The 55766-nt window shown below is 59.4% G+C and carries 57 protein-coding genes (2 of these 57 cut by a window edge); 36 read left to right on the forward strand and 21 right to left on the reverse strand.

Annotated features, from left to right (window positions below):
• Both cobT and C4S59_RS13045 read right to left on the reverse strand, forming a co-directional pair.
• A protein-coding gene (cobT, locus tag C4S59_RS13040; protein WP_103910970.1) for a cobaltochelatase subunit CobT crosses the window boundary here: on the reverse strand, positions 1 to 1274 show its 5' portion. Its footprint begins 604 nt before the window's first position; the window shows 1274 of its 1878 coding nt (coding positions 1-1274); it begins with the start codon at positions 1272 to 1274; its stop codon lies beyond the left edge, outside the window.
• 72 nt (positions 1275 to 1346) lie between these two features.
• Positions 1347 to 1718 carry a hypothetical protein gene (locus tag C4S59_RS13045; RefSeq protein WP_146064542.1) on the reverse strand — a complete coding sequence of 124 codons (372 nt, stop codon included), beginning with the start codon at positions 1716 to 1718 and terminating at the stop codon, positions 1347 to 1349.
• 158 nt (positions 1719 to 1876) lie between these two features.
• Between C4S59_RS13045 and C4S59_RS13050 the strand changes: the two genes are divergently transcribed.
• The 20 genes from C4S59_RS13050 (at position 1877) to cysE (ending at position 19601) form a co-directional block, all read left to right on the forward strand.
• Positions 1877 to 2698: a TIGR00282 family metallophosphoesterase gene (locus C4S59_RS13050; protein ID WP_103910972.1), complete on the forward strand. Its 822-nt coding sequence runs from the start codon at positions 1877 to 1879 to the stop codon at positions 2696 to 2698.
• A gap of 76 nt (positions 2699 to 2774) precedes the next feature.
• Positions 2775 to 4556: an SLC13 family permease gene (locus C4S59_RS13055; protein WP_103910973.1), complete on the forward strand. Its 1782-nt coding sequence runs from the start codon at positions 2775 to 2777 to the stop codon at positions 4554 to 4556.
• Positions 4557 to 4780: 224 nt separating this feature from the next.
• On the forward strand, positions 4781 to 5122 hold the full coding sequence (locus C4S59_RS19510; protein WP_146064543.1) for a hypothetical protein: 342 nt from the start codon (positions 4781 to 4783) through the stop codon (positions 5120 to 5122).
• Positions 5025 to 6389 carry a DNA-packaging protein gene (locus C4S59_RS13065; RefSeq protein ID WP_103910975.1) on the forward strand — a complete coding sequence of 455 codons (1365 nt, stop codon included), beginning with the start codon at positions 5025 to 5027 and terminating at the stop codon, positions 6387 to 6389. The genes C4S59_RS19510 and C4S59_RS13065 overlap by 98 nt, the downstream gene beginning before the upstream one ends.
• Positions 6390 to 6521: 132 nt before the next feature.
• On the forward strand, positions 6522 to 7706 hold the full coding sequence (locus tag C4S59_RS13070) for a phage portal protein (protein ID WP_103910976.1): 1185 nt from the start codon (positions 6522 to 6524) through the stop codon (positions 7704 to 7706).
• On the forward strand, positions 7699 to 7926 hold the full coding sequence (locus C4S59_RS13075) for a GTA head formation protein, RCAP_rcc01685 family (RefSeq protein WP_103910977.1): 228 nt from the start codon (positions 7699 to 7701) through the stop codon (positions 7924 to 7926). Before C4S59_RS13070 ends, C4S59_RS13075 begins: the two co-directional genes overlap by 8 nt.
• Before the next feature lie 22 nt (positions 7927 to 7948).
• A complete protein-coding gene (locus C4S59_RS13080) occupies positions 7949 to 8491 on the forward strand; it encodes an HK97 family phage prohead protease (RefSeq protein ID WP_103911233.1) in 543 nt (180 codons plus the stop codon).
• 29 nt (positions 8492 to 8520) lie between these two features.
• Positions 8521 to 9702, forward strand: coding sequence for a phage major capsid protein (locus C4S59_RS13085; RefSeq protein WP_103911234.1), 1182 nt, complete (start codon positions 8521 to 8523; stop codon positions 9700 to 9702).
• Positions 9703 to 9867: 165 nt separating this feature from the next.
• Entirely contained in the window at positions 9868 to 10461 is a 594-nt protein-coding gene (locus tag C4S59_RS13090; protein WP_103910978.1) for a head-tail connector protein, read from the forward strand.
• On the forward strand, positions 10458 to 10796 hold the full coding sequence (locus C4S59_RS13095; RefSeq protein ID WP_103910979.1) for a head-tail adaptor protein: 339 nt from the start codon (positions 10458 to 10460) through the stop codon (positions 10794 to 10796). Before C4S59_RS13090 ends, C4S59_RS13095 begins: the two co-directional genes overlap by 4 nt.
• Positions 10793 to 11200 carry a DUF3168 domain-containing protein gene (locus tag C4S59_RS13100; RefSeq protein ID WP_103910980.1) on the forward strand — a complete coding sequence of 136 codons (408 nt, stop codon included), beginning with the start codon at positions 10793 to 10795 and terminating at the stop codon, positions 11198 to 11200. Before C4S59_RS13095 ends, C4S59_RS13100 begins: the two co-directional genes overlap by 4 nt.
• A 23-nt stretch (positions 11201 to 11223) precedes the next feature.
• Positions 11224 to 11643 carry a phage major tail protein, TP901-1 family gene (locus tag C4S59_RS13105; RefSeq protein WP_103910981.1) on the forward strand — a complete coding sequence of 140 codons (420 nt, stop codon included), beginning with the start codon at positions 11224 to 11226 and terminating at the stop codon, positions 11641 to 11643.
• A 2-nt stretch (positions 11644 to 11645) separates the two neighbouring features.
• Positions 11646 to 11966, forward strand: coding sequence for a gene transfer agent family protein (locus tag C4S59_RS13110; RefSeq protein ID WP_103910982.1), 321 nt, complete (start codon positions 11646 to 11648; stop codon positions 11964 to 11966).
• 12 nt (positions 11967 to 11978) lie between these two features.
• Positions 11979 to 12185: a rcc01693 family protein gene (locus C4S59_RS13115; protein WP_407703069.1), complete on the forward strand. Its 207-nt coding sequence runs from the start codon at positions 11979 to 11981 to the stop codon at positions 12183 to 12185.
• Positions 12172 to 12822 (forward strand): phage tail tape measure protein, encoded by a 651-nt coding sequence (locus tag C4S59_RS13120; RefSeq protein WP_103910984.1) that lies wholly within the window; start codon positions 12172 to 12174, stop codon positions 12820 to 12822. Before C4S59_RS13115 ends, C4S59_RS13120 begins: the two co-directional genes overlap by 14 nt.
• A 12-nt stretch (positions 12823 to 12834) precedes the next feature.
• Positions 12835 to 13467: a DUF2460 domain-containing protein gene (locus C4S59_RS13125; RefSeq protein WP_103910985.1), complete on the forward strand. Its 633-nt coding sequence runs from the start codon at positions 12835 to 12837 to the stop codon at positions 13465 to 13467.
• Positions 13464 to 14366, forward strand: a complete 903-nt coding sequence (locus C4S59_RS13130; RefSeq protein WP_103910986.1) for a DUF2163 domain-containing protein — start codon at positions 13464 to 13466, stop codon at positions 14364 to 14366. Before C4S59_RS13125 ends, C4S59_RS13130 begins: the two co-directional genes overlap by 4 nt.
• Positions 14363 to 14785: an NlpC/P60 family protein gene (locus C4S59_RS13135; RefSeq protein WP_103910987.1), complete on the forward strand. Its 423-nt coding sequence runs from the start codon at positions 14363 to 14365 to the stop codon at positions 14783 to 14785. The genes C4S59_RS13130 and C4S59_RS13135 overlap by 4 nt, the downstream gene beginning before the upstream one ends.
• Entirely contained in the window at positions 14785 to 18687 is a 3903-nt protein-coding gene (locus C4S59_RS13140; protein WP_103910988.1) for a baseplate multidomain protein megatron, read from the forward strand. Before C4S59_RS13135 ends, C4S59_RS13140 begins: the two co-directional genes overlap by 1 nt.
• Positions 18688 to 18791: 104 nt before the next feature.
• A complete protein-coding gene (gene cysE, locus C4S59_RS13145) occupies positions 18792 to 19601 on the forward strand; it encodes a serine O-acetyltransferase (protein WP_103910989.1) in 810 nt (269 codons plus the stop codon).
• Positions 19602 to 19632: 31 nt separating this feature from the next.
• Here cysE and C4S59_RS13150 read toward each other — a convergent pair whose 3' ends face one another.
• The 4 genes from C4S59_RS13150 to C4S59_RS13165 all read right to left on the reverse strand — a co-directional run bounded on the left by C4S59_RS13150 (position 19633) and on the right by C4S59_RS13165 (position 24857).
• Complete coding sequence (locus tag C4S59_RS13150) at positions 19633 to 20937, reverse strand: pyruvate dehydrogenase complex dihydrolipoamide acetyltransferase (protein WP_103910990.1); 1305 nt, start codon at positions 20935 to 20937, stop codon at positions 19633 to 19635.
• Between the two features lie 45 nt (positions 20938 to 20982).
• Positions 20983 to 22359 (reverse strand): pyruvate dehydrogenase complex E1 component subunit beta, encoded by a 1377-nt coding sequence (locus C4S59_RS13155; protein ID WP_103910991.1) that lies wholly within the window; start codon positions 22357 to 22359, stop codon positions 20983 to 20985.
• 4 nt (positions 22360 to 22363) lie between these two features.
• The gene (gene pdhA / locus C4S59_RS13160; protein ID WP_103910992.1) at positions 22364 to 23365 is read right to left on the reverse strand and encodes a pyruvate dehydrogenase (acetyl-transferring) E1 component subunit alpha; all 1002 of its coding nucleotides are present in this window, start codon (positions 23363 to 23365) and stop codon (positions 22364 to 22366) included.
• A gap of 118 nt (positions 23366 to 23483) precedes the next feature.
• Positions 23484 to 24857 carry an L-serine ammonia-lyase gene (locus C4S59_RS13165; protein ID WP_103910993.1) on the reverse strand — a complete coding sequence of 458 codons (1374 nt, stop codon included), beginning with the start codon at positions 24855 to 24857 and terminating at the stop codon, positions 23484 to 23486.
• A gap of 207 nt (positions 24858 to 25064) precedes the next feature.
• Here C4S59_RS13165 and rpiA point away from each other — a divergent pair, with 207 nt between their 5' ends.
• From rpiA to C4S59_RS13195, 6 genes are all read left to right on the forward strand, one after another.
• Positions 25065 to 25853, forward strand: coding sequence for a ribose-5-phosphate isomerase RpiA (rpiA, locus tag C4S59_RS13170; RefSeq protein ID WP_103910994.1), 789 nt, complete (start codon positions 25065 to 25067; stop codon positions 25851 to 25853).
• A 4-nt stretch (positions 25854 to 25857) separates the two neighbouring features.
• Positions 25858 to 27336 carry an FAD-dependent oxidoreductase gene (locus tag C4S59_RS13175; RefSeq protein ID WP_103910995.1) on the forward strand — a complete coding sequence of 493 codons (1479 nt, stop codon included), beginning with the start codon at positions 25858 to 25860 and terminating at the stop codon, positions 27334 to 27336.
• Positions 27337 to 27399: 63 nt separating this feature from the next.
• On the forward strand, positions 27400 to 28530 hold the full coding sequence (hflK, locus tag C4S59_RS13180) for an FtsH protease activity modulator HflK (RefSeq protein WP_103910996.1): 1131 nt from the start codon (positions 27400 to 27402) through the stop codon (positions 28528 to 28530).
• Positions 28530 to 29555 (forward strand): protease modulator HflC, encoded by a 1026-nt coding sequence (hflC, locus tag C4S59_RS13185; protein ID WP_103910997.1) that lies wholly within the window; start codon positions 28530 to 28532, stop codon positions 29553 to 29555. Before hflK ends, hflC begins: the two co-directional genes overlap by 1 nt.
• 2 nt (positions 29556 to 29557) lie before the next feature.
• Entirely contained in the window at positions 29558 to 29746 is a 189-nt protein-coding gene (locus tag C4S59_RS13190) for a DUF2065 domain-containing protein (RefSeq protein ID WP_103910998.1), read from the forward strand.
• A 147-nt stretch (positions 29747 to 29893) separates the two neighbouring features.
• Positions 29894 to 31375 carry a Do family serine endopeptidase gene (locus C4S59_RS13195; RefSeq protein WP_234994767.1) on the forward strand — a complete coding sequence of 494 codons (1482 nt, stop codon included), beginning with the start codon at positions 29894 to 29896 and terminating at the stop codon, positions 31373 to 31375.
• Positions 31376 to 31495: 120 nt separating this feature from the next.
• On the opposite strand, the gene C4S59_RS13200 is transcribed toward C4S59_RS13195, so the two are convergent.
• Positions 31496 to 31999, reverse strand: coding sequence for a peptidoglycan-binding domain-containing protein (locus C4S59_RS13200; RefSeq protein ID WP_103910999.1), 504 nt, complete (start codon positions 31997 to 31999; stop codon positions 31496 to 31498).
• A gap of 40 nt (positions 32000 to 32039) precedes the next feature.
• A complete protein-coding gene (locus tag C4S59_RS13205) occupies positions 32040 to 32438 on the reverse strand; it encodes an OB-fold nucleic acid binding domain-containing protein (protein WP_103911000.1) in 399 nt (132 codons plus the stop codon).
• Between the two features lie 114 nt (positions 32439 to 32552).
• Here C4S59_RS13205 and C4S59_RS13210 point away from each other — a divergent pair, with 114 nt between their 5' ends.
• The gene (locus tag C4S59_RS13210; RefSeq protein ID WP_103911001.1) at positions 32553 to 32876 is read left to right on the forward strand and encodes a 2Fe-2S iron-sulfur cluster-binding protein; all 324 of its coding nucleotides are present in this window, start codon (positions 32553 to 32555) and stop codon (positions 32874 to 32876) included.
• Between the two features lie 3 nt (positions 32877 to 32879).
• Positions 32880 to 33647, forward strand: coding sequence for an FG-GAP repeat domain-containing protein (locus tag C4S59_RS13215; RefSeq protein WP_327346465.1), 768 nt, complete (start codon positions 32880 to 32882; stop codon positions 33645 to 33647).
• A gap of 3 nt (positions 33648 to 33650) precedes the next feature.
• Here C4S59_RS13215 and C4S59_RS13220 read toward each other — a convergent pair whose 3' ends face one another.
• Positions 33651 to 34295 (reverse strand): ribonuclease T2 family protein, encoded by a 645-nt coding sequence (locus C4S59_RS13220; protein ID WP_103911002.1) that lies wholly within the window; start codon positions 34293 to 34295, stop codon positions 33651 to 33653.
• Positions 34296 to 34432: 137 nt separating this feature from the next.
• On the opposite strand from C4S59_RS13220, the gene C4S59_RS13225 reads away from it, so the two are divergent.
• Complete coding sequence (locus C4S59_RS13225) at positions 34433 to 35185, forward strand: DUF1013 domain-containing protein (protein WP_103911003.1); 753 nt, start codon at positions 34433 to 34435, stop codon at positions 35183 to 35185.
• 118 nt (positions 35186 to 35303) lie between these two features.
• Here the strand turns inward: C4S59_RS13225 and C4S59_RS13230 are convergent, their stop codons facing one another.
• The 5 genes from C4S59_RS13230 to C4S59_RS13250 all read right to left on the reverse strand — a co-directional run bounded on the left by C4S59_RS13230 (position 35304) and on the right by C4S59_RS13250 (position 39793).
• Positions 35304 to 36467: a hypothetical protein gene (locus C4S59_RS13230; RefSeq protein ID WP_103911004.1), complete on the reverse strand. Its 1164-nt coding sequence runs from the start codon at positions 36465 to 36467 to the stop codon at positions 35304 to 35306.
• A gap of 160 nt (positions 36468 to 36627) precedes the next feature.
• Positions 36628 to 37008 carry a carboxymuconolactone decarboxylase family protein gene (locus tag C4S59_RS13235; RefSeq protein WP_103911005.1) on the reverse strand — a complete coding sequence of 127 codons (381 nt, stop codon included), beginning with the start codon at positions 37006 to 37008 and terminating at the stop codon, positions 36628 to 36630.
• 12 nt (positions 37009 to 37020) lie between these two features.
• Entirely contained in the window at positions 37021 to 37614 is a 594-nt protein-coding gene (gene recR, locus C4S59_RS13240) for a recombination mediator RecR (protein ID WP_103911006.1), read from the reverse strand.
• 12 nt (positions 37615 to 37626) lie between these two features.
• Positions 37627 to 37980 (reverse strand): YbaB/EbfC family nucleoid-associated protein, encoded by a 354-nt coding sequence (locus tag C4S59_RS13245; protein WP_103911007.1) that lies wholly within the window; start codon positions 37978 to 37980, stop codon positions 37627 to 37629.
• A gap of 43 nt (positions 37981 to 38023) precedes the next feature.
• Entirely contained in the window at positions 38024 to 39793 is a 1770-nt protein-coding gene (locus C4S59_RS13250; protein ID WP_103911008.1) for a DNA polymerase III subunit gamma/tau, read from the reverse strand.
• Between the two features lie 163 nt (positions 39794 to 39956).
• Between C4S59_RS13250 and C4S59_RS13255 the strand changes: the two genes are divergently transcribed.
• On the forward strand, positions 39957 to 40631 hold the full coding sequence (locus C4S59_RS13255; RefSeq protein WP_103911009.1) for a hypothetical protein: 675 nt from the start codon (positions 39957 to 39959) through the stop codon (positions 40629 to 40631).
• Between the two features lie 308 nt (positions 40632 to 40939).
• Here the strand turns inward: C4S59_RS13255 and ileS are convergent, their stop codons facing one another.
• Entirely contained in the window at positions 40940 to 43852 is a 2913-nt protein-coding gene (gene ileS, locus C4S59_RS13260) for an isoleucine--tRNA ligase (protein WP_103911010.1), read from the reverse strand.
• A gap of 221 nt (positions 43853 to 44073) precedes the next feature.
• Between ileS and C4S59_RS13265 the strand changes: the two genes are divergently transcribed.
• Positions 44074 to 45318 carry an FAD-dependent oxidoreductase gene (locus C4S59_RS13265; protein WP_234994768.1) on the forward strand — a complete coding sequence of 415 codons (1245 nt, stop codon included), beginning with the start codon at positions 44074 to 44076 and terminating at the stop codon, positions 45316 to 45318.
• Here C4S59_RS13265 and C4S59_RS13270 read toward each other — a convergent pair.
• Genes C4S59_RS13270 through C4S59_RS13280 form a run of 3 tightly spaced genes read right to left on the reverse strand, consistent with a single transcriptional unit; the run spans position 45315 to position 48195 of the window.
• Complete coding sequence (locus C4S59_RS13270) at positions 45315 to 46331, reverse strand: YcjF family protein (RefSeq protein ID WP_103911011.1); 1017 nt, start codon at positions 46329 to 46331, stop codon at positions 45315 to 45317. The two genes, C4S59_RS13265 and C4S59_RS13270, sit on opposite strands and share 4 nt — an antisense overlap.
• The gene (locus tag C4S59_RS13275; RefSeq protein WP_234994769.1) at positions 46328 to 46786 is read right to left on the reverse strand and encodes a GNAT family N-acetyltransferase; all 459 of its coding nucleotides are present in this window, start codon (positions 46784 to 46786) and stop codon (positions 46328 to 46330) included. Before C4S59_RS13275 ends, C4S59_RS13270 begins: the two co-directional genes overlap by 4 nt.
• Positions 46783 to 48195, reverse strand: coding sequence for a YcjX family GTP-binding protein (locus C4S59_RS13280; protein WP_103911012.1), 1413 nt, complete (start codon positions 48193 to 48195; stop codon positions 46783 to 46785). Before C4S59_RS13280 ends, C4S59_RS13275 begins: the two co-directional genes overlap by 4 nt.
• A gap of 110 nt (positions 48196 to 48305) precedes the next feature.
• Between C4S59_RS13280 and truA the strand changes: the two genes are divergently transcribed.
• From truA to C4S59_RS13295, 3 genes are read left to right on the forward strand one after another with little or no spacing between them, the layout of a single operon-like run.
• On the forward strand, positions 48306 to 49073 hold the full coding sequence (gene truA, locus C4S59_RS13285) for a tRNA pseudouridine(38-40) synthase TruA (protein ID WP_103911013.1): 768 nt from the start codon (positions 48306 to 48308) through the stop codon (positions 49071 to 49073).
• A gap of 31 nt (positions 49074 to 49104) precedes the next feature.
• On the forward strand, positions 49105 to 49770 hold the full coding sequence (locus C4S59_RS13290; protein WP_103911014.1) for an SDR family NAD(P)-dependent oxidoreductase: 666 nt from the start codon (positions 49105 to 49107) through the stop codon (positions 49768 to 49770).
• Complete coding sequence (locus C4S59_RS13295) at positions 49764 to 51293, forward strand: cryptochrome/photolyase family protein (RefSeq protein WP_103911015.1); 1530 nt, start codon at positions 49764 to 49766, stop codon at positions 51291 to 51293. Before C4S59_RS13290 ends, C4S59_RS13295 begins: the two co-directional genes overlap by 7 nt.
• Before the next feature lie 3 nt (positions 51294 to 51296).
• Here the strand turns inward: C4S59_RS13295 and C4S59_RS13300 are convergent, their stop codons facing one another.
• On the reverse strand, positions 51297 to 52754 hold the full coding sequence (locus tag C4S59_RS13300; protein WP_103911016.1) for an MORN repeat-containing protein: 1458 nt from the start codon (positions 52752 to 52754) through the stop codon (positions 51297 to 51299).
• A gap of 164 nt (positions 52755 to 52918) precedes the next feature.
• Here C4S59_RS13300 and C4S59_RS13305 point away from each other — a divergent pair, with 164 nt between their 5' ends.
• Positions 52919 to 54577, forward strand: coding sequence for an NAD+ synthase (locus tag C4S59_RS13305; RefSeq protein ID WP_103911017.1), 1659 nt, complete (start codon positions 52919 to 52921; stop codon positions 54575 to 54577).
• Here the strand turns inward: C4S59_RS13305 and thpR are convergent.
• Complete coding sequence (gene thpR / locus C4S59_RS13310; protein WP_103911018.1) at positions 54574 to 55143, reverse strand: RNA 2',3'-cyclic phosphodiesterase; 570 nt, start codon at positions 55141 to 55143, stop codon at positions 54574 to 54576. The genes C4S59_RS13305 and thpR overlap by 4 nt on opposite strands.
• Before the next feature lie 67 nt (positions 55144 to 55210).
• Entirely contained in the window at positions 55211 to 55663 is a 453-nt protein-coding gene (gene soxR, locus C4S59_RS13315) for a redox-sensitive transcriptional activator SoxR (RefSeq protein WP_103911019.1), read from the reverse strand.
• Positions 55664 to 55750: 87 nt separating this feature from the next.
• Here soxR and C4S59_RS13320 point away from each other — a divergent pair, with 87 nt between their 5' ends.
• Positions 55751 to 55766: the start of a VOC family protein gene (locus tag C4S59_RS13320; RefSeq protein ID WP_103911020.1), read on the forward strand. Its footprint extends 365 nt past the window's final position; the window shows 16 of its 381 coding nt (coding positions 1-16); the start codon lies at positions 55751 to 55753; its stop codon lies off the right edge, out of view.

Consider the following 55766-nt stretch of genomic DNA (forward strand, 5'->3'; position numbering starts at 1 on the left):
GCGGCGATGGAAATCGGGCGACCGCGCATCGAGCCGGAGTTATCCAGCAGAAGCGTCACAACGGTGTCGCGGAACTCGGTGTCTTTTTCGACCTTGAAGGACAGCGGCGTTGTGGGGTTCGACACCACGCGGGCCAAGCGGCCTGCATCCAGAATGCCCTCTTCCAGATCGAATTCCCACGACCGGTTCTGCTGGGCCTGAAGACGACGTTGCAGTTTGTTGGCCAGACGCGATACCGCGCCTTTGAGCGGTTCAAGCTGCTGGTCCAGATAGGCGCGCAGGCGTTCGAGTTCGGCGGGGTCGGCCAAGTCTTCGGCACCGATGATTTCGTCAAACTCGGTGTCGTAGGCTTTGTAATCCGGGTCGGCATCAGAGATCGGCTGAGGGGCAGGCGGCTCCAAAGGCGCTTCGCCTTCGGGCATCTCGACCTCTTCGCCCTGTTCCTGATCGGCCAGATCCTCCATCGAGACCTGCGCCTGAGCGCTGTCTTGCTGTTGTTCCTGACTTTGTTCGGGCGTGGCGTCGGCCTCGTCTTCGCCTTGATCGTCCTGACCGGTGGAATCGGGTTCCTGTTCCTGATCCGCGCCTTCTTCGGCCTGATCCTGAGCTTCGTCGTCCAGTTCGTCGGGGTCTTCGCCCAGCTGGTCGCCATAGCCCAGATCGGAAATGATCTTGCGGGTCATTTTGGCGAACTCGCCCTGATCGGACAGGCTTTCTTGCAGCTCTTCCAGCGTCACGCCTGCTTTGGATTCGATCTGGTCGCGCCACAGGTCCATGACGTTTTGCGCCGCATCGGGCAGGTCGCGACCGGTGGCGAGATGGCGGACAAGGTAGCCTGCGGCAACGGAGAGCGGAACGTCGGTGGCATCCTTAACCTGATCATAGCCCTTGCGCAGGGCGTCATGGCTGATCTTGGCGTCAATGTTGCCAGCGGTGCCGGGCATGTCGCGCGCACCCATCGCTTCACAGCGGGCGGTTTCAAGGGATTCATAAATCTCGCGGGCGAGATCGCCTGCGGGGGCGTAGCGCGCGTGGGTCTGGGCGTTGTGATAGCGACGGTGCATTGCCAAAGCGTCGGCAGTACCACGGGCCAGCATGACCTCTTCTCGGGACATGCGGCGGGACACTTGGGGCAGGCGCATGGCTTCGCCGGACAGGCCAGAGGGATCGACCGTATAACTGACGGACAGCTCGGGATCGTTGGCCATGACCTTGGTTGCTTCGGCAAGCGCCTTTTTGAACGGGTCGGCGGGGTTATCAGAACGCGTGGACATGGGGCATGTTGTCCACCCTGTCACAGCGATTGGCAAGAGGCAAAGACGCCGCGCTTGGGGTGTGGGTGGGGTTTAGCCGAGCAAAAGTGAGGAACAGCTTTGTGAAAGCATAAACGCGCGGCTTTTGGCCTGTGTGCGGCGCGCATCGTCAAGGTGGAATGTTGCGATGGATAACAGGCGGGATTGATCCTGTTTCGCGCGGATGCGCCAATCCAGTACTGTGCGCCCGGGAACGTCGTGGGGGATTGCGGCCAGCAAATCGACAAAGCTTTCGCGAAGCACCTGAGCCTCTTCGTCATTTCCGCCCATGAGCCAGCTGTGTTCGACCTTTGCGGACAGCCGCCCAGCGCATTCTGCAAAGGCCCGTACCGGATCAAATCCGGCACTGGGTGACGCCGCGCAGGGGCCTCCTGCTATCACGGCGAGAACGAGAAAAGTTTTCAAACCGCATTTCATTTAGACATGGTTGCAGATTTTTCGCCTAAAAGAAGGGCAAAATGAAAACTTAATACGAATGTGACCTGTAATATACTTTTGGGATCAGTCAGCTTGCGCCAATTCCCCGCTTTGCTTTTTGCCTGTGCGGCGATAGTCAGCGGTGCATGAGAACGTTATTCCTTGGTGATGTGATGGGCCGCGCCGGACGGCAGGCCATTCAGGAACATCTGCCGCGCCTGCGGACAGAGTGGAAATTGGATTTCGTCGTTGTGAACGGCGAAAATGCCTCGAACGGTGCGGGTCTGACGAAGGCGCATGCGCAGGGCATTCTGGCTGCCGGTGCGGATTGCGTGACTTTGGGCGATCATGCGTTCGACCAAAAGGAAATGCTGCAGGCCATAGAAGACGACAGCCGCATCATTCGCCCGCTGAACTACGCGAAAAGTGCGCCGGGGATCGGGCATCGGCTGTTTTCTGATGCGCGGGGTCGCAAAATTCTGGTGCTTCAGGTCTTGGGGCAGGTGTTTATGAAACGCCCCTTTGATGATCCTTTTTCTGCCGTGGATCAGGTTTTGCGTGCACATCCCTTGGGTGGGCAGGCGCAGATGATCCTTGTGGATGTGCACTGCGAAGCGACGTCCGAGAAGATGGCGATGGGTCATTTCTGTGACGGGCGCGCCAGTCTGGTGGTTGGTACACATACCCATGTGCCAACAGGTGACGCGCAGATCCTGCCCAAGGGAACGGGGTTCCTGACGGATGCGGGCATGTGTGGCGACTACGATTCTGTCATCGGGATGGACAAGGCGGAACCACTGCGCCGCTTTATCACGGGCATGTCCAAAACACGGTTCCAGCCCGCTTTGGGCGAGGCCACCCTGTCAGGCGTGTTTGTCGAAACAGACGACCGCACCGGGAAGGCCGTGAACATCGCGATGGTGCGTCAGGGTGGACGGCTGCAACAATCCGGCCCTGTCATGAATTGACGCGCATTTGTCGTATTGTGTGGTCTGGTGCTAGTCGTCAGAATGGCGCGAACGATAAGGCAGGAATGCACTCCGAATGGAACTACTGAACATCAGTCCGGATCTTGGGGCATATCTGGCGCTAGGCGTCATGTTGGTGATGTTCGCTTTGTTCGTCAGCGAAGCCTATCCGACCGAAGTGGTCGCGATTGGCGGCGTTGCGGTTCTGTTGGCCTTGGGTCTGTTGCCCTATGAGGACGCACTTTCGGTGCTGTCGAACCCTGCACCATGGACCATCGCGGCGATGTTTCTGGTCATGGGGGCCTTGGTGCGCACAGGCGCGCTTGAGGCGTTTACGAACTACGCGCAAAAAGGCGCGGCTACCCATCCCAAGACCACAATGGCTGGCATCATGTTGCTGGTTTTGGTGGCGTCGGCCTTTATGAACAACACCCCTGTTGTCGTCGTGATGCTGCCGATCTTTGTGCAACTGGCCAAGATTTTGGGTGTCGCCCCGTCCAAGCTGCTGATCCCGCTTAGCTATGCGGCCATTCTAGGTGGCACTTTGACCCTGATCGGGACCTCGACCAACCTGCTGGTGGACGGTGTGGCGCGGTCCCGAGGGATTGAGCCATTCGGCATTTTCGAAGTCACGCCTTTGGCCATCGTTTTGGTGATCTGGGGTATGTTCTATCTGCGGGTGGTCGGACCGTGGTTGCTGCCGGATCGGGTCAGTATGGCGGGTATGCTGTCGTCAGATCGCAGCCGGATGAAGTTCTTTACCGAAGCGGTCATTCCGCCGGAGTCCAACCTGATCGGGCGTGACGTTCTAAGCGTTCAGTTGTTCAAACGTGATGGTGTGCGTCTGATCGACGTGATCCGTGGGGACCAATCGTTGCGTCGGAATCTTGAAGCTGTGCAGTTGCAGGTCGGTGACCGCGTTGTTCTGCGGACGCAGATGACCGAGCTTCTAAGCCTGCAGAGCAATAAATCCCTGAAGCGTGTGGATCAGGTTTCGGCGGTTGAAACGACCACGGTCGAGGTGCTGATCACGCCGGGTTGCAAAATGATTGGCCGGTCTTTAGGCGCGCTGCGCCTGCGCCGCCGGTTTGGTGTCTATCCCTTGGCGGTGCATCGCCGGAACCAGAATATCGGGCGTCAGTTGGATGAACTGGTGGTGCGCGTCGGTGACACGCTGCTGTTGGAAGGCGCGCCTGCGGATATCCAACGTCTGGCAGAGGAAATGGCCTTGGTCGATGTGGCACAGCCCTCTGCGCGTGCGTTCCGCCGTGGCCATGCCCCGATTGCCTTGGGCGCTTTGGCGGGAATCGTCGTTCTGTCAGCTTTGGGTGTCGCGCCCATTCTGGCCTGCGCGGTGATCGCTGTGGCCGTGGTTCTATTGACCCGATGTGTAGACGCGGACGAGGCGTTTTCTTTTGTCGAAGGCCAGCTACTGGCACTGATTTTTGCGATGCTGGCCGTGGGTGCGGCGCTGCAAAGCACTGGCGCGGTTGATCTGATCGTGAATGCCATCGCGCCGTTTCTGGGGCAACTTCACGGGGCCTTTGTCATTTGGGCGATCTTTATCCTGACATCCGTCTTAACCGAGATGGTCAGCAACAATGCCGTTGCCGTTGTCGTCACCCCAATCGCCATTTCGCTGGCTGATGCGTTGGGCGTTGATGCGCGGCCTTTGGTTGTGGCGGTTATGGTCGCGGCGTCCTGCAGCTTTGCGACACCTATAGGATACCAGACCAACACTCTGGTTTTCGGCCCGGGTGGTTACCGGTTCTCGGATTTCCTGAAGGTCGGCGTGCCGCTGAACCTGACGGTGGGCATCCTGTCAGCCCTCATCATCCCGATGATCTGGCCGCTCTGATACGTATTTTCTGTCCCAAAATACCTTGGGGTGAATTGGCCAGAGGCCAAGAGGGGCAAAGCCCCTGTCTACTCTCAAGAAAAACGACCAGTTGGTTAAGGGCGGTCCCGTAAGGGGCTGTCAGTGCCTGCGTCGTAATTTCCCAAAATGCTGGAAGGTAAATCCTGTCCAACGATGGCAGGTCCTTGAGATCGGGCGGAGCTCATCAAGGAAAGAACTGAGGCATGGCAATCATCACGCTGGACGACCGGCTTTCTGAACTGGAAACCGAACGCGACGCAATTGGGAAGGTGCTGAAACGCATCAAACGCGAAATTAACAGGCTCGCGGAACAGATCGAGACAGGAGAGGTCACCGACAAAGCCGAGGCGCAGAAAATTCTGGCCGAGGCACGATACTGGCTGAAAGCGGTCAGGGAAACGGAGACCGAGATTGAAAAGCTCAAAAAGGAACGGGCAGGCATTGCCCATGGATACGGGGTCGATCTTGAGGCTGCGCGGTCAGAGGTCGGGTGCCGACTTCATCGCCTCGCTCAGTGCAAAAAAGAGAGAAAAGTTTCTGAGTGATCTGGGGGAGGGGGCGCATCTTGCGCTCCCTTTTCTATTCGAGTTCTGGGCCATGCCGCACCAGTTACCACCCGAGGGTGATTGGCGGTCTTGGGTGATTATGGGCGGCCGTGGCGCGGGTAAGACGCGGGCCGGGTCGGAATGGGTTCGGGCGCAGGTCGAAGGGGCGAAGCCCTTGGACAAGGGGCGCTGTGCGCGCATGGCGCTGGTGGGGGAATCCATTGATCAGGTGCGCGAGGTGATGGTGTTTGGCGATAGTGGCATTCTGGCCTGTTCGCCGCCTGATCGGAGGCCCGACTGGATCGCCGGGCGCAAGTGTCTGCGTTGGCCGAACGGGGCTGAGGCGATGGTGTTTTCCGCCTATGACCCCGAAAGCCTGCGCGGCCCGCAGTTTGATGGGGCGTGGGTGGATGAGCTGGCCAAGTGGAAAAAGGCGCAGGACACGTGGGATATGCTGCAATTCGGCCTGCGGCTGGGGGATGATCCGCGGGTTTGTGTGACGACAACGCCGCGGAATGTAGGCGTGTTGAAGCAGTTGTTGGAACGCGAAAGCACGGTTGTGACCCACGCGGCGACGGATGCGAACCGCGCCAATCTGGCGGCGTCGTTTCTGGCCGAGGTGCAGGCGCGGTATGCCGGCACGCGGTTGGGGCGGCAGGAGCTGGACGGCGTTCTGATGGAGGACGCGGAAGGCGCGCTTTGGACCAGTGCGAGGTTGGAACGGTGCGCGGTCGATCAGCCGCCCGAGTTGGGGCGTGTCGTTGTAGCGGTGGATCCGCCTGTGACGGGGCACTCGGGCTCGGACGCTTGCGGGATCGTGGTTGTGGGGTGTCTGGCCGATGACCCGCAGAAGGCGGTGGTATTGGAAGATGCCAGTGTTCAGGGCGTGTCGCCATTGGCTTGGGCCAAGGCGGCGATTGCTGCGCGGGATCGGTGGGAGGCTGACCGGATCGTGGCCGAGGTCAATCAGGGAGGTGAGCTGGTGGCCGAGGTTTTGCGTTCGGTCGATCCGTTGGTTCCGGTGACCAAAGTCCATGCGACCAAGGGCAAGGCGGCACGGGCCGAACCTGTGGCGGCGCTTTATGAACAGGGGCGTGTGACGCATCTGCGGGGGTTGGGCGCGCTTGAGGATCAGATGTGTCTGATGACCACCAACGGGTTTGAGGGAAAAGGGTCGCCGGACCGTGTGGATGCGCTGGTTTGGGCGCTGACCGAACTGGTGTTGCGTGCGCCGCGTTCGGGGCGGCCCACAGTGCGTACGCTGTGATGAATGCCCGTTAAGTTCTGCGTTTTAGAACTGCTTTCAACGACGGCAACGTCAGCGATTTGAACCAGAGACTGATCAGCCCTTGACCGGAGACCGGCGGGGCAGATCAGGCGCAACGAGGAGCGGCAGATCATGGTCTTTAACCTTTTTCGTCAGCGGGCCGAGGCGGACGTGCCAGAAACCAAGGCAAGCGCGACGGGGCCTCTGATTGCCTCTGGCATGGCGGGGCGAGTGGCGTGGACGTCGCGGGATACGGTGACGCTGACGCGCATGGGTTTTACCGGAAATCCGGTGGGCTTTCGTGCGGTCAAGCTGATCGCCGAGGCGGCGGCGGCGTTGCCCCTGGTTCTGCAGGACCGCGAGCGCCGTTATGATGCGCATCCGCTTGTCAGCTTGTTGCGCCGCCCGAATGCGATGCAGGGCCGTGCGGAACTGTTCGAAGCTTTGTATGGACAGTTGCTGTTGTCGGGTGACGGGTATGTCGAGGCTGTTGGGGCGGATACTGGCGCGCCGGTAGAGTTGCACGTGCTGCGGTCAGACCGGATGCGTTTGGTGCCGGGGGCGGATGGTTGGCCGGTGGCGTATGAATATACCGTAGGGGCGCGGAAGCATCGGTTTGATGTGTCGGGTCCGGTTTCGCCGCTATGTCATATCAAGAGCTTTCATCCGCAGGACGACCATTATGGTCTGTCGCCAATGCAGGCGGCGGCGCAGGCGATGGATGTGCATAATTCCGCTTCGCGCTGGTCCAAGGGATTGTTGGACAATGCGGCGCGGCCTTCTGGGGCGATTGTGTATCAGGGGCCGGATGGCAGCAGCCTGAGCGCGGATCAGTATGACCGTTTGGTGGCCGAGATGGAGACACACCATCAGGGTGCGCGGAATGCGGGGCGGCCGATGTTGCTGGAAGGCGGGTTGGACTGGAAGCCCATGGGGTTCAGTCCGGCGGATATGGAATTCCAGAAAACCAAAGAGGCCGCAGCGCGCGAGATTGCCATTGCCTTCGGGGTGCCGCCTATGTTGCTGGGTATTCCGGGCGAGGCGACGTTCTCGAACTACCAAGAGGCGCATCGTGCGTTCTATCGCCTGACGGTGTTGCCTTTGGCGACGCGGGTAGCGGCGTCGTTGGGTGCATGGTTGTCCGAGTTTGTCGGAGAAGAGATCGAGATCAAGCCGGATCTGGATCAGGTGTCTGCGCTGTCTGCCGAACGGGATGCCCAGTGGGAAAGAATCGGTAAGGCCGGTTTCCTGACAGACGCGGAAAAGCGGATGATGTTGGGCCTGCCTGCTTTGGCCGAAGGCGATGGTCATGAGTGAGATGCGCTCGCGCTACGAAAGCTTTGATTGCGCGCCGGGCTTGCGGCTTGAGGCGCATGAGCGGGTGACGGAGCTGCAATTCAAAAGCATCGCAGGGCGTTTACAGCGGCTTGAGGCGTTGATGGAGCGTTTGGAAAAGCGGCTTTGGCTGACGGTCTATGGCGTGGTGGCGGTGATCTTGGCGCAGGCGTTTCAAAGCCTGCTGGCCGTGGGGCCCTGATGGAAAGGCGAATGGGGAAATGATGGATCTGGAACGTAAGTTTTGCCGGTTCGATGCGGATTTGACGGTGACGGATGGTGCTGTGATCGAAGGCTATGCATCGCTGTTTGGCGCCTGTGATCAGGGCAATGACGTGGTGGGCAAGGGTGCCTATGGGGCATCACTGATGCGTCTGGCGTCAGAAAACCGTGCGGTGAAAATGTTGTGGCAGCATGATCCGGCGCAGCCCATCGGCATCTGGGACGAGGTGCGCGAGGACAGCAAGGGTCTGTACGTAAAAGGCCGCTTGCTGGAGAGCGTTGAAAAGGGGCGCGAGGCGGCGGCCTTGATCGCGGCGGGCGCAATTGACGGGCTGTCGATCGGCTACCGCACGATCCGCGCGACGAAGAATGACAAGGGCCAGCGGCTCTTGACCGAGGTGGAGCTTTGGGAGGTGTCGCTGGTGACCTTCCCGATGCTTCCGAGTGCACGGGTTGCGGCAAAGGGCGACAGTCTGGAAGCCGAGGTCCTGCATGAACTGGCGCAGGCGCTTGAGGGTGCGCGCCGCGAGATGGCGGGCAGCTAACCCCCGCCGACACCTGAAGGAAAACGATGATGACTATGACCGAGACCAGTTCTCGGGCCGGAGGAGATGTGTCTCCGGCCACCCGTGTCGGCTCTGCTTTGGCGGGGCTGGTCGGGGACATCAAAGGCCTGCGGGCCGATCTGACGGCGAAACTTACTCAACAGGAAGAGCGACTGAACATGCTTGATCGTAAAACTGCACTTGCGGGCGCACGCCCGGCCCTGTCCACAGCTGCGGAAATCGAGCCGCCGCATCAGAAAGCGTTCAACGCCTATGTGCGTAGCGGCGATGACGATGGTCTGCGCCATCTGGAGCTGGAAGGCAAAGCGCTGAACACGGCGGTGAATTCCGATGGCGGCTATCTGGTTGACCCCAAAACGTCCGAGACCGTGCAGTCGGTTCTGGCCTCCAGCGCGTCGATCCGTGCGATTGCCAATGTGGTTCAGGTCGAGGCGTCTTCCTTTGACGTTCTGATCGACCAGAACGACACCGGCGCGGGTTGGGCGAATGAGGTTGATCCAACATCCGAGACTGGCACGCCCACGGTCGAGCGTATTTCCATTCCGCTGTACGAGCTGAACGCCATGCCCAAAGCCAGTCAGCGTCTGTTGGACGATGCGGCCTTTGATATTGAGGCTTGGCTGGCAGGCCGTATTGCCGACAAATTCACCCGCGCCGAAGCGCAGGCCTTTGTGTCCGGTGACGGCATCGACAAGCCGCGTGGTTTCCTGACCGCGCCGACGGTGGATGATGCGGTTTGGGCATGGGGCAATCTGGGCACTGTTACGACAGGTGTGGACGGTGATCTGGGCGACGGCGATGCGATCATCGATCTGGTCTATGCGCTGGGCGCGCAGTACCGCGCCAAGGGCACCTTTGTGATGAATTCCAAAACCGCCGGTGCGCTGCGCAAGCTGAAAGATGCGGATGGTCGCCACCTGTGGTCTGACGGTCTGGCCGCGGGCGAGCCTGCGCGTCTGCTGGGCTATCCGGTGCTGATTGCCGAAGACATGCCCGACATCGGTTCGGCCACAACGCCGATTGCCTTTGGCGATTTCTCGGCCGGTTACACCATTGCGGAACGTCCCGATCTGCGCGTGCTGCGCGACCCGTTCAGCGCCAAGCCGCATGTGCTGTTTTATGCGACCAAACGCATCGGTGGTGACGTGACAGACTTTGCCGCGATCAAGCTGCTGAGCTGCTCGGTCTAAATCCGGGACATGAGATGTGTGTGCTCAGAACGGGCGCACACAGAGGGTGCGCATCAAGTGAGTGCTTGCGTTGTCCAGCTGCTCCTCTCCGTCCGAGCAACGTGAGTGGTGCGCGCCCGACTTGGCTTGGTGAGTGAGCCGGACAGAAGTTTGCGGAGAAAGATCATGATGTTGGTCGAAGAGACATTTGTGCCCGAGCGCGCCTTGCCTGTCGATGCGCTTAAGCGGCATCTGCGGTTGGGACGGGGTTTTGCCGAAGACGATGTTCAGGACGAGGTGCTGGCCTCATTTCTGCGGGCGGCTTTGGCTGCGGTCGAGGCACGGACAGGCAAGGCGCTGATCCGCCGCGCGTTTTTGCTGAGTGTGCGTGAGTGGTCTGCCGGTGATGTGCAGAACCTGCCGATTGCGCCGGTGGCGTCGATCCTTGGTCTGGATATTGTGGACCGCTTTGGTGCGGTGACGGCGATTGATCCGGTGACCGTGCAGCTTGAGGCCGATGCGCATTTCCCGCGTCTGAAATCGGTGACCAGCGCGTTGTCCGGTATCCCGAGTGGTGGCACGGCAGAGGTGCGGTTCGAGGCGGGATACAGCACGGAATTTTCTGGTCTGCCTGCGGATCTACAGCAAGCGGTTCTGCTGCTGGCGGCGCATTATTACGAATATCGCGACGAAACGGCCTTGGGTCAGGGATGCATGCCGTTCGGTGTCAGCAGCCTGCTGGCGCGGTTCCGTCCGATGCGTCTGGGGGCGCGGGCATGAAGAACGTGCGTTTGAACCTGTCGGCCATCCTTGAGGCGCGCGCGTTGGTTCCTGACGGGGCAGGCGGGCAGGCGTCGCAGTGGCAAGAGCTGGGGCAGTTGTGGGTTGCGTTAAATCCCCGTGGTGGTCGCTTGGTACAGGCCGACGGCGGTGCTGTGGCCGAGACGCGCCACAGGATCACGACGCGTGCCGCCCCTGTTGGCCATGCAAACCGACCTGAACCGGGGCAGCGCCTGCGCGTCGGGTCCCGTCTGTTTCACATCAAAGCGGTGCACGAGGCGGATTTCGACGGTCGTTTTCTGACCTGTCTGGCGGAAGAGGAGCGTGTGGCATGAGCTATCAGGCGTCAGCGGCGCTTCAGGCGGCGATCTATGCGCGATTGCAAGGTGATGCGGATGTCACCGGCTTGGTGGGCGCGCATATCTACGATGAAATGCCGACCGGCACTTTGCCCACGTTGTTCGTGGCGTTGGGCGGTGAAGAGGTGCGCGACGCCTCGGACGTGACCGCAAATGGCGCGTGGCACGATCTGACTGTCAGCGTCATCAGCGATGCCAGTGGTTTTCAGACAGCGAAACGTGCGGCCGGTGCGATCAACGACAGCCTGCACGAGGCTGATCTGACCTTGGCGGTCGGGCAGTTGGTGTTTCTGCGATTTCTTAAAGCGCGCGCCAAGCGCGGCAAATCAGGTGGGCGGCAGATTGATCTGACATTCCGCGCCCGCGTGGACCTTATCTGATTATCTAAAACGGAGTGAGCGATATGGCTGCCCAGAATGGTAAAGACCTGCTGATCAAGGTTGATCTGACCGGAGACGGACAATTCCACACGATGGCGGGCCTGCGCGCAACGCGCGTCAGTTTCAACGCCGAGGCCGTGGATGTGACGTCGCTGGAAAGCGAAGGCGGCTGGCGTGAATTGCTGGGCGGCGCAGGTGTGCGCAGCGCGGCGATCAGCGGGTCGGGTGTGTTCCGTGATGGCGACACGGACGAACGCGCGCGCCAGATTTTCTTTGATGGTGAGACGCCGAATTTTCAGGTGATCATTCCCGATTTTGGCCGCGTCGAAGGCGCGTTTCAGGTCACGTCTCTGGAGTATGCGGGCACCTATAACGGTGAGGCGACTTACGAGATGTCGTTGGCCTCTGCCGGTGCGCTCAGCTTCGTCGCGGCGGCGGTCTGATCATGGCGAACCCCTGGCGCGGAGAAGTGGCGATTGTGCTGGATGGTCAGCGGCATGTGATGCGGCTGACGCTCGGCGCTTTGGCCGAGCTGGAGGCGGGGCTGGGTGACGAAACGCTGGTCGAACTTGTGCAGCGTTTTGAAACTGGCCGGTCGTCGACCCGTGATGTGTTGGCCCTAATCGTCGCGGGTCTGCGCGGCGGGGGCTGGCAGGGCCGTGCCGAGGATTTGATGCAAGTCGAGATCGAAGGCGGGCCGCTGGTTGCGGCGCGTGCGGCGGCCGAGCTTTTGGTGCGGGCGTTTGCCCTACCGGATCAGGCGTAAGGTTTACGCGTGATGCGGTTTGAATGGGCCGAATTGCTGGCGGCGGGGGTGCACCGTTTGGGGCTTAAGCCGGATGACTTCTGGCGTCTGACCCCCGCCGAGCTGGAGTTGATGTTGGGGCAAAAGGCAGGGCTGCGCCCGATGGGGCGGGAACGGTTGGATGCCTTGGTCGCGGCCTTTCCCGACGAGATAGGAGAGATGACGAATGAGCAGCTTTGAAAACCTTGATGATCAAGCTGACGCGCTTGAGAAATCACTGACGGCCGCGGCAGGAATGGCGGCGGCGTTCAACACGGAACTGTCCCGCATTCGCACGACGTTCGACGCCACAAGTGATGGGGCGCGTCGCCTGAACACATCGCTGTCCAGCGGTGTCAGTCGCGCAATTGATGGCGTTGTTCTGGACGGAATGCGTTTGTCAGACGCGCTGCAGACGGTGGCGCAATCCATGATCAACGCGGCCTATCGCGCGGCGGTAAAACCGGTGGCGGATCACGTCAGCGGGATGATCACGGCGGGTGCCGGCCAGATATTTGGTGCGATGTCGCCCTTTGCAGATGGCGCGGCGTTCAGCCAGGGGCGGGTGATGCCCTTTGCCAATGGGGGTGTCGTGTCGGGCCCGGTCACGTTTCCAATGCGGGGTGGCACCGGATTGATGGGCGAGGCCGGGCCAGAGGCGATCATGCCTTTGGCGCGTGGGCCGGACGGCAAGCTGGGCGTGCGTGGCGGGGGCGGTGGGTCTTCGACCGTGGTGTTCAACATCACGACGCCCGATGTGGACGGCTTCCGCAGATCGCAAAGCCAGATCGCAACCCAGATGACCCGCGTTCTGGCCCGCAGCCAGCGCAACCGATAAGGAGGTCTGCCCATGTCCTTTCACGAAATCCGCTTTCCCGCGCGGCTGAGCTTCGGGTCCCACGGTGGCCCGGAACGGCGCACAGATATTGTGACGCTGGCCAATGGTCATGAAGAGCGCAACAGCCCGTGGGCCCATTCGCGCCGTCGCTATGACGCGGGCATTGGGATGCGGTCCTTGGACGATATCGAGGCGCTGATCGCTTTCTTTGAAGCGCGCCACGGGCAGTTGCACGGTTTCCGCTGGAAGGACTGGTCAGACTTTAAATCCTGCAAACCGTCACAGGATATTGGCCGCGAAGATCAGGTGATCGCCCATGGCGACGGACAGACGACAGTGTTCCAACTGTCCAAGACCTATCGTTCTGGTGAACAAACCTACGTGCGCCAGATCCAAAAGCCAGTTCCCGGTTCTGTCATCGTGGCGGTGCATGGTGTGGACCAGACGGAAGGCGTGCATTTCGAATTGGATAATGAAACGGGCGTCCTGACATTCTTTGCGCCGCCGTTCGACGGCGCGGTGATCTCGGCAGGGTACGAATTTGACGTGCCCGTCCGCTTTGACACAGACCGCATCCAAACCAGCATGGCGAATTTTCAGGCGGGTGAAGCGCCCAGCGTTCCAGTGGTGGAGATCCGCGTATGAGCGTTGCAGAGCTTGAGGCGCATTTGGGCACAGGCCATACGACCGTGTCGCGCTGCTGGAAAATCACACGCAATGACGGAGAGTTTCTGGGCTTTACCGATCATGATCGTGATCTGTCCTTTGACGGAGTGGACTTTAAGGCCGAGACCGGATTGACCGCGATGGCGTTACAGCAGGGCACGGGCTTGGCCGTTGATAACACCGAAGCGCTGGGGGCCTTGTCGTCTACGGCTATTCGCGAGGAAGACATTGAAGCCGGTCGCTATGACGGAGCCGAGGTGCTGGCCTATCTGGTGAACTGGGCGGACGTGAGCCAACGCAAAGTGCTGTTCCGCGGGTTTATCGGCGAAGTGCGCCGCACCGACGGGCAGTTTCAGGCAGAATTGCGTGGACTGACGGATCTGCTGAACCGTCCCATCGGGCGTGCCTATCAAAAGCCGTGCACGGCGGTGTTCGGGGATCGGTCCTGCGGTGTCGATCTGGACGCGCCGGGGATGGTTGCGACAGTCGTCGTGCAGGACGTGCCTGAGCGGTTGAAGGTGCGATTTGCTGCCATGCACGGCTATGATGTGGGATGGTTCGAACGCGGCGCTTTTCAGGTGATCGACGGCGCAGCGCATGGTCTGAGCGTCGCCATCAAGCGCGATATTACACTGGCTGACGGATCGCGCGAAATAGAACTTTGGCAAAGCCTGCGGGCGGAGTTGGCCGCAGGTGACACTGTTCGATTGGTTGCGGGCTGTGACAAGCGTTTTGACACTTGCGTCGGCAAGTTTGCCAATGGCGTGAACTTTCAGGGCTTTCCAGACATTCCCGGCGAAGATTGGATGATCTCGCAGCCTTCGAAAAATGCGCAGCGGAAATCCAAGCGCAAGGGTCTGAACTGGATCAGACTATGAGCCCTGCGGTCGTAGAAGCGCGGCGCTGGATCGGGACGCCTTACGTCCATCAGGCCTCGATGATTTGGGCGGGGTGTGACTGTCTCGGGTTGCTACGCGGAGTATGGCGCGGGCTTTATGGGGCTGAACCCGAAACGCCGCCTGCCTATACGATGGACTGGTCCGAACCGCAGGGCGATGAACGCTTGTGGCGGGCGGCAGAACGGCATTTGTTGGCGCGGCCCTTGGGCCAGCCTGAGGCCGGTGATGTGCTGCTGTTCCGGATGCGCGACGGCGCTGTGGCCAAGCATCTGGGCATCGCCAGCGAACAGGGCTTTATCCATTCCTATTCCGGTCACGGCGTTATCGAAAGCGCCCTGACCAAGCCGTGGCAACGCAGAATTGCCGCGCGATTTGCCTTTCCCAAGGAGATTCAGTGATGGCGACGGTGCTTCTTTCGGCTGCGGGTGCGGCAATTGGTGGGTCTATCGGGGGAACGGTTCTGGGGTTGTCGGCAGTTGCCGCTGGCCGTTTTGTCGGGGCGACGCTGGGCCGCGCGATTGACCAGCGGCTAATGGGACAAGGCGCGGAAACGATTGAGACGGGCCGTATCGAACGGTTCCGTCTGTCCGGTGCGAGTGAAGGCTCCGGCATTCCGCGTGTTTATGGCCGGATGCGTGTTGGCGGGCAGGTCATCTGGGCCGGTCCGTTCATCGAAAAACGCAAGACGTCTGGCGGGGGCGGCGGGAAGGGATCGCCAAGCCAGCCGACTGTCAAAACCTACAGTTACAGCGTGTCGGTTGCGATTGCGCTGTGTGAAGGCGAGATTACGTCGGTCAATCGCGTCTGGGCGGATGGCGATGAAATCGCTGTGCCGGACCTGAATATGCGGGTCTACAAGGGCGACCGTAACCAGTTGCCCGACCCAAAAATCGAAGCATTTGAGGGGACAGGCAACGTGCCTGCGTATCGCGGCACGGCCTACGTCGTGTTCGAGGATTTGCAACTTGAACAATTCGGCAACCGTATTCCCCAGTTCAGCTTTGAGGTGACGCGTCCGTCCATGGACGAGGACGACGTGCCGCATCAGATCAATGCGGTCGCGTTGTTGCCCGGTTCTGGGGAATACGCGCTATCCACAACGCCACGCTATAAGAAGACCGGTACGGGCAAGAAGACAGCTGTGAACGTGCATTCGCCGTCTGAGCAGGCGGATTTTGTAACCTCGTTGAACATGTTATCGGACGAGGCCCCGAATTGTCGGGCCGTGTCGGTGGTGGCCAGCTGGTTTGGCGATGATCTGCGGGCTGGCCACTGCACCCTGCGCCCGAAGGTCGAACAAACGCGCCACGAGATCGGCAAAAGCGCGTGGCGCGTGTCCGGTCTGTCGCGAAGCGCTGCACAAGTGGTGCCATCGGACGACGACGGGATTGTCTATGGCGGCACGCCTAACGATGCCTCGGTGATCGAAGCAATCCAAGCCATTCAGGCCAAGGGGCAAGAGGTGATGTTCTACCCCTTTATCCTGATGGATCAGCTTGCAGGAAACGGGTTGGTCGACCCGTGGTCAGGCGAGGCGGATCAACCTGCGTTGCCCTGGCGTGGGCGTATCACGACGTCTTTGGCACCCAATATTGCTGGCACGACGGATGGCACCGCCGCCGCACGGTCCGAGGTCGAGGCGTTTTTCGGGACGGCGGCCGCCTCGGACTTCACGATTGGCAGTGGATCTGTTGGCTACTCGGGGCCTGATGAATGGGGCTTTCGCCGGTTCATTCTGCACTATGCCGCACTGTGCAAAGTTGCCGGCGGTGTGGAAAGTTTCTGTATCGGGTCCGAGATGCGCGGGCTGACGCAAATCCGCGATGATCAGGGCTTTCCTGCCGTTGATCAGTTGCGCGATCTGGCGGCAGAGGTCCGCACCATTCTGGGGCCGGATACCAAGATCGGATATGCCGCCGATTGGTCCGAATATTTCGGCTATCATCCGCAGGACGGCTCGGGTGATGTGTATTTTCATCTTGATCCGCTGTGGGCCGATCCGAACATCGACTTCGTCGGCATCGACAACTACATGCCGCTGTCGGATTGGCGCGACGGGCGTGACCACGCGGATGCGGTTTGGGGGCATATCCACAACGTGGATTACCTGAAGTCGAACGTCGAAGGTGGCGAGGGCTATGACTGGTACTACCCGTCGCCCGAAGCCGTCGCTGCCCAGCGCCGTGAACCCATCACCGATGGTGCACATGGCGAGGATTGGATCTACCGCTACAAGGATATCCGATCGTGGTGGACGAATTCGCACCACAACCGCGTCGCTGGCGTCCGTTCGGATGCGCCAACAGCGTGGGAACCGCAGTCAAAGCCGATATGGTTCACAGAACTTGGCTGTGCAGCCATCGATAAGGGCACAAACCAACCGAATGTGTTCCTTGACCCGAAGTCGTCCGAAAGCCATATGCCGCGCGCGTCAAACGGACGGCGTGATGATCTGATCCAGCGGCAATACCTGCGCGCATTGCATGGCTATTGGGGCGATCCGGCGAACAACCCTGTTTCGGTGCACTATGAAGCACCAATGATCGACATGACCCACGCATTTGTCTGGGCGTGGGACGCACGGCCTTATCCGTGGTTTCCATCGATGTCGGATGCTTGGTCGGATGGCGGCAATTACCGCCGGGGCCACTGGATCACCGGGCGGATTTCTGGCTGCACCTTGGCTTCTGTGGTGGAAGACATCTGCGCGCGTTGTGGCGTGACCGAAATCGATGTTTCGGGCCTGCATGGTTTTGTCCGTGGGTTCCACGAAGCGGATGTGGCCAGCGGACGCGCGGCGTTGCAATCGCTTATGCTGGCTTACGGATTTGATGCGGTAGAGCGTGACGGTGTGCTGCGGTTCCAGATGCGCACGGACCCGCTTGTGACCGACATTGACCCGAATGCTCTGGTGATCAGTGGCGATCTGGACGGCGCCCTTAGCCACACCCGCGCGAATGAGGCGGAAATGGCCGGGCGTGTCCGGTTGCGGTTCTTTGAAGCCGACGGCGATCACGCAATTCGCGCCGAAGAAGTGGTACACCCCGAGGATGAAACGCATTCGGTATCCGAAAGCGAATTGCCTTTGGCCATGACAAGCGCAGAAGGGCGTCAAACGCTTGAACGCTGGCTGGCGGAATCGCGGATTGCGCGGGACACGTTGCGCTTTGGCCTTCCTCCGTCCCAATCTTATCTGGGCGCTGGGGACGTCATCAGAATCGAAAGCGCGGGCCTTCCGATCACAGCGCGGATCGACCGGATCGAGCAGGGTGATTACCAGCAGATCGATGCGACGCGGATCGAGCTTTCGGTGCATGACGTTCCTGACTTCCCCGAAGCTGTGCCCGCTTTGTCAGGATTTACGCCTGTAACACCGGTTCTGCCTTTGTTTATGGATTTGCCCCTGATGCGGGGCGACGAAGTTAAACATGCGCCCTACATGGCAGTCACCGCCGACCCGTGGCCCGGGGCCGTCGCGCTGTATTCGTCGGCTACCGATGCGGGGTACGAGGTGAATACGCTGATCGAACAGGGCGCGATCATCGGAGAAACCGAAAACGTCTTGTCGGCGGCCATGTCCGGTTTGGCAGACCGTGGCGATGATCTGCAAATCAAACTGGTCACAGGAAACCTCGAGTCCGTCACAGAAGAAGCCTTGCTGTCAGGTGCGAACATGATGGCGATTGGTGACGGGTCGCCGGACAATTGGGAAATCTTTCAGTTCCGCGATGCGACGCTTGTCGCAGCAGATACGTGGCGACTTGGACACCGGTTGCGTGGTCAATTCGGCACGGATGGTGTGATGCCTCAGGAATGGCCTGTTGGATCTTTTGTGGTGCTGCTGGATGGGTCCGCACCGCAAATTTCACTGGCGGCGTCAGCAAAACGTCAGTTGCGCCACTATCGGATTGGTCCGGCCAGCAGGCCCTATGATGACCCGAGCTATGAGTATGTCTCGCATGCGTTCAACGGCAATGGTGCGCGTCCGTATCGTCCAGCACATCTTCAGGCGCGGGACGTCGCAGGGGATATTTCGATCAGCTGGGTCCGCCGGACCCGCATTGACGGGGACAGCTGGGATCTGAGTGACGTGCCGCTTGGCGAAAGCAACGAAAGCTATCACCTGCGCATCGTGCAAGCGGGACAAACCGTTCGTGAAGTCGTGGTGTCCCAGGCTGAATGGACCTACACACAAGCCCAACGCGCCTCTGATCTTGTCGTTGGCGCATATTCGATCGAAGTTGCGCAGGTTTCGGAAACCTACGGATCGGGGCCATATGCACAGATCACCCTTTCTTAGGGTGATCAAATTCAACATTCGCGTTTGTGATATTTTACATCACCTCTTTGCGTTTCCGATCCGCGACATATCTGCTATGGTCAACGCGTTAAACGGAGGGCGCAATGGCCAAAACCAAAGCAAAAGTTGAAAAACTTGATCCGGTTTGGGCACGGATTCTGACCGAAGCAGAAGATGCTGTTCGGGACGAACCGCTGCTGGGTGGGCTTGTGCATTATTCGGTGCTGCATCACCCGACAATCGAACGGGCGTTGAGTTACCGGATTTCGCTGAAGCTGGCGAATGGCGAAATGTCCGAGCAGATTCTGCGCGAGATTTGTGATGAGGCGCACGCCTCTGATCCGGATTTGGCGCTGGCGGCGCGTGCAGATATCGTCGCCGTCTACGAACGCGATCCGGCATGCCATCGCTTCCTGCAGCCCTTGCTGTATTTTAAAGGCTTTCAGGCGATCCAGTCTTACCGTGTGGCCAACTGGCTCTGGCGTCAGGGACGTCAGGATTTGGCGTATATGTTCCAGATGCGCTGCTCTGAGGTCTTTGGCGTCGATATCCACCCTGCGGCAAAAATCGGCCGTGGGATCATGATCGACCACGCGCATTCCATCGTGATCGGTGAAACCGCCGTGGTGGGCGACAACGTTTCAATGCTTCATTCCGTGACGCTCGGCGGTACCGGTAAGGAAGAAGAAGACCGTCACCCTAAGATTGGCGACGGCGTTCTGATTGGTGCGGGTGCCAAGGTTCTGGGCAATATCAAGATCGGCAACTGCTCACGCATTGCAGCTGGTTCCGTGGTGCTGGAAGAGGTGCCGCCGATGAAAACAGTCGCTGGCGTTCCGGCACGCATCGTGGGCGAGGCGGGCTGTTCGCAGCCGTCAATCAATATGGATCAACTGATCCGTGGTGGCGCTTAAGCCGTTTTGATGGTTGGAAAATGTTGGCCGTTTAGGCCAACATTGAAACCGGATTTTCCAGATTATCACAAATCGCGCTTAGAAGCTGCGCGCCTAGTGCACCGTCGATAACGCGGTGATCTACCGACAGTGTCATGGACATGACCGTCGCGACAGCGACGTCACCGCTGTCGCGTACGACAGGCTTCTTGATCCCCGCGCCGACGGCAAGGATGGCGCCATGGGGCGGGTTGATGACCGCGTCGAAGTTTTCGATGCCGAACATGCCCAAGTTGGAAATCGCAAAGCTGCCGCCCTGATATTCATGGGGGGCCAGCTTTTTGTCCCGCGCTCGGGTCGCCAAGTCTTTCATCTGGCTGGAAAGGGACGAAAGACTCTGGGTCTCTGCATCCCGAAGAACGGGTGTAAAGAGCCCCCCTTCAATGGCCACTGCAACGGCGACGTCCGACGGTTTCAGCCGCAAGATACGATCACCTGCCCAAATCGCATTGGCATCGGGCACCTCCTGCAGCGCCATAGCGCAGGCTTTGATGATAAAGTCGTTGACCGACAGCTTCACGCCCCGTGCCGACAACTTTGCGTTCATCTTGGCGCGGGCTTCCAGCAGCGTGTCGATTTCCACTGATCGGCGCAGATAGAAATGCGGGACGGTTTGTTTGGCTTCCGTCAACCGGTCCGCAATGGTCCGGCGCATGTTGTCGAGAGGCACCTCGATGGTTTCGCGGTCCGCGTAGATTTTTGCAATGGCATCGGACGAAACGGACGGCGCCGTGGGGCGCGGTGCTGTAGGCGCCGGTGCTGCGGCAGGGGCTGGGGCGGCAACAGCTGTGCCAGCGCCATCGGCCTTCAAAACATCAGCCTTGGTGATGCGCCCGCGAGGACCAGAGCCTGAGATCTGCGCAAGGTCGAGACCTTTTTCCGAAGCCAGCCGGCGCGCCAGTGGGGTCGCGAAAATCCGGTCGCCAGCGTCTGTGGCAGGGGCGGCAGGCGCGGGCTTCGCGGGGTGTCCTTCGGACACCGCCTTGTCGCCCGCTGTGGCCTGCGCCGCTGGCGCCGTGGCCACGGGCGTCGCGCCCAGATCGTCGGCGGTTTCGCCGTCTTCCAGCAGGATGGCGATGGGCGTGTTGACCTTCACGTTTCCGGTACCTTCGGCAATCAGAATTTTGCCGATTTTACCTTCGTCCACAGCTTCGAATTCCATGGTCGCTTTGTCGGTTTCAATCTCGGCGATAACATCGCCTGATTGGACGGTGTCGCCTTCTTTCACCAGCCATTTTGCCAGCGTGCCTTCCTCCATCGTGGGGGACAGGGCGGGCATCAGGATTTCAATCGGCATGGGGCACCTCTTGGGTGGGGGCGGTCCGGAAGTGGGCGAGCGGTGTCATCGGTAGCAGACCTGTTTGGCAGCGGCGATGACCTCGGGCGTGGTGACCAGCGCCAGTTTCTCAAGGTTCGCGGCGTAGGGCATGGGGACGTCCTTGCCCGTTAAGTTGATGACGGGCGCGTCGAGGTAATCGAACGCCTCTTGCATCAGAACAGCCGAGATATGGTTGCCGATGGAAGCCACTGGCCAGCCTTCTTCGACTGTGATGCAGCGGTTGGTTTTCTTGACGCTTTCAATCACGGTTGCGGTGTCGATGGGGCGCAGGGTGCGCAGGTCGATGACCTCGGCGCTGATGCCGTCTTGTGCGAGCGCATCGGCCGCTTCCAAAGCATAGGTCATACCGATGCCGAAGCTGACGATGGTGACGTCCGTGCCTTCGCGCCAGATACGGGCCTTGCCGAAGGGAATTGTGAAGTCGTCCATCACCGGCACGTCAAAGCTGCGTCCGTAAAGGATTTCGTTTTCTAGAAAGATCACAGGGTTCGGATCGCGAATGGCGGTTTTCATCAGGCCTTTGGCGTCGGAGGCCGAGTAGGGCATGACGACTTTCAGGCCCGGAATATGGGCATACCATGCAGCGTAGTCCTGACTGTGCTGGGCCGCGACGCGGGCAGCCGCACCATTGGGGCCGCGGAAAACGATGGGACAGCCCATCTGACCGCCGGACATATAGAGCGTTTTGGCGGCCGAATTGACGATCTGGTCCATGGCCTGCATGGCGAAGTTGAAGGTCATGAATTCGACGATTGGGCGGAGGCCACCGAATGCCGCGCCGACCGCGAGGCCTGCAAAGCCGTGTTCGGTGATGGGCGTGTCGATCACCCGTTTGCTGCCGAATTCGTCCAAGAGACCTTGGGAGATTTTGTAGGCGCCTTGGTATTCCGCCACTTCTTCGCCCATCAGGAAGACATCGCCGTCGCGGCGCATTTCTTCGGCCATCGCATCGCGGATCGCTTCGCGGACGGTCATCGAGCGGGTTTTCGTACCCTCGGGCCAGTCCGGTGTTCTGTCCGGCTGCGGGGCGGCGGGTGCAGAGTTCGCGGAGCCCCCTGCGGGGGCCGCCTTGGCCTCTGCTGTGGCCTGCGCCGCTGGCGCCGTGGCCACGGGCGTGGCGCTAACCTCGATAGTTTCGCCTTCTTCTGCGAGGATCGCGATGGGCGTGTTCACCTTCACGTTCGCCGTTCCAGCGGGCACAAGGATTTTGCCGACACGGCCTTCATCGACCGCTTCGAATTCCATCGTGGCTTTGTCTGTTTCGATTTCGGCGATCACATCACCCGCGGCGACTGTGTCGCCTTCTTTGACCAACCATTTGGCAAGGGTGCCTTCTTCCATCGTGGGCGACAGGGCGGGCATCAGGATTTCTGTTGTCATGGTCTTAACCCTCCACCTGCGCGTAAATGTCTGTCCAAAGTTCCGCCGGATCGGGTTCGGGGCTTTCGCGGGCGAAATCGGCGGCTTCGTTGACGATGGATTTGATTTCCTTGTCGATGGCTTTCAAATCGTCCTCGGTCGCTGACTTTGCCTCGAGCAGCATCTGGCGGACGTGATCGATCGGGTCCCGTTCATCGCGCATTTTCTGCACCTCTTCGCGGGTGCGGTATTTTGCGGGATCGGACATGGAGTGGCCGCGATAGCGATATGTTTTGATTTCCAGAATGTAGGGGCCTTTGCCCGCGCGGCAGTGGAGTGTCGCCTTTTCGGCCGCATCACGCACGGCGAGTACGTCCATGCCGTCCACTTCTTCGCCTTCAATGCCGTAGGCGCGGCCGCGTTCGAACAGCGACTTGGATTTGGTCGACCGCTTCACGCTGGTGCCCATGGCGTATTGGTTGTTTTCGATGACGAAGATCACCGGCAGGTCCCAAAGTTCGGCCATGTTGTAGGTCTCATAGACCTGACCCTGGTTCGCCGCGCCATCGCCGAAGTAGCAGAAGGTCACATTGTGTTCGCCGCGGTATTTGTCAGAGAACGCCAGACCCGCGCCGATGGGCACCTGTGCGCCGACAATGCCATGACCGCCGTAGAAATGCTTTTCGCGGCTGAACATATGCATCGAGCCGCCTTTGCCTTTGGAATAGCCACCTTCGCGGCCCGTCAGTTCGGCCATAACGCCTTTGGGGTCCATGCCACAGGCCAGCATATGGCCGTGATCGCGGTAGGATGTGAGGCGTTTGTCGTTTTTGCGTGCGACCGCTTCGATGCCGACGACAACGGCTTCCTGGCCGATATAAAGGTGACAGAACCCGCCAATCAGGCCCATGCCATACAGCTGGCCTGCTTTTTCCTCGAACCGGCGGATCAGCAGCATATCGCGATAGTATTTCAGCAGCTCATCCGCATCCGCCGTGGGGGCAGAGGTTTTCTTGCGTGTGGCCATGGCTGAACCCTCCCAGTTCAATCGTTTAACCTTAAACGGTTTTTCGCAGGTTAGGGCGGGTCTGTGGCCGTGTCAAAGGGACACAGGTTTGGTCTACGGCGATTTATGTGGGGTCAGATCAGCAATTGGGCACATTGACGGCCAATCCGCCAAGCGATGTTTCCTTGTACTTCTCGGACATATCCGCGCCGACCTGGCGCATGGTTTCAATGCAGGCGTCCAGCGGCACCAGATGCGTGCCATCGCCCCGCAATGCCAGGCTGGCGGCGGATACGGCTTTGACGGCGCCAAGGCCGTTCCTTTCAATGCAGGGCACTTGAACCAGCCCTTTGACCGGATCGCAGGTCATGCCCAAATGATGTTCCAGCGCGATTTCGGCGGCGTTTTCGATCTGTTCGGGCGTGCCGCCCATCACAGCACACAGCCCCGCGGCGGCCATGGCGGATGCGCTGCCAACTTCGGCCTGACAGCCCGCTTCGGCACCCGAAATAGATGCGTTGTATTTCACCAATCCGCCAATCGCCGCTGCCGTCAGCAAGAAATCCGGCAGCCTGCTGCGTGTCGCATCCGGCACGTGATCCAACCAATAGCGGATGACGGAAGGGACCACGCCTGCCGCGCCATTGGTGGGAGCGGTGACAACTTGACCGCCAGCGGCGTTTTCTTCGTTCACCGCCATGGCGTAGGCGCTCATCCAGTCGTTGATCGTATGGGGCGCCATCATGTTGTTGCCGCGTTCCGCCTGTAGCGCGTCGTGAATTGCCTTTGCGCGGCGCTTTACATTCAGCCCACCGGGCAAAGTGCCGTCGGTGGTCAGGCCGCGATCGATGCAATCCTCCATGACCTGCCAGATACGCTCGACCCCCTGTTCAACCTTGGCCGAAGGCGCGCGGGACAGTTCGTTGGCGCGTTTCATCTGCGCGATGGATTTGCCGGATGCCTTGGCCATTTCCAGCATTTCCGCGCCGGTTTTGAACGGAAAGGGTACGGCAGGGCCATCGTCTGTGTCGCGGCCTTGGGCAAGTTCTGCTTCGGTCAGAACAAAGCCGCCGCCAATCGAATAGTAGGTTTCCTGCAAAACCACGTCGCCTTGGGCATCCAGCGCCTCAAGGATCATGCCGTTGGCGTGGCCGGGCAGGGAGCGATCATAATCAAACCGCAGGTCGTTAGACGGATCGAAGTGCAGTTCGGGCAAACCCTCGGGGCGCAGGGTGCAGGTCGCCCGCAGCTCTGCCATCGCCTTTTCAGCGGCTTCCGCGTCAAACGTGTCGGGCAGAAACCCTGCCAACCCAAGGATCACCGCGCGGTCGGTCGCGTGGCCGACACCCGTGAAGGCCAAAGACCCATGCAGCGACCCGCGAACGGCGTTCACCGTAAAGCTGACCTGACGCATCCGATCCAGAAACCGCGCCGCTGCCACCATCGGCCCCATTGTGTGGGAAGACGACGGGCCAACGCCGATTTTGAACATATCGAATACGGAAAGAAACATGGGTGCGCCTGTATTTGTCCGGTCTTAGGATTCGCCTCAGACTAGAAGGTTTTCAACCCGGCAATATGGCGAAAGCGACATATCGGTGCGCAGGAACAGCCCAAGACAGGCTCTGCGCGTCAATCAGACCGGTTTTCGGGTGGATTGCCTCTCGCACCATGGCGCGGTGCGGCCTATAAGGGCGGCGCTGCCATGTAAGAGGATACCATGACCGGAGAGCTTTCCCCAATTGATCGCGCCAAATTCGTAGCTGCCAAACAAGCGGCGGGCTTTGTCGAAGACGGCATGAAAGTCGGTCTCGGGACCGGATCAACCGCCGCATGGCTGGTGCGCTGCCTTGCCGAGCGTATGGAAGAAGAGGGCATCCGTTTCCGTGGTGTGCCAACATCAACCCGCACAGCCGATCTGGCGCGCGAACTGGGCATCGAAGTGATTTCGCTGGATGAAGCCAAGTGGCTCGATCTGACCATCGATGGCGCCGACGAATTCGACAAGGACCTGAACCTGATCAAGGGCGGCGGCGGTGCGCTGTTGCAGGAAAAGATCGTGGCAACGGCCTCTGACCAGATGGTCGTGATCGCCGACGCCGCGAAAGAGGTTCAGACCCTTGGCAACTTCCCCCTGCCGATCGAGGTTATTCCCTTTGGCTGGCAAACCAGCCAGAGCCTTGTGGAAGAAACGCTGGTCAGCATGGACGTCATGGGCCGCAAAAGCACCCTGCGTATGAACGGCGCAAAACCGTTCGTGACGGACGAAGGCAACCACATCCTTGACCTGCACTTGGGCCGCATCGGCAATGCCCGTCAGTTGGCCTTGGTTCTAAACCAAATCCCCGGGGTGGTTGAAAACGGGTTGTTCATAGATATCTGTGATCGCGTGGTTATCGGCTTTGCTGACGGCAAGGTGGAAACCCGTGACATCAATGCAGGCACCGTGACGACAGACCAGATGCTGTTCGAAGAAAGCGATAACCTGTTCAAGGACCTCGGAGACTGAGTTTATGGCTGAATTCGACTATGACCTTTTCGTAATTGGCGGTGGGTCCGGCGGTGTGCGTGCTGCGCGTGTGGCGGCTGGCGAAACTGGCGCAAAGGTCGCTCTGGCCGAAGAAAGCCGTTACGGCGGCACCTGCGTGATCCGCGGGTGCGTTCCCAAAAAGCTGATGGTGTTCGCGTCGGAATATGCCGACATCTGCACCGATGCAGGTGGCTACGGCTGGGAAGTCACACGTGGTGATTTCGACTGGACCAAGTTTTCCGGCAAGCTGAACGAAGAACTGGACCGCCTTGAAGGTGTCTATCGCAAGCTGCTGGCCGGTTCGAACGTGGAAACGTTTGATGCCCGCGCGACGGTCAAGGATGCGCACACCGTTCAACTGTCGACCGGTGAGGTCAAAACAGCCAAACACATCCTGATCGCTGTTGGTGGTCGCCCTGTGCGCCCTGAAACCAAGAACGCCAATCTGGGCATGGTGTCGGATGACATCTTCCATCTGGAAAAACTGCCCAAGTCGATCCTGATCATCGGCGGCGGCTATATCGCTTGTGAATTCGCCTGCATCCTGCACGGTCTGGGCGTTGAAGTGACCCAATACTACCGCGGTGCGCAGATCCTGCGTGGTTTCGATGACGAAGCGCGCGGTCTGATCGCCGATCAGATGACCGAACGCGGCATCGATCTGCATCTGGGTGCCGACATCGTTGAAATGCGCTGCGCCACGTCCGAAGAAATCGAAGGCGCAGATGACGCTGGCATGGGTGCACCCGTGCACAGCACGCCGGGCGCCATCGGCGACAGCGGCCTGTCCGGTCAGGCAGAAGAACAGACCGAACAAAAGGGCCCGATCTTTGTTAAGGCGACCAACGGCAAAACCAAGGTCTTTGACGCGGTCCTGTTCGCCACGGGCCGAAAGCCCAACACGGATGGTCTGGGTCTTGAAGAGGTCGGCGTAAAACTTGGCCGCAAGGGCGAAGTTGTGGTCGATGAATACAGTCAGACAGCCGTGCCGTCGATCTATGCCATCGGCGATGTGACCGACCGTGTGAACCTGACCCCGGTCGCGATCCGTGAAGGCATGGCCTTTGTGGAAACCGTGTTCAAAGGCAACCCGACTCCCGTGGATCACGATCTGATCCCGTCGGCTGTTTTCACGCAGCCGGAAATGGGCACAGTTGGCCTGTCCGAGGAAGCGGCGCGCGATCAGGAAGAGATCGAGGTCTACAGCACCTCGTTCCGCCCGATGCAGAGCGCTTTCGTTGGCAAGCCGGATCGCGTATTGATGAAGCTGATTGTTTCTAAAGAAACGCGCAAGGTTCTGGGTTGTCATATTGTCGCGCCAAACGCGGGCGAGATGATCCAGCTTGCGGGGATCGCGATTAAAATGGGCGCCACCAAAGAGGATTTCGACCGCACGGTCGCAGTTCACCCCACAATGTCCGAGGAAATCGTGACAATGCGGAATCCGGTGCGCACCGCTTGAAATTTTGTTCCCTCCCCACAGCTATGAGGGAACGCTTGGAACTTGAAAAAGGGATGAGGATACATGGCAGGCAATAACGGCGGCCCCTGGGGCGGCGGTGGATCAGGCGGCGGAAATGACCCGCAGCGCCCACAAGGGGGCGGCGGACGTGGCCCCGACAACAACCAGGGCCAGATTCCAGAGATCGACGAGCTTGTGAAAAAAGGTCAGGAACAACTGCGCGTCCTGATGGGCGGTCGTTCTGGCAAAGGTGGCGGCAATTCTGGCGGCCCTAGCGGCGGTGGTTCCGGCTTCTCGGCCGGATCGTTCGGCCTATTCGCTCTGGCGGCTGTGGCAGTCTGGGCGTTTTCCAGTTTCTACACAGTGCGCCCCGAAGAACAGTCTGTTGAACTGTTCCTTGGCGAATACAGCTCGACCGGTGAACCCGGTCTGAACTTTGCGCCTTGGCCTTTTGTGACATACGACGTCATCAACGTGACTTCTGAACGGACCGAAAACATCGGCTCCGGCCGTGGCAGCAGCTCTGATGGTCTGATGCTGACGACAGATGCGAACATCGTAGACATCGATTTCCAGGTGGTCTGGAACATCAATGACCCTGCGAAGCTGCTGTTCAACATCCGTGACCCTGAACTGACCGTTCAGGCGGTTTCTGAATCGGTCATGCGCGAAATCATCGCGGCATCGAATCTTGCGCCGATCCTGAACCGTGACCGTGGTCTGATTGCCGACACCGCGATGCAGAATATTCAGGAAACGTTGGACGAATACGACTCGGGCATCACCGTGGTTCGTGTGAACCTTGATCGCGCTGACCCGCCAGCCGAGGTCATCGACGCCTTCCGCGAAGTTCAGGCTGCTGAACAGGAACGTGACCGTCTGCAGCGTCAGGCCGACGCCTACGCAAACCGCGTTCTGGCCGAAGCCCGTGGTGCCGCTGCCCAGACGCTTGAGCAGGCCGAAGGTTACCGTGCACAGGTCGTCAACGAAGCGATCGGTGAGGCATCGCGCTTTGTGTCCGTTGCCAAAGAATTCAATCAGGCACCGGAAGTCACCCAGCGCCGTCTGTATCTGGAAACGATCGAACGCACTTTGGGTGACGTCGATAAGATCATTCTGGATGACAGCTCTCAGGGCGGGGGCGTGCTGCCGTACCTTCCCCTCAATGAACTTCGCCGTGGAGGGTCGAACTGATGCGTGGAGCAACTATTGCACTTATCGCGGCCTTTGTGGCTGTTGTTGGCGCGCTGTCTGCGCTGTTCATTGTAGACGAGCGTGAAAAGGCGCTGGTTCTGCAGTTTGGTCAGATCAAACAGGTGCGTGAAGAACCGGGCCTCGGCTTCAAGATTCCGTTCATTCAGGAAGTGGTCAAATACGACGACCGTATCCTGTCGCTGGACACCGACACGATCGAAGTTACACCGTCCGATGACCGTCGACTGGTTGTTGACGCCTTCGCCCGTTACCGGATCTCCGACGTTGTTCAATTCCGTCAGGCCGTTGGTGTTGGTGGCATCCGTGCCGCAGAGGACCGCTTGTCGTCCATCCTGAACGCCCAAATCCGTGAGGTGTTGGGTGCCGATCAGGTGACATCGGATACGATCCTGTCGTCCGAACGCCGCGATCTTGCCCTGCGCATCCGCAATCAGGCACGGACCGAGGCAGAAAGCCTTGGCCTGCAGATCGTCGACGTTCGTCTGAAGCAGACCAATCTGCCGCGTCAGAACCTTGATGCGACATTCGCCCGTATGCGTGCGGAACGTGAACGTGAAGCGGCGGACGAAATCGCCCGTGGTAACGAAGCGGCCCAGCGTGTGCGCGCGGCAGCAGATCGTACCGTGGTTGAAACCACGTCGACCGCCAATCGTGACGCCGACGTGATCCGCGGTGAAGCGGACGCGGAACGGAACCGCGTTTATGCCGAAGCGTTTGGGGGCAATCCCGAATTCTTCGCCTTCTACCGCTCCCTGTCCACGCTGGAACGCACTCTGCAGCAAAGCAACTCGACCATGGTCATCTCGCCTGACAGCGAACTGGTCGCGCCTCTGTTCGGTGCGGTTCGTGCCGATGGCCTGAGCGCAGTGGAAGAAATCGATCTGGATATCGAGACGCTGCGCAACATGGCGCCCGAGGCTGGCACGTCGCCCGATCTTCCGGATGATGCGCGCCAGCAGCTGGAAGCACCGGCTGATGCACCTGCGAATGAGGCATCGAACTGATCATGACCGTCAATGTGATCCTTATTTTGATCGCAGGCGCATTGATTATCGAGGGGCTGGCCTATGCGCTGGCCCCTTCGCTTGTCGAGCGTATGCTTGAGGCGCTGGCATCCATGTCTTTGGAAACACGCAGGACTTTGGGCCTTTTGACCGCAGTCACCGGCGTGACCATTCTCTGGATCGCACTTTAGGCGACCGGAATTCCCGTTTTTCGATAGTCACAACCGCTTTATTTGCTGAAACAGTCTTTGAGTGTTCAGATTTTGAGCCTATCTTCACTGCAAGAGCATCAAGATGGCGGATCATAACCGCCCGATTTGAATACAGAGGAGCACCCTTTGACGTCCCAAGCTATCGCTTTGACCCGCGACACCGTCACACCGCTGCGTTTGTTCTGGATCTCGACCTTGTCGGTGTTTCTAATTCTGGCACAAACCCTGATGGTTTCTGCGCGGGGTGCGCCCGAAAGTTTTGCCGATCTGGCGGAAACCATCAGCCCGTCGGTGGTGAACATCACCACTTCGACAACGGTTGCTGGCCGCATGGGGCCGCAGGGCATCGTGCCCGACGGATCACCGTTCGAGGATTTCTTCCGAGACTTCCAGAACCGCAACGGACCCGAAGGCGACCAACCGCGTCGGTCGTCGGCGCTGGGATCGGGATTTGTGATTTCGGAAGATGGCTTCATTGTCACAAACAACCACGTCATCGAAGGCGCGGATGAGATCGAGATCGAGTTTTTCGAAGGCTTCTCTTTGCCGGCAAAGCTTGTGGGTACGGACCCGACAACAGACATCGCGCTTTTGAAGGTCGAGGCGGAAACCCCGCTGAAATTCGTCTCTTTCGGCGACAGCAACACAGCTCGCGTTGGCGACTGGGTGATGGCCATGGGTAACCCGCTGGGGCAGGGCTTTTCTGTGTCGGCAGGGATTGTTTCGGCCCGCAACCGCGCGCTGTCCGGCAGCTATGACGACTACATTCAGACCGATGCCGCGATCAACCGAGGCAATTCGGGTGGTCCGCTGTTCAACATGGATGGCGATGTGATCGGTGTGAACACAGCGATCCTGTCGCCCACGGGCGGCTCGATCGGGATCGGCTTTTCCATGGCGTCCAACGTTGTGGTGCGTGTGGTCGACCAGTTGCAGAAATACGGTGAAACGCGCCGTGGCTGGCTGGGTGTGCGCATTCAGGATGTGACAGAGGATGTGGCCGAGGCGATGGGCCTTGAAGGCACCGCTGGCGCGCTGATCACCGATGTGCCCGATGGTCCGGCCAAGGATGCGGGTCTGCTTTCCGGTGACGTCATCCTGAAGTTCGACGGTGCCGACGTGGAAGATACACGCGGTCTTGTTCGTCAGGTGGGCAACACCGAGGTTGGCAAAGCCGTGCGTGTGGTTGTGAACCGCGAAGGTCAGACCGAAACGATCATGGTCACCTTGGGGCGCCGCGAAGACGCCGAGAGCAGCTCTGTCCCGACAGGTCCGACCGAGCCCGAAGAAGAGGCGGCTCCGGAAACTCTGGACCTTCTTGGTTTGTCCCTGAGTGCTGTGACCGACGAACTGACCGAGGAGTATGCACTGGGCGATAATGCCGAGGGTCTGGTTGTGACGGTCGTCGATGAAGACAGCGAAGCCTTTGAAAAAGGTCTGCGTGCTGGCGATCTGATCACCGAAGCCGGGCAAAGCCCGATCAAAAGCTTTGATGAGTTTGAAGAGAAGATCGCCGAGGCTCGTGAGGCCGGCCGCAAATCGATCCTGCTATTGGTCCGCCGGTCCGGCGACCCGCGCTTTGTTGCACTGGGGATCGAAGAGAACTGATCTTTCAGGACATGAAATTGAAAACCCCCGTCTGAACAGGCGGGGGTTTTTCTTTGGGGCTTTGCCCCCTTGGCCTTCGGCCAATTCCCCCAAGGTATTTAGGGACAGAAAATACCTGGATCAGTTCAGATCAACAGCGGCGAGCCCCAGTTCGCGGGCGCTGTCGAGCGAGATCTGGCTGCTTTTCAACCCGCGTTCGGATTGAAAGCGCAGGATGGCATTTAGTGTGGGTTCATCGAAACGGCTGGTTACGCCGCCGCGATAGTAGCCGCGCGCGAGCAGCGCGCGCTGGATCGAGGCGATGAACTCGGGTGTGATCTGATCGGGGCAGGGGGCCGGAAAGCGTTCTTCGCGGCGCGGGCGCACCTCTTTCGGGACAGTGGCGTTGCGATAGATCGGCGGCTGGATGATTGTGCCGTTTTCATCGACCTGCGCCTGCACCACCTGCACCTGACCGGGGACCTGTTCATAAACCGCCGGAATGACGACCGTGCCCCAGCAGCTGCCGTCTTCGGCTTTCTGGGTGGTGAATTGAGGGGCAGGAGCCTCGGGCGGGGTGTCTACGGGGGTGCATGCCGCCAACGCGATCAATAGCGCCGGAAAGAGGGCGGATCGTCCTGTCATGCCTGCTCAGCCTGTTGTTAGGTCTTGTTCGCGCAGGACATTAGCCGATTTTTGTGCCCCGCGAAAGTGGATCAGAGGGATCAACCAAACGGTCCAGCAGATGCGAGATATCTTCGATCTCTTCGGCGATGATGTGGGTGACAGAGGCTTCGCGCTGCATGCGGCCTGTGACCTTGAGCATACGGCCTGCGATGACGGCGCGACGGAAGCGTTCGTAAAGCGCGCGCCAGACGACGATGTTCACGACACCTGTTTCATCTTCGAGCGTGATAAAGATCACCCCGTTTGCCGTGCCGGGACGTTGGCGCAGGATCACCAGCCCCGCCACAGCCACCCGCGCGCCGATGGGCGGCAGGTGCAGGTCGCAGGCGCGCAGGCAGGACGGTGGCCGTGGCCAGTCCGTATTCGCTGTGCCGGATGTCGAAGAAATGATCTGCATCAGGGACTTTTATAGAACATATAAAGAACATGCTCAAGCAAAGGTCAGTTCTGCTCTGGAATTGGCGGGCGGGCTTGGCTACCTAGTGTGCAACAAGTTTTAGGGAGCTCGCAGATGGCCAAAATTACGTATGTGGAATTCAACGGGACCGAACATGTGGTCGATGTCAAAAACGGCATGACCGTCATGGAAGGTGCACGGGACAACAACATTCCCGGCATCGAAGCCGATTGCGGCGGTGCCTGTGCCTGTTCCACATGCCATGTCTATGTCGCGCCCGAGTGGGTGGAAAAGCTGCCCGCCAAGGACGACATGGAAGAAGACATGCTGGACTTTGCCTACCAGCCCGATCCGGCGCGGTCGCGTCTGACGTGCCAGATCAAAGTGACGGACGAGCTGGACGGGCTTGTCGTCAACATGCCTGAAAAGCAAATCTAAACGATGGGCCAAGCGCCGCGTCAGCCTAAGCGCTTTTGGGGCGGTTGCGCCCGCGGCGCGCTGACAGCGGTGTGCCTGTGGCTGGCCATGCCCGTGGCAGGTGTAGCGCAACAGATCGTGTCGGCCCGTTATGACGGGCCGACCACGCGCTATCCTCATGGCGCGCTTGGGGATGCGATTGAACACGACACTTTGGTGGTTGATCTGTCGGACGGGCGTTCAATGTCTGCCCGTTGGGACCGGCCCCTAGTGTTCGAGGATGAAGCGCCGAGGGTTATCGACCTTGATAGGGATGGATCGCCCGAGGTGATTGTTGTCGAAAGCCACGAAGACTTCGGCGCGCGTCTGTCCGTTTGGGGGCTGGTGGACGGCGCCTTGGCCCTTCGCGCCGCAACGCCGTTTATCGGAACGCGCTTTCGTTGGCTCGCCCCTGTGGGCGCGGCGGATCTGGATGGCGACGGGCTGTTCGAGATCGCCTATATCGACCGGCCGCATCTGGCAAAGACACTGCGTGTCTGGCGCTTTGTTCCGACCGGTGAGGGTGCGAATCTCGAACCGGTGGTGGATTATCCCGGTGTGACCAATCATCAGATCGGCTGGGAGGATATTCCCGGAGGCATTCGTGATTGCGGGCAAGGCCCTGAGATGATCGTCGCAGATGCCCGTTGGTCGCGCGTTCTGGCTGTGACGCTTCGCGATGGCCGCATTAGCGCAAATGACATAGGGCCGTGGCAGCGCGGCGCTTTGGATGCCGCGCTGACGTGTGATTGACGATTAGCGGATCGGATCAAGCAGCGCGTCATTCAGCGTGCAGTCTTTCACCACATCGCGACCGCATGGCACCGGTTCCAGATCTTTGGACAGACAGACACGGGCCTCTTGGATACGTCCGGACCGGCAGGTGATCGTCACCATGTCGGGCTCCAGTTCTGGATTGGCCTCAAGAAACGCTTGTTCGATCACCGAGGCGGGCACTGTCACGGATTTTGTCAGTTTTTCAAACACCTCGGGCAGGTTCACCGTCGCAAATGCCTGCCGGGACAGATCGTAATACTCGGTCGAAGACAGCCCCGAACACACCCCGTGTTTCTTCCACTGATGCCACGCCAGACCGGATGTGCCCATGATATCGGCCATGGCCGCAGTCTCGCTGCGGGACGGATTACGCTCTACCGTCGGGCAATAGGCAGGCCAGCCCTGATGGTACTGCGGCCACAAACCGTGCAGGATCCACCCCGCATCCCGATCCTCATCGCACTGCGGCGATCCGCGATCATCCCCCTCCAGCACGCACCACGTCGGCGACCAGCTGAGCGACATCACATAGTAATCAAACGCGCCCGACCGTTCCCCATCGGCCTGCGCGCCATCCACCTGCATCAACCCCGCCGCCACAAGAAGCGCACCCAGCAATCGCATTTTCACTTTCCTCTTGATCCAATGATCCCTATATAGGGCTCAAGTTCCCCTACAACGGAAACCTGTCTCGGACCAGCCGAGACCTCCTCGGGCCAGAAACCCAGGAGCCGGAAAAGATATGTCTAAGGAGATATAACATGGCCAAGCTGTTGCATCCCAAGGCCACTGCGGTCTGGCTGGTGGACAATACCACGCTGACCTTCAAACAGATCGCCGATTTCGTCGGCATGCACGAACTTGAGGTGCAGGGCATCGCCGACGGCGACGTCGCCACCGGCGTGAAGGGCTTTGACCCTGTTGCCAACAACCAGTTGGATCAGGACAATATCGACAAGGCCGAGAAAGACCCGCTGGTTAAACTGAAGCTGAAGTTCAACCCCGCAGCCCACGACGAAGACAAACGCCGTGGCCCGCGCTACACGCCGCTGTCCAAACGTCAGGACCGCCCCGCGTCGATCCTGTGGCTGGTCAAGTTCCACCCCGAACTGAGCGACGGCCAGATTTCCAAACTGGTGGGCACAACCAAGCCGACCATTCAGGCGATCCGCGAACGCACACACTGGAACATCGCCAACATCCAGCCGATTGATCCGGTTGCTCTTGGCCTCTGCCGCCAGTCCGAACTGGACGCGGCGATCCAGAAGGCGTCCAAGAAAGCGGGCGCTGTGATGAACGACGACGAACGCCGCAAGCTGGTGTCGACGGAACAGAGCCTTGGCATGGACGCAGAACCGCGCATGCCGTCGTCGATGGAAGGTCTGGAAACCTTCAGCCTGTCTGATCCCCGTGGTGAGGATGAGGACACCGAGGACGAAAAAGACTTCGCAGATGCGGATTCGTTCTTCAACCTGCCGGACGGCGGGAACGACGAGGACGAAGACGACAATTGATCGTCAAGTCAGTGAGACAGAAAAACCCGCCAGTTTGGCGGGTTTTTCTTTGATCGGCTCACTAATTATAAAAGTGTTTGCGGCGGAACTTTCTAAGTTTGATGTGTTGCAAATTTCTTTAATTCTCAAAGTTGCATCGGCCCAGAGTTCGCAAACCTTTGATGAAATTTTCTTTGAAATTTGTTTTGCACATAAGTTCATGAATTTCAGTGTGGTAAAACTCTACATTTTTCATTCTGGTGACTCTACGCTTTACAGATTCTTCATAAAACTCACTGAACTCTCCATCCCGCGCTAGATAATATACTGTTTGAGCATCTGCAAACTCACGTACATCCAGCTCTTTAATAATGGCTGGATAAACGTCTTCCCATCGACGCGAAAAATTTTCAATTTCTTTTCTTATTTGATTTATTGAGACGAGACGAGGGCCTTTTTCGTCGTTGTTCGTTTCATGCAGTGTTTCCCATTGTTCTATAAGAAATTTGGCTTTCTCGTCTGACAAATGCAGTAAGCTGGACTCAATGGAAATAATGCCGGATAATTCCCGATTTTCTTCAATTTTTTTTAACGCATTGCTGAATTGATTGTTGCTAAGATGAAAGCGTTCTTTAATGGTTTCTTTTGCTTCGCTAAATTCTTGCGAAGCCCAGTTGGACCTTTTGGGGAGCGTTTTCGCTATCTCGAATAGATCGCGACGTGAGCACTTGTTGGTTCTAGTGCCGGTTCGCCATTCATAACAAAGCGCGAATGTGCGGTTTTTAATGCCTGCCAAAATATCCTGCAGTTCAATGAGGCTCTGGTGGATGACTTCAATGTTCGCTAGCGTCTTATTTTCAATACTAGGTTGACCCTTTCTATTCTTATGGAAACGCAGCTCTTGGCCGTCATCATCGATTCTAGACAGGCTATCGACAAATTTTCCGAGAGATGAAGAGTAATCCCGTAAACATTTATCTGGAATATTGTGTTTCTCAAGAAATTCTAAATGTGACTTTATATCATGATTTTGGCGATGCTCTGATGGGATGATTTTGGACTTTTTAAGTTCGCTGAGGACTAGCTTGAGCGTAAGTTCTATTGCGTGCCGAGCGTTGTACAAAATTGGAAGCGCAAGTGTATCGCGTTTATCGAACATTTTCTTTTCTAATAAGAGGTTAGCAAGTTCCTTAGCCGCTTGAATATATCCGTCAGCGTAGTTTTCTTCATCGCCTTGTTTGCCAATGCATGCATTCCATTTTCTATCATTAGGGATATGGAAAAATGGATCAATCGACGTCATACTTTATTCATCTCCAAAAGAGAGTAAGTTTTCTTGCTTACTTTTTGAAAGTTATCGGATTCATATCAAACGCATTGGTCTGAATGATCTAATCGTTGATGCCCGAAGCGTACATGTCCGTTAGAGCAGAAAATGTTTGTGGTAGCATTTGAAGCATTTCTTACTGCCTCTCCAAAACCCTCTTCGCCGCCCGAAAGCATTCCAGTGCTTGGGGGACGCCGCAGTAGATGCCGATGACGTGGATGATCGCGCGGAGCTCTTCCGGTGTGACGCCGTTGTTCAGCGCCCCTCGGCAGTGCAGTTCCCACTCGGTCATCTTCCCCAAGGCCCCGATCATCGACAGGTTCATCATCGACCGTGTCTTGGCGTCGATCACGTCGTCGCCCCAGCCAAAGCCCCAGCACCACGCTGTCATCGCCTCTTGAAAAGGCCGTGTGAACTCATCCGCGGCGGCCATGTTCTTTTCGACGTATTCCGCGCCCAGCGTGGCCTTGCGTTGCTCTAGTCCTTTCAGGAACAGGTCTTCGTCAAACACGCTCATGGGGGTCTCCGTCTATAGCCGTTTGCGCGCGGTCAGCGCCGCGCTGATGGTGCCGTCGTCCAGATAATCCAGCTCGCCGCCAATGGGCACGCCTTGGGCCAGCGACGACAGCGCGACGCGGCCCTCAAGCTGGTCGGCGATGTAATGGGCCGTGGTTTGCCCGTCGACCGTGGCGTTCAGGGCAAGGATCACCTCGGTGATTTCCTCGGAGGTGACACGGTCGATCAGTTTGGGAATGCGCAATTCGTCCGGCCCGATGCTGTCCAGCGCAGACAGCGTGCCGCCCAGCACATGGTAGCGGCCCTTGAAGGTGCCCGATCGTTCCATGGCCCACAGGTCCGCCACATCCTCGACCACACACAGCAGCCCGTTGGCGCGGGCGTCGTTGGAACAAATTTCGCAGATATCGCCGGTGCCGACGTTGCCGCAGTTCAGACATTCGCGCGCGGTGGCCGCCACGGTCTGCATCAGGTCCGACAGGGGCGTCAGCAACAGCGCCCGTTTGCGGATCAGATGCAGCACCGCACGACGCGCCGAGCGGGGCCCGAGCCCCGGCAAGCGCGCCATCAGGTCGATCAGCGCATCAATGTCATTGCGGCCGGACATGCCCGTTCAGGATCAGAAGGGCAGGTTCATGTCTTTGGGCAGGCCCATCGACTCGGCCAGTTTGCCCATTTCTTCCTTGGCCCGTTCCTGCGCGCGCTGCTGGGCGTCTTTGATGGCGGCAAGGATCAGATCCTCGACCACTTCCTTGTCGTCGCCGTTGAAGATCGACGGATCGATGTCCAGTGTCTTCAACTCGCCTTTGGCTGTGCAGGTCGCCTTGACCAGACCAGCGCCGGCTTCGCCCTCGACCATGATCGAGTGCATGTCTTCTTGCAGCTGGGCCATCTTGCCCTGCATTTCCTGCGCCGCTTTCATCATCTTGGTCATGTCACCAAGACCACCCAGCCCGCCAAGTCCTTTGAGCATCGTTCTTCTCCGTTCTTTGGGTTGTCAGAATCCGCGAAGGGCCTCAGCCGTCTTCGAACGGATCCCATTCATCTTCAACTTCTTGCAGCGCTTCGGCCTGCACTTCGTTGGCAATATCGGTGGCGCTGCGGATATCTGTGATCTTCGCTTTGGGGAAGGCGTCGAACACGGCCCTGACCAGCGGGTGTTCAGCGGCCTCGTCGCGCAGCGCCTGTTTGGCGGCGTCTTTCTTTTCGGTGATCGTGGCGGCGTCGCAGCCATTGACCACGCTGACGCCCCAGCGATTGCCGGTCCAGCGCTGCAGGGCCGATCCAAGGCGCTGCGCCAGATCGGGCTGCGCCTCTTCCGCGGGGGTGAATTCGATCCGGCCCGGTTGATAGGACGCCAAACGCACGCCGCCCTCGACTTCAACCAGCAGCTTCACGTCGCGGTTGGTGCGGATCAATTCCAGAACGTGTTCGAACGTCGGGTAGCGGGCCAGCGCCTGATCTTGCGCCACGGCCTGCACCGCTTGCGCGCCACCACCGCCCAGCGATGCGCTGGGGCCAGAGGGGCCGCGATGGGTTGGCGCAGGGGCCGACGAAAGGGCGTTGGTGCTGCCACCGCCCATACCCATCGGCGCACCACCACCTGATGGCGGCATTGGCGGTGGGGGCGTATCCTGCAGCTTGCGCACAAGGTCTTCGGGCGAGGGCATCTCGGCCACATGGGTCAAGCGGATCACGGCCATTTCAGCGGCCATCATCGCGTTCGGCGCTTGGCTGACCTCGTCCAAGGCTTTCAGCAGCATCTGCCACATCCGCGTCAGCGGGCGCATGCCCAGCTGTTGCGCCAGTTCCTGACCACGGTTGCGCTCGTCCGGGCTGATCGTCGGGTCTTCGGCGGCATCGGGCGTGATCTTGACCACGGAAATCCAATGCGTGATCTCGGCCAGATCGCGCAGCACGGCTAGCGGGTCTGCCCCGTCGGCGTATTGCGCGCCGATCTCGGTCAGGGCCGATGCCGCATCGCCCCGCATGATCATCTCGAACAGGTCCATGACGCGCGACCGGTCCGCAAGGCCCAGCATCGCACGCACCTGTTCGGCGGTCGTTTCGCCAGCACCGTGGGAAATCGCCTGATCCAGAAGTGAGGTCGCATCCCGGGCCGATCCTTCGGCCGCGCGGGTGATCAGGGCCAAGGCATCATCGCTGATCTCAGCGCCCTCAGCGCCGGCGATCTTGCGCAACAGGCCCACCATCACCTCGGGCTCAATCCGGCGCAGGTCGAACCGCTGACAGCGCGACAGCACCGTCACGGGAACCTTGCGGATTTCCGTGGTGGCAAAGATGAACTTCACATGGGCGGGCGGTTCCTCAAGCGTTTTAAGCAGCGCGTTGAACGCACTGGTCGACAGCATGTGAACTTCGTCGATGATGTAGATCTTATAACGGGCCGAGGCCGCGCGGTAATGGACCGAGTCGATGATCTCGCGGATATCGTTGACCGAGGTGTTAGAGGCGGCGTCCATCTCCATCACGTCGACGTGGCGACCTTCCATAATGGCGCGGCAGGGTTCGCACTGACCGCACGGATCCGTCGTGGGCCCCCCGTTTCCGTCAGGACCAACGCAGTTCATGCCCTTGGCAATGATCCGCGCGGTGGTGGTTTTGCCGGTGCCGCGAATGCCCGTCATCACAAAGGCCTGCGCGATGCGATCCGCCTCGAACGCGTTCTTCAGGGTGCGCACCATCGCATCCTGTCCGACAAGGTCGGCAAAGGTCTCGGGGCGGTATTTGCGGGCCAGAACCTGATACTTGGGCGTGTCCGTCATGCGCTCTCTTTCATGCTGGCCTTAACCTAAGCACCTCAAGCGCCGCCGTCCACATCCCGCGAGGGGGATCGGGGGATTTTCTTTTTTGGGGCGGGGTGAACGTGCGGTGCGGCTGTGTATAACCTCCCAGAACGATTTTCAGACAAGTAAGGTAGTTAGAGATATGAGCTTCGAGCGGGATGTTGAGGAAGCTGCATTCAGAGCTGCAAACGCATGTGATGCGGCGGTGAAAAAGTATGCAAAAGGTGATGTCGTAGATGAGCCGAACATCACCGGCGCTTTACTTGGACAGTTAGACGCAAGACTAGAGGGAATGATTGGCGAAATTGAATGGAGAAGCCGGTTTGTTCGAGGCGGCCCGGGAAAAGCCGCTGAGGAAAGCTGGGTAGGCGCCGACATTTTGCTGAATGTACGTTTGAATGCGTATGGGCGATATTATGATAAAGGCGTTTTGATCCAATCAAAACGTCTAGAAGAAAACAATATATTAAGTACAGCGGAAGCAGACAGGCTACATAAACAGTGCCGAGATATGATCCATCGCACCTTCGCAGCATATGTATTTGTATACGCTACCAATGGGATCAGATGCGGGGGTGCCGCCTCCTTTTACGATTATTCGGATCAGAACATTCACGATTCATGTCCGTGGTCATCATACCAATTCTTCACCGAACTATTTCGATGCCCGATCGGCGATCCGCTTTTGAGAGAGGCTAATTTTGCAAAGGTTCTTGCACCCGAATCACCGCCTCGACATATATTAGTGGTCGAAGCGATTGGTCCGGAGCCTAGGCCTGAGCCTACAACTGAGCCATTGCCGGGAATGGAGCCATAAGCAGCTAATAATCCGGATTGCATTGCGTTTCGACGTAGTGAGGCGCACCTCCGCAAAACAACTGACTGGAACGGCTTGACCGTTCCAGTTGTGTCCTTGCTGGCTTTGGGATCACCCCGACAGATGGGTCGAGGATCATACGTAACACCATGTTGTCGCCGGGCTGCTGCACTGCAGCCGATATTCATTCATCCCGCAGCATCCGTGAATCTGGGCTCATAGCCGACTTTTAACGCCAGCCCAAATCCCAAAAGAAAACCGCCAGGGCAGGGACCCCGGCGGTTCAATCTTCTCCGAACTAGAGGCTTTTACGCCAACGCCTCGTCGCAGCGGGCGCAAGTGCCTGCGTGGGAGTGCGTGCCAACGTCCGGCAGGATTTTCCAGCAGCGCTGACATTTCTCACCCTCGGCCTCGGCAAAGACCACGGCGATGTCTGCGAGCTCGGCCATGCGGTAGGCATCTTCGGGTGCGGCGTCATCCGTCAGGGTCAGGCCCGATGTGATGCAGACATCCTCAAACGCCACGTCCTTCAGTGCCGCCAAGGTCGCGGCATCGCTGACATAGACCACAGGGGCCGCTTCCAGCGACGCGCCGATCACCTTGTTCACGCGCTGCACTTCAAGCGCGGACGTGACAACGCGGCGGGCCGTGCGGACCTTGGACCATTTCGCCGCCAGTTCCGCGTTCTTCCACGATGCGGGCGTTTCGGGGATGTCCTGCAGGTGAACCGACGCATCATCGCCGCCGAACCGTTCCAGCCAGACCTCTTCCATAGTGAACACCAGAACCGGTGCCAGCCATGTGGTCAGGCGGTGGAACAGGATGTCCATCACAGTGCGGGCCGCGCGGCGGCGGGCTGTGTCGCCGTCGCAATAAAGCGCGTCCTTGCGGATGTCGAAATAGAAGGCCGACAGTTCCACGGTCGCAAAGTTGAACAGCTGCTGGAACACGCCTTGGAAGTCATAGGCGTCATAGCCTGCGCGCACGACCTCATCCAGTTCTGCCAGACGGTGCAGCACCCAACGTTCCAGTTCAGGCATATCCGCAGGGTCCACACGATCCGCTTCGCTGAAATGCGACACGGCGCCCAGCATAAAGCGCATGGTGTTGCGTAGACGGCGGTAGCTGTCTGCCACGCCCTTCAGGATTTCCGGACCGATCCGCAGGTCAGCGGTGTAGTCGGCCTGAGCCACCCAAAGGCGCAGGATGTCAGCGCCGTATTGCTTGGTCACATCCTCGGGGGCGACGGTGTTGCCGACCGATTTGGACATCTTGTTGCCCTTCTCGTCCAGCGTAAAGCCGTGGGTCAGAACCCCGCGATAGGGCGCGCGGCCTTGGGTGCCACAGCTTTGCAGCATCGAGGAATGGAACCAACCGCGGTGCTGGTCGGTGCCTTCGAGATAGAGATCGGCCAGACCATCGTCCGAGCCATCTTCGCGGTCGCGCAGAACGAACGCGTGGGTCGAGCCGGAGTCGAACCACACGTCCAGAACGTCAAACACCTGATCCCAGTCATCGACGTTGTAGTCGTTGCCAAGGAAGCGTTCCTTCGCGCCTTCGACGTACCATGCATCCGCGCCTTCGGCCTCGAACGCGGCAAGGATGCGGGCGTTCACGGCTTCATCGCGCAGCAGGTAATCGGGATCAGTCGGCTGTGCGCCTTTCTTGGTGAAGCATGTCAGCGGCACACCCCACGCACGCTGGCGGGACAGAACCCAGTCTGGACGCGCTTCGATCATGGAATACAGGCGGTTGCGGCCTGTCTGCGGCGTCCATTTCACCAGCTTGTCAATGCTGGTCAGGGCGCGTTCGCGGATTGTCTTGCCGTAGGTATCATTGCCATCGCCAACCTCGCGGTCGATCGAGGCAAACCACTGCGGGCGGTTCAGACGGATGACCGGAGCTTTGGAGCGCCAGCTGTGCGCGTCCGAGATGGTGATGCGCTGACGGGCTAGAAGGCGGCCAACCTCAACCAGTTTCGCCATAACGGCCTGGTTCGCTTTGCCCGGCTTGCCCTTGTGGTCATAGACCTTGAGGCCAGCAAAGAACGGCAGGTCATCGCGATAGGCGCTGTCGTCCCCAAGGTTATAGGTCATTTCCAGACCGTGCTTGATGCCGATGGCATAGTCGTCGTCACCGTGGCTGGGGGCCGTGTGGACGAAACCTGTACCTGCGTCGGCGGTCACGTGATCGCCCGGCAGCATCGGCACGTCGAAATCCCATTCGCCGTTTGCTTCGGCTGCGCCGTTCAGCGGGTGGGCAAAGATCATCGCGGACAGTTCATCACCGGTCACATCACGGACGCGGGTGTACATGCTGTCTTCCAGACGCGCCTTGGCCAGCGTGTCTGCCGCCAGATCGTCGGCAAAGAGGTACTTCTCACCCTTCGCGGCCCAGCATTCTTCCGGCGTGTCCAGAACTTCGTACAGACCGTAGGATACGGTCGGGCTGAAGCAGATCGCGCGGTTTTGCGGGATGGTCCAAGGTGTGGTGGTCCAGATCACGGCATAGGTGTTGTCCAGACCTTCGCCTGCGTTCTGCAACGCGAACTTGACCCAGATCGCGTCGGTCTGACGGTCGTGGTATTCCACCTCGGCCTCGGCCAGCGCGGTTTTCTCGACCGGCGACCACATGACAGGCTTCGAGCCCTGATAAAGAACGCCGCTCATCAGGAATTTCTGGAATTCTTCCGCGATGATCCGCTCTGCGCGGAAATCCATCGTCAGATAGGGATTGTCCCACGTGCCTGTGATGCCAAGGCGTTTAAATTCTTCGCGCTGGATGTCGATCCAGCCTTCAGCGAACTTGCGGCATTCCTGACGGAAGTCGACGACAGGCACGTCGTCCTTGTCTTTGCCCTTGGCGCGGTACTTTTCCTCAATCTTCCATTCGATCGGCAGGCCGTGGCAGTCCCAGCCCGGGATATAGCGCGCATCGCGGCCCATCATCTGCTGCGAGCGTACGACCATATCCTTCAGGATCTTGTTCAGCGCGTGGCCGATGTGCAGGTGACCGTTCGCATACGGAGGGCCATCGTGCAGGGTGAAAGGCTTGCGGTCAGACGACTTCGCCTTTTCGCGCAGTTGTTCGTAGATGCCGATCTTGGCCCAACGGTCCAACCATGCGGGTTCGCGTTTGGGCAGGCCCGCGCGCATCGGGAAGTCGGTCTGCGGCAGGTTGAGGGTGTCTTTATAGTCCGGCGAGGTGGCTTCGGCGCACATCTTGAGTGTCCTTGACGTCAGTAAAATTCACAGATGATGGGGCGGCGCGGCAATCCATACGCCTTTGTCCCGGCGGCTCGTGTCAGAGCGCCGGGCATGTAATTCGAATGATGATCGCAAACATCTTCGTCATGGGCGCGGTTATAGGCCTGTGGGCAAGGGGCGTCCAGTGGGATATCCGGCCTATATGGCAACAGTTTTGCCGCAGGCGGTTGTGCCTCATGGACAGTCGATGGGCGATGGGGTTTCTTCGGCCCGAATTGGTCAAAGGTTTTGAAATGCGTCCTCTGGATATCGCTGTTGCTGGCGCGGGTGTCGGTGGATTGGCCGTAGGTGCGCTGTTGCGTCGGGCAGGGCATGACGTGACCGTTTTCGATAAATTTGCAGAACCCGCACCCGTGGGTTCGGGGCTGGTTGTTCAGCCGGTCGGCCTGTCGGTTCTAAAGGCTTTGGGCGCAGACCAGCGGGCGCTTGAACTGGGCAATGCCATCACCGCCATGCGGGGCCGCGAGGCCGATCAGGGCAGGCGGGTTCTTGAGGTGTCTTACGTTACTCCGAAGTCCAGCCGGTTTGGTCTGGCGATCCACCGCGCGGCATTGTTCGATGCGCTTTATGCCGCGGCCCAAGCGGCAGGGGTGGCATTGGTTTCCGCTTCGCAGGTCACGGGCCGTGACGGCGCGCATTTGCTGTTCGCGGATCGCCGCGATGGGCCATTTGACCTGATCATCGATGCTTCGGGCGCTGGTTCGGTCCTGTCGCCTTTGAAATCCAAACCGCTGGGCTATGGCGCGCTTTGGGCGACCGTGGATTGGCCTGCAGACACGCCACTTCCGCGCGACGAACTGCGGCAGATGTATCGCCGCGCCAACCGTATGATGGGCGTGCTGCCGATCGGGTCCTTGCCGGATGCGACGGGGTTCAAGGCGGCGATCTTCTGGTCGCTGCCCGCCAATGGCGTCACTGCGTGGCGTAAGACGGGGTTACAGGCATGGAAGGACGAAGCCGTCTCGCTGTGGCCCGCATTCGCACCCTTCGTGGATCAGATCACCGACCCCGACCAGATGACCGCCGCCAGTTATACGCACGGCACTTTGGTGCGGCCTTATGGTGACGGCATCGCCTATATTGGTGACGCAGCCCACCGCGCCAGCCCGCAACTGGGGCAGGGTGCGAACATGGCTTTGCTGGATGCCTGGGCGCTGTCGCAGGCGATTGCCGAGGCGCGGGGCGATGTGCCGCTTGCACTGCTTCACTATGCACGGGCACGGCGGTGGCATGTGTGGTCCTACCAGACCATGAGCCGTATGTTCACGCCGCAATATCAGTCGGATAGCCGCGTTTTGCCGTTGCTTCGTGATCGTCTTCTGTTCCCGCTTAGTCAGGTTCAACCGGTGCCGTACATCCTGACGCGGCTGGTCTGTGGCGACATGCTGCCCCCGACAGGAAGCCTGCTGGACCCCGATTAATCCGCCTGGGATTTCGCACCATCGCGCTTGAACAATCCCGCCATGGAACTGGCCACAATCGAGCGGACCGATGGCTTGGATTTCGGACCAAAGGGGATCGGGCGGCAAACCTCCATCGCGGCCACGCCCACGCGGGCCGTCAATGCGCCGTTGACCACGCCTTCGCCAAATCGGCGCGATACGCGGGATAGCACGCCGCCGCCTAAGACGGGCTCGATCAGGTCATCGCCCACGGCCACAGCGCCCGTTGCCACAAGGTGAGAAAACACCGCGCGGGTCAAACGCCAACTGCCCAACGTGCCTGACCTGCCGCCATAGATCGTGGCAATCCGCCGGATCATCCGCAAGTTCGACGTCAGCGCCGCCGCCACATCCGCCAGCGCCAAGGGCACCAGCGCGGTCACACCGGCCACCTGACGCGCCGCTGCCTCAACCTCGGCCCGTGCGGCGTGGTCCAGCGGGGTCAGCAATTCGCGTTCGGTCAGCGCCAACAATGCCTCGGCATCAAACACCTCTTCTTTGCGTTCATTCAGGCGCTCCAGCCCCCACTTTGTGTCTTCGCGCCCTTTATAAAGCGCCTCGACCGAGCCCACCAATTTGCGCGCCTCGGACAGATCGCCCGAGGCCAGAACATGCCCCGCCTGCCGGTGCAGATCATCCAGCTTTTTCAGTCGTGAAAACGCGGCCAGTTCCTTGATTGCGATCAGTACGAGGACTGCGATGAACAGGGCAAACAAGCCCGTCACCAGCCAGCCAAGGATTGCGTTCTGCGCCACAAGGTTGGCGGCAAAGTTCCACGCGGTGACCGACATCACCGTTACGATGATTGCCGACAGAAGCGACCAGAACCATTTCGCCAGCTTGGACGCCGGACGGGCGGCCAAGGTCGCCGCTGTTGTCATCGCGCGGCCCTGCGGCACTTCAACGTCCGGCACTGGCGGTGCGCGGTCGGGCGTGTCGTGCGGTGTGTCCGCATCCAGTTCGATCAGCACAGGGCCTTTGGTCTGGGTCATTGGGCTGTCCTTTCGGCACGCCATTGGAAACGGATATCCGGCAGGCCTTCGTCGTTGTCGCCATCGGTGCGGGCAACTTCGGTAAAATTATGGGATGTATAGAGCTTTCGGGCCGCTGCATTGGCCTGAAACGTCCAAAGCGTGAGCTGTTCGCAGGCCGATTTAGCAGTGTCCAAAAGCGTAGAAGCTATCCCAGCACGACGACAGTCGCGGGCCACAAACAGGCTGTGAATGTAGCCGTCTTCCCTTGCCAGAAAGCCAGCGGTCTGGCCCTCGATCTCGGCCACCGTGACCCAACCTCGGTCGATCATCTGACCCGCGTGGGCGATATCCTCGGCCCCGCTATGCAGCGTTGGTTTCCACGGGGTGTCGTGAACCGCCTCGGTCATCATCGCGCCCAAAGCGCCGGCGTCCAGCGCGCGGGCGGGGCGCAGGGTGATTGCGGGGCTGTTCACAACTTGTCCCCGAACAGAAACTCTGCCGCGCGATCCAGCCGGATATGCGGCGGGCCCTCACCAGGGCGCAGGCGCAGGGGCGACGGGGCAAAGGCCATATTGCCGTAATCTCCATCCAGCCAAGCCTCCGCACCCTGACGTGCAGGGGCGAGTAAACGCGCGGGGTCTTCGGGCAGTTCGCCTGCATAAAACGCCGCTTCTTTGCCGGTCATCAACGTGCCGCGCACACAGTCCAGTTCCCCGCCGTTGTGCGGCACTGTGGTTTCCGTCGTTGCCCGCAACGAGGCCAAAGACAATGCCTTGGTCTTGGCGCCAGCAAAGTTCGCGCGGTCTTCGGCATCCCGCAACAGTGCTTTGGTGATTTGGGTCAGCTGACGGTGCTGGGTGTGGTGAAGATGGTCGGCCTTGGTTGCGGCAAACAGGATGCGTTCCACCCGTTTGCCCAGCAAAAGCTGCGTCAGAAAGGCGTTCGGGCCGGGGCGGAACGCGCCCATCACCTCGGACAACACGCGGCGCATATCTTCAACCGCTTTTGGGCCTTGGTGGATGGCATTCAGCACATCAACCAGCACGACCTGACGGTCGATTTTGGAAAAGTGGTCGCGGAAAAACGGTTTCACCACGCGGGATTTATAGGCCTCAAACCGCCGCTCCATTTCGCGCCACAGGCTTTTGCGCGGGGCGTTCGGTTGTTCGGGCAGGGGGGCGAATGTCAGCACAGGACTACCCGCCAGATCGCCGGGCAACAGGAACCGCCCCGGCGTACAGTCGGAAAAGCCCGCCTTGCGCGCGGCGTTCAGGTAGTCGGTAAATGCATCGGCCAATGCGCGCGCGCGGGGTTCGGCCAGATCGGCCGTGCCGTCTTCGGCGTTTGCGAGCGCCAGAAACTCTGTGCCTTCGGGTCGCTCGGACAGGCGGGCAAGCGTTTCCTGGCTCCATTCCACATAAGTTTTGTCGAGCAACGCCAGATCCAGCAGCCATTCGCCGGGATAATCGACGATATCCAGATGCACGGTGCGCGGCCCTTGGATGCCGCCCAGAATGCCCGTCGGCTGCACCTTCAACGACAGGCGCAGTTCAGACACGGCGCGGGTGCTGTCGGGCCAGTGCGGGCTGGTCGAGGTCAGCGCAGCAAGGTGTTCTTCGTAATCAAAGCGCGGCAGCGTGTCGTCGGGCTGCGGCTGCAAGTAGGCGGCGACAATCCGGCCCTCTGCCTCGGCCAAAAGCTGCCCCATGCGGGCGCGGTCCATCAGATTGGCGACCAGCGATGTTATGAAAACCGTCTTGCCCGCCCGCGCAAGCCCCGTCACGCCCAAGCGGATTGTGGTGTCCGTAAAGGGGCTGGCCAATGTGCTGGCCACATTTTCCACGCCGCGCGTGAGGTTGTCGGCGAGGCTTCCGATTACCAAGATGCTGTCCTTCCAACTCGTATCCAACCCCAAGATAAGGGCGCGCAAGGGCAGTTGCCAGAGGGGACAAAGACTTGCCCGTTCCCATGCCATTCGCTAAGGCGCATTTTATGCCCAGATTTGCGCTACAAGTAGAATATGATGGCCGCCCCTTTGCGGGCTGGCAGCGTCAGGCGGATCAGCCCTCGGTTCAGGGGGCGATCGAGGATGCTTTGGCCAAACTGGAACCGGGCCCGCACACGATTGCAGCGGCGGGGCGGACGGATGCGGGCGTGCATGCCCGCGCACAGGTCTGCCATTGCGATCTGCAAAAGCCGTGGGATGCGTTCAAGCTGATGTCGGCGCTGAATCACCATTTGAAACCTTTGCCCGTTGCCATCGTCGGATCGTCCGAGGTGGATGAGGATTGGCACGCGCGGTTTTCGGCGCATGAACGCCGGTATTTATTCCGTATACTCAACCGCCGGTCCCGCCCGACTTTGGAAGAAGGTCAGGTCTGGCACGTGGCGCATCCTTTGGATGTCGAAGCGATGCGCGAAGGGGCCAAGCATCTGATTGGTCTGCATGACTTCACGACGTTCCGGTCCACGATGTGTCAGGCGGCAAGTCCGGTTAAGACACTGGATGAGCTGAGCATTTCCGAGGTGCCGACGACAGCCGGTCTGGAAATCCACTTCTACCTGCGGGCACGGTCGTTCCTGCACAATCAGGTGCGCAGCTTTGTCGGCACGCTGGAACGTGTGGGCGCGGGCGGGTGGCATCCGGACAAGGTGCGCGAGGCGCTGGAAGCCAAGGATCGCGCGGCCTGCGGGCCTGTGTGTCCGCCCCATGGACTGTATCTGGTGGGTGTCGGCTATCCGGACGATCCTTTTGCTTGAAGCATGACGCGACCCGCCTAGGTCGCTAGTCATGAAAAACGCACTCATCATCGGAGCGTCAGGTGGCATCGGGGCCGCTGTGGCGCAAGAACTGACCGCACGTGGCGTGCAAGTCACCGGACTGTCGCGGTCTGTCGACGGTTTGGATGTGACCGATGAGGCATCGATCCAGGAACATCTGTCGCGGCTGGACGGCCCGTTCGATCTGATCTTTGTTGCGACGGGCGCGCTAGAGATCGACGGCGCTGCGCCTGAAAAATCGATCAAGCGGTTGGACCCGCAGGCCATGATCGATCAGTTCCGCCTGAACACGATTGGCCCAGCGATGGTTCTGAAACACGCCATCGGGCTGGTCCCGCGCAAGGAGCGCGCGGTTATGTCGGTGCTGTCCGCGCGCGTCGGGTCGATCGGGGATAACGGATTGGGCGGCTGGTATTCCTATCGCACCGCCAAGGCGGCGGTGAACCAGATTGTGCATTCGGCCGCCATCGAGTTCGCCCGCACGCACAAGGAACTGGCCTGCGTTGCTCTGCATCCTGGTACGGTCGAAACCAACTTTACCGCCAAATATGCCGACAACCATCCAACCGTCACGCCCGAGGTCGCGGCCATGCGGCTCTGCGATGTGATGGCCAGCCTGACGCCCGAGGAGACGGGGCGGTTTTACGATTATGCCAAGAAGGAAATTCCGTGGTGAGCCGTCTTGTTCTGGTGCTTGGGGATCAGCTTTCTGAAAATCTGTCTGCTTTGGAAAAGGCGAATAAGGACAGCGATATCGTCGTGATGGCCGAGGTCGCGGATGAGGCGACCTATGTGCAGCATCACCCCAAGAAAATCGCGCTGATCTTTGCAGCTATGCGCAAGTTTGCGGCGCGGCTTCGGGACGATGGTTGGGACGTGCGTTACACCGAACTGGACGATACGGACAATTGCGGCTCCATCCCCGGTGAATTGCTGCGCCGCGCGGATGAAACGGGCGCGAAAGAGGTGATTGCCACCCAATGCGGTGAGTGGCGGCTGATCAACGCGCTTGAGGATATGCCGTTGAAGCTAACCGTGCATCCGGACACGCGGTTTGTGGCATCCTTGGATGAATTCAACGATTGGGCGGATGGGCGAAAATCGCTTCGGATGGAGTATTTCTATCGCGAGATGCGGCGCAAAACCGGTCTGTTGATGGAGGATGGCGAACCTGCGGGCGGCAAGTGGAATTTCGACCACGACAACCGCAAACCCGCGCCTGATGCCGTCGATTTCAACGGCCCGATGGAATTCACGCCGGACGACACAGTGGAAGAGGTGCTTGATCTGGTCGAGGCGCGGTTTGGCAACAGTTTCGGCACCTTGCGCCCGTTCTGGTATGCCACCGATCAGGGGCAGGCGCGCCGTGCGCTGTCGCATTTCATCAAACACGCGCTGCCGAAGTTCGGTGATTTTCAGGATGCGATGCTGGATGACAATCGCTTTCTTTATCATTCGGTGATCTCGGCCTACATCAACATCGGTCTTCTGGACCCGCTTGAGGTTTGTCAGGCTGCCGAACAGGCGTGGAAAGATGGCGATGCGCCGATCAATGCGGTCGAGGGGTTCATTCGTCAGATCATCGGCTGGCGTGAATACGTACGGGGCATCTATTTCCGCGAAGGTCCGGATTATCCGCGCCGCAATGCGCTGAACCACCAACGCAAACTGCCCGAGTTTTTCTGGACCGCCGACACCAAGATGCGCTGTGTTGCGAAGGCCGTCGAACAGACGCGGGACGAGGCCTATGCCCACCACATCCAGCGGCTTATGGTGACGGGCAACTTCGCGCTGCTTGCGGGGATCAATCCGCATGAGGTGCATGAATGGTATCTGCGCGTTTACATTGACGCCTTCGAATGGGTCGAAGCACCGAATGTCGTGGGGATGAGCCAGTTTGCCGATGACGGGATCATCGCCTCAAAACCCTATGTGTCGTCGGGCAGTTACATCGACAAGATGTCAGATCACTGCAAAGCCTGCGACTACAAGGTCAAAGACAAGACCGGCGAAAATGCCTGTCCGTTCAATCTGCTCTACTGGCATTTCATGGATCGCCACCGTGACAAATTCGGGGGCAATCCGCGCATGGGGCAGATGTATGCAACATGGGACAGGATGAAGGATGATCGCAAGGAAACCGTTCTGCGCGAGGCAGATCAATTCCTTGAGAAACTGTCCAAAGGCGAACGCGTCTAGCGCTTATTCGGTGGCTGCAGGTTCGTCGGCAGGGGCCTCTTCCGCCGGTTCTTCGGCGGTGGGGGCGTTCGGGCCTGTCAGGGCGCCGTTGATCCATGTGCCGCTGGCTTCCTCGCCCGTGGCATAGCGCATGGTGCCGTCGCCGCTGCGTTTGCCATCCTCGAAACTGCCTTCATAGATGTCGCCGCTGGCGTAGGTGGCAATGCCGGTGCCGTGGATTTTGCCGTTCTGCCAGCCGCCTTCGTAGGTAAAGCCGTCAGGCATCACGATTTTGCCGATACCATCGCGTTTGCCGTCTTTGAACATGCCGGTATAGATCGTGCCATCTGGGTAGGTGGCGGTGCCTTCGCCTTCGCGGCGGCCTTGGACCCAGTTGCCTTCATAGCGGTAGCCGTCGGGGTAGGTCATCACGCCGAAGCCGTCGTTCTTGGCGTTCACAAAGCCGCCTTCATAGGTCAGGCCATTGGCGTAGGTCGCGATGCCCTTGCCCTGGATCACGCCATCGACCCAATCGCCTTCATAAGTCGCGCCATCGGGATAGGTGATTTTGCCCTGACCATTGGCCAGATCGCCACGGAACTGGCCCTCATAGATCGACCCGTCGGGGTAGGTCACGCGGCCTGTGCCGTCGATCTGCCCGGCCACCCATTCGCCGGTGTAGGTATAGCCGTCCTGTCCACGGAAGGTGCCGATGCCTTGACGCTGGTCATTCTGAAACGCGCCTTCGTAAACGTCGCCTGACTTATAGGTAACCTTGCCCTGACCTTCGCGACGGCCCGCGACGAATTCGCCTTCGTAGACATCGCCATTGGCCTGATAAAGCGTCCCGACGCCGTGGATCTGGTCGTCTTGCCACATGCCCTCATAACGCAGGCCGTCGGCCATCGTGATCTCGCCCTTGCCTTCGCGCGATCCGCCGGACACGCGGCCATCGTATTTCGATCCGTCGGCATAAGTGATCTTGGCGTTGCCTTCCTTGACGCCGTTCACCCAGTCACCTTCGTAGATATAGCCAGTGGGGGCGGTCATCGTGCCGCGCCCGTGGTGCAGCGCGTTGCGGAACGATCCTTCGTAAACCATGCCGTTGGCGTATTTCATCACGCCCTGACCTGTGATTTTTCCGTCCAGCCATGTGCCTTCGTAGATCGAGCCATCGGCAAAGACGATTTTGCCTGTGCCTTCGGGTTTGCCCTTGGCAAAGCTGCCCTCATAGACCGATCCGTTGGGGAACCGTGCGACGCCCTGACCACGGATTTCGCCTTCGACCCAGTCACCACTGTATTCATAGCCGTTGGGCAGGCGGTAGGTACCCTGACCGTGCTGTAGCCCGTTCTGAAAGCCGCCTTCGTAGACGCCGCCGTCATCGTATTGCTTGGTCTGGACGTTGCCGGATTGCGCAAGGGCCATCATCGGCAGGGTTGCCAGTGCACATCCCAGAACGACCGTTTTCACCTTGCCCATTTGCTTTGCTCCGCCCTTGCCGTCGTCACAGGGCATTTGGCCCCGACTGTTCAGGGGAAAACTAGTGGACGGGCCGCTTTGGCACAACGTCTTTTGCCGGTTGGACTTTTACTCCGGCGTGCTTCTGCTATGTGGATTGCGACGAAAGGTGAAAGGTACAACCCATGGCAGACCGTTTTCGCATCACGCTGGCCCAGCTGAACCCCACTGTGGGCGATTTGCAGGGTAATGCCGCCAAAGCGCGTGAGGCATGGGAGGCAGGCAAAGCCGCCGGTTCCGATCTGGTTGCCTTCCCCGAGCTGTTCATCACCGGCTACAACGCGCAGGATCTGATGCGCAAACCTGCGTTTTACACCGAAGCGATCGAGGTGCTGCGCGAGTTGGCCAAGGACTGTGCCGACGGTCCGGCGGTTGCCATCGGTGCGCCGTGGATCGAAGGGACGGACCTGTATAACGCCTATCACGTGCTGCAAAACGGCGAGGTGACGGCGACGGTGCTGAAGCATCACCTGCCCAACAACAACGTCTTTGACGAAGTGCGCGTGTTCACGTCTGGCCCAGTCGCGGGTCCGTTTAGCGTGGGACCTGTGCGCATCGGCAGCCCGATCTGCGAAGACGCGTGGCACGAAGATGTGGCTGAAACGCTGGCCGAAACCGGCGCTGAAATCCTGCTGGTCCCGAACGGGTCGCCTTACTACCGCGATAAGATGGAAGTGCGCCTGAACCACATGGTCAGCCGCGTCGTCGAAACCGATCTGCCGCTGGTTTACCTGAATATGGTCGGCGGTCAGGATGATCAGGTGTTCGACGGTGGTTCGTTCGTGCTGAACCGCAAGGGCGAGATCGCGGTCAAGCTGGCGGTTTTTGATGAGGTGATTTCCCACGTCGATTTTGAACAAGGCCCCGAAGGCTGGGTCGCGCTGCCCGGTGAGTTCGTGACCCATCCCGACAATATGGAGCAGGACTATCACGTGATGGTTCTGTCCCTGCGTGACTACATGCGCAAGACGGGGTTCAAGAAGGTGCTGTTGGGTCTGTCCGGAGGTGTGGACTCGGCGCTGGTGGCGACGATAGCAGCGGATGCGCTGGGCGCGGACAATGTGCGCTGTGTGATGCTGCCGTCGGAATATACGTCGGAACACAGCCTTGAGGACGCTAAGGAAATGGCGACCAATCTGGGCTGCCGCTATGACTTTGTGCCGATCAAGCAGGGCCGCGACGCGATCACCGCCACGCTTGCCCCGCTGTTTGAAGGCACCGAAGAAGGCCTGACCGAAGAAAACATCCAGTCGCGCCTGCGCGGTCTGCTGTTGATGGCGCTGTCCAACAAGTTTGGCGAGATGCTGCTAACCACGGGCAACAAATCCGAGGTCGCAGTTGGCTATGCCACGATCTATGGAGACATGGCGGGCGGCTATAACCCGATTAAAGACCTGTATAAAACGCGCGTCTTCGACATCTGCCGCTGGCGGAACGAAAATCACCGCGACTGGATGATGGCGCCCGCGGGCGCCGTGATCCCTGATCGGATCATCACCAAGCCGCCGTCGGCGGAACTGCGTGAAGATCAGAAGGACAGCGATTCACTGCCTGATTATCCGGTGCTGGATGGCATCTTGAAAATCCTTGTGGATCAGGATGGCTCGATCGCGGATTGCGTCGCAGCGGGCTATTCGCGCGAGGATGCCAAGCGGGTCGAACACCTGCTGTACATCAGCGAATACAAACGCTTCCAATCAGCGCCGGGTGCACGTCTGTCGCCACGCGCGTTCTGGCTGGATCGCCGCTATCCTATTGCCAACCGTTGGCGCGATAAGGGCTAGGTCGCGGGGTAGGGCGTGTTTTCGGACTGAAGTTCGTAATCCTCAAGCGGGATGTAATACGCCCCCGTTTTGGTCAGCACGGATTCATAAAGCGTGAATTGGGTGGCGGGGATGTCCGGCAGGCTCATGGTGCCTTCGCGCTTCAGAAACTCGCCCAGCCGCGCCTGTTCGTCGCTGTTCATCTTGCCTGGAAGGCGGGCAAAGGTGACATGCGGGCGGAACCTGCGGCGTTCCAGAACCACACCGGCACCGTGAATGCGCGACAGGATGCTGTCGTGCAGTTGGGTCAGAGCTGCTCCGCCGTCCGCGCCCAAGGCCAAGGCATGGCCGCCGTGCCCACCAAGGCTTTCAATGCCGGACAGGGAAAAGCTGAACGCTTGCTGTTTGATCGTGCCCATGGCGTCGTGGATTTCAGACAGATCGGCTTTGGACATATCCCCAAGAAACGCCAGTGTCAGATGGATGTTTTCTTCTGCCACAGCGCGCCCGACAGGGCACCGGTCGCCCATGGCCGCGATCACCTCGGCGTCTGACGGGGGAAGGGGAAGGGCAAGAAAGGCGCGCATTGATTAGTCCTTGGGTCTTTGTCCCCAAGACTTGGCAAATGCAAAGGCAGGGAACAAGGGGAAGCCGCTAGTCCGATGTGTCGCCCATCAGATAGCGTGGGCCATCGCCCTTTTGGGCGGCAGTGTCATCGCGATTGTAAAGCGCGCAGCGTTCAAGGCTGAGGCAGCCGCACCCGATGCATCCATCCAGATCGTCGCGTAGTTTGGTCAGGGTGGCGATTTTCTGGTCCAGTTCCTGTTTGAAGCCTTCGCTGATGTCCTTCCAATCCTTGGCTGTCGGTGTGCGCGCCTCTGGCAGGTCTGCCAGCAGTTCGGCGATGCGGGGCAGGGTAAAGCCGAACCCTTGGGCGATGCGCACGAAACTGAGCCTGCGAATGTCGGCGCGTCGAAACCGACGGTTTCCACCGGGGGCACGCATCGGTGTGATCAGGCCCATGTCCTCGTAATAGCGGATTGCCGATACGGCGAGGCCGGTACGGGCAGCGACCTGCCCAATGCTGAGAATATCATCGGCACGCATGAAAAACCTCTTGATCTAAAGTTAACTTGAGAACTTAGGGTGTGATTCAGGCCGGATCAAGCCGGTGATTTTCGAAAGGAAAACGTTATGAAAATCGGATTGG

Source organism: Thalassococcus halodurans, assembly GCF_900108225.1.
Taxonomy (GTDB): domain Bacteria; phylum Pseudomonadota; class Alphaproteobacteria; order Rhodobacterales; family Rhodobacteraceae; genus Thalassococcus; species Thalassococcus halodurans.

What these genes read in the sequence shown, in the direction of transcription:
- C4S59_RS13050 (WP_103910972.1), top strand. Translation starts at nt 1,877, where the DNA reads ATGAGAACGTTATTCCTTGGTGATGTGATGGGCCGCGCCGGACGGCAG.
- C4S59_RS13055 (WP_103910973.1), top strand. Translation starts at nt 2,775, where the DNA reads ATGGAACTACTGAACATCAGTCCGGATCTTGGGGCATATCTGGCGCTA.
- C4S59_RS19510 (WP_146064543.1), top strand. Translation starts at nt 4,781, where the DNA reads ATGGCAATCATCACGCTGGACGACCGGCTTTCTGAACTGGAAACCGAA.
- C4S59_RS13065 (WP_103910975.1), top strand. Translation starts at nt 5,025, where the DNA reads ATGGATACGGGGTCGATCTTGAGGCTGCGCGGTCAGAGGTCGGGTGCC.
- C4S59_RS13070 (WP_103910976.1), top strand. Translation starts at nt 6,522, where the DNA reads ATGGTCTTTAACCTTTTTCGTCAGCGGGCCGAGGCGGACGTGCCAGAA.
- C4S59_RS13075 (WP_103910977.1), top strand. Translation starts at nt 7,699, where the DNA reads ATGAGTGAGATGCGCTCGCGCTACGAAAGCTTTGATTGCGCGCCGGGC.
- C4S59_RS13080 (WP_103911233.1), top strand. Translation starts at nt 7,949, where the DNA reads ATGGATCTGGAACGTAAGTTTTGCCGGTTCGATGCGGATTTGACGGTG.
- C4S59_RS13085 (WP_103911234.1), top strand. Translation starts at nt 8,521, where the DNA reads ATGACTATGACCGAGACCAGTTCTCGGGCCGGAGGAGATGTGTCTCCG.
- C4S59_RS13090 (WP_103910978.1), top strand. Translation starts at nt 9,868, where the DNA reads ATGATGTTGGTCGAAGAGACATTTGTGCCCGAGCGCGCCTTGCCTGTC.
- C4S59_RS13095 (WP_103910979.1), top strand. Translation starts at nt 10,458, where the DNA reads ATGAAGAACGTGCGTTTGAACCTGTCGGCCATCCTTGAGGCGCGCGCG.
- C4S59_RS13100 (WP_103910980.1), top strand. Translation starts at nt 10,793, where the DNA reads ATGAGCTATCAGGCGTCAGCGGCGCTTCAGGCGGCGATCTATGCGCGA.
- C4S59_RS13105 (WP_103910981.1), top strand. Translation starts at nt 11,224, where the DNA reads ATGGCTGCCCAGAATGGTAAAGACCTGCTGATCAAGGTTGATCTGACC.
- C4S59_RS13110 (WP_103910982.1), top strand. Translation starts at nt 11,646, where the DNA reads ATGGCGAACCCCTGGCGCGGAGAAGTGGCGATTGTGCTGGATGGTCAG.
- C4S59_RS13115 (WP_407703069.1), top strand. Translation starts at nt 11,979, where the DNA reads ATGCGGTTTGAATGGGCCGAATTGCTGGCGGCGGGGGTGCACCGTTTG.
- C4S59_RS13120 (WP_103910984.1), top strand. Translation starts at nt 12,172, where the DNA reads ATGAGCAGCTTTGAAAACCTTGATGATCAAGCTGACGCGCTTGAGAAA.
- C4S59_RS13125 (WP_103910985.1), top strand. Translation starts at nt 12,835, where the DNA reads ATGTCCTTTCACGAAATCCGCTTTCCCGCGCGGCTGAGCTTCGGGTCC.
- C4S59_RS13130 (WP_103910986.1), top strand. Translation starts at nt 13,464, where the DNA reads ATGAGCGTTGCAGAGCTTGAGGCGCATTTGGGCACAGGCCATACGACC.
- C4S59_RS13135 (WP_103910987.1), top strand. Translation starts at nt 14,363, where the DNA reads ATGAGCCCTGCGGTCGTAGAAGCGCGGCGCTGGATCGGGACGCCTTAC.
- C4S59_RS13140 (WP_103910988.1), top strand. Translation starts at nt 14,785, where the DNA reads ATGGCGACGGTGCTTCTTTCGGCTGCGGGTGCGGCAATTGGTGGGTCT.
- cysE (WP_103910989.1), top strand. Translation starts at nt 18,792, where the DNA reads ATGGCCAAAACCAAAGCAAAAGTTGAAAAACTTGATCCGGTTTGGGCA.
- C4S59_RS13150 (WP_103910990.1), bottom strand. Translation starts at nt 20,937, where the DNA reads ATGCCGATTGAAATCCTGATGCCCGCCCTGTCCCCCACGATGGAGGAA.
- C4S59_RS13155 (WP_103910991.1), bottom strand. Translation starts at nt 22,359, where the DNA reads ATGACAACAGAAATCCTGATGCCCGCCCTGTCGCCCACGATGGAAGAA.
- pdhA (WP_103910992.1), bottom strand. Translation starts at nt 23,365, where the DNA reads ATGGCCACACGCAAGAAAACCTCTGCCCCCACGGCGGATGCGGATGAG.
- C4S59_RS13165 (WP_103910993.1), bottom strand. Translation starts at nt 24,857, where the DNA reads ATGTTTCTTTCCGTATTCGATATGTTCAAAATCGGCGTTGGCCCGTCG.
- rpiA (WP_103910994.1), top strand. Translation starts at nt 25,065, where the DNA reads ATGACCGGAGAGCTTTCCCCAATTGATCGCGCCAAATTCGTAGCTGCC.
- C4S59_RS13175 (WP_103910995.1), top strand. Translation starts at nt 25,858, where the DNA reads ATGGCTGAATTCGACTATGACCTTTTCGTAATTGGCGGTGGGTCCGGC.
- hflK (WP_103910996.1), top strand. Translation starts at nt 27,400, where the DNA reads ATGGCAGGCAATAACGGCGGCCCCTGGGGCGGCGGTGGATCAGGCGGC.
- hflC (WP_103910997.1), top strand. Translation starts at nt 28,530, where the DNA reads ATGCGTGGAGCAACTATTGCACTTATCGCGGCCTTTGTGGCTGTTGTT.
- C4S59_RS13190 (WP_103910998.1), top strand. Translation starts at nt 29,558, where the DNA reads ATGACCGTCAATGTGATCCTTATTTTGATCGCAGGCGCATTGATTATC.
- C4S59_RS13200 (WP_103910999.1), bottom strand. Translation starts at nt 31,999, where the DNA reads ATGACAGGACGATCCGCCCTCTTTCCGGCGCTATTGATCGCGTTGGCG.
- C4S59_RS13205 (WP_103911000.1), bottom strand. Translation starts at nt 32,438, where the DNA reads ATGCAGATCATTTCTTCGACATCCGGCACAGCGAATACGGACTGGCCA.
- C4S59_RS13210 (WP_103911001.1), top strand. Translation starts at nt 32,553, where the DNA reads ATGGCCAAAATTACGTATGTGGAATTCAACGGGACCGAACATGTGGTC.
- C4S59_RS13215 (WP_327346465.1), top strand. Translation starts at nt 32,880, where the DNA reads ATGGGCCAAGCGCCGCGTCAGCCTAAGCGCTTTTGGGGCGGTTGCGCC.
- C4S59_RS13220 (WP_103911002.1), bottom strand. Translation starts at nt 34,295, where the DNA reads ATGCGATTGCTGGGTGCGCTTCTTGTGGCGGCGGGGTTGATGCAGGTG.
- C4S59_RS13225 (WP_103911003.1), top strand. Translation starts at nt 34,433, where the DNA reads ATGGCCAAGCTGTTGCATCCCAAGGCCACTGCGGTCTGGCTGGTGGAC.
- C4S59_RS13230 (WP_103911004.1), bottom strand. Translation starts at nt 36,467, where the DNA reads ATGACGTCGATTGATCCATTTTTCCATATCCCTAATGATAGAAAATGG.
- C4S59_RS13235 (WP_103911005.1), bottom strand. Translation starts at nt 37,008, where the DNA reads ATGAGCGTGTTTGACGAAGACCTGTTCCTGAAAGGACTAGAGCAACGC.
- recR (WP_103911006.1), bottom strand. Translation starts at nt 37,614, where the DNA reads ATGTCCGGCCGCAATGACATTGATGCGCTGATCGACCTGATGGCGCGC.
- C4S59_RS13245 (WP_103911007.1), bottom strand. Translation starts at nt 37,980, where the DNA reads ATGCTCAAAGGACTTGGCGGGCTGGGTGGTCTTGGTGACATGACCAAG.
- C4S59_RS13250 (WP_103911008.1), bottom strand. Translation starts at nt 39,793, where the DNA reads ATGACGGACACGCCCAAGTATCAGGTTCTGGCCCGCAAATACCGCCCC.
- C4S59_RS13255 (WP_103911009.1), top strand. Translation starts at nt 39,957, where the DNA reads ATGAGCTTCGAGCGGGATGTTGAGGAAGCTGCATTCAGAGCTGCAAAC.
- ileS (WP_103911010.1), bottom strand. Translation starts at nt 43,852, where the DNA reads ATGTGCGCCGAAGCCACCTCGCCGGACTATAAAGACACCCTCAACCTG.
- C4S59_RS13265 (WP_234994768.1), top strand. Translation starts at nt 44,074, where the DNA reads ATGGACAGTCGATGGGCGATGGGGTTTCTTCGGCCCGAATTGGTCAAA.
- C4S59_RS13270 (WP_103911011.1), bottom strand. Translation starts at nt 46,331, where the DNA reads ATGACCCAGACCAAAGGCCCTGTGCTGATCGAACTGGATGCGGACACA.
- truA (WP_103911013.1), top strand. Translation starts at nt 48,306, where the DNA reads ATGCCCAGATTTGCGCTACAAGTAGAATATGATGGCCGCCCCTTTGCG.
- C4S59_RS13290 (WP_103911014.1), top strand. Translation starts at nt 49,105, where the DNA reads ATGAAAAACGCACTCATCATCGGAGCGTCAGGTGGCATCGGGGCCGCT.
- C4S59_RS13300 (WP_103911016.1), bottom strand. Translation starts at nt 52,754, where the DNA reads ATGGGCAAGGTGAAAACGGTCGTTCTGGGATGTGCACTGGCAACCCTG.
- C4S59_RS13305 (WP_103911017.1), top strand. Translation starts at nt 52,919, where the DNA reads ATGGCAGACCGTTTTCGCATCACGCTGGCCCAGCTGAACCCCACTGTG.
- thpR (WP_103911018.1), bottom strand. Translation starts at nt 55,143, where the DNA reads ATGCGCGCCTTTCTTGCCCTTCCCCTTCCCCCGTCAGACGCCGAGGTG.
- soxR (WP_103911019.1), bottom strand. Translation starts at nt 55,663, where the DNA reads ATGCGTGCCGATGATATTCTCAGCATTGGGCAGGTCGCTGCCCGTACC.